Origin of the sequence: Oribacterium sp. P6A1, from assembly GCF_000702885.1 — a bacterium.
GTDB lineage: Bacteria > Bacillota > Clostridia > Lachnospirales > Lachnospiraceae > Oribacterium.
The window spans coordinates 115,343-173,013 of sequence record NZ_JNKO01000005.1; the positions used below are offsets into that span (position 1 = coordinate 115,343).

Annotated in this window: 52 protein-coding genes (2 of these 52 running past the window's edge); 4 read left to right on the plus strand and 48 right to left on the minus strand. The window is 41.7% G+C overall.

The annotated features are described in order from the left end of the window. On the plus strand, positions 1-245 hold the 3' portion of the coding sequence (locus T515_RS05125) for a winged helix-turn-helix transcriptional regulator (protein WP_036608402.1). Its footprint begins 100 nt before the window's first position; only the last 245 of its 345 coding nucleotides appear in the window; its start codon lies beyond the left edge, outside the window; it ends in the stop codon at positions 243-245. A 368-nt stretch (positions 246-613) separates the two neighbouring features. Here the strand turns inward: T515_RS05125 and T515_RS05130 are convergent, their stop codons facing one another. The 4 genes from T515_RS05130 to T515_RS18275 all read right to left on the minus strand — a co-directional run bounded on the left by T515_RS05130 (position 614) and on the right by T515_RS18275 (position 3,930). Further along, a complete protein-coding gene (locus T515_RS05130) occupies positions 614-1,201 on the minus strand; it encodes a uracil-DNA glycosylase family protein (RefSeq protein ID WP_036608403.1) in 588 nt (195 codons plus the stop codon). A gap of 143 nt (positions 1,202-1,344) precedes the next feature. Beyond that, complete coding sequence (locus T515_RS05135) at positions 1,345-2,058, minus strand: alpha/beta fold hydrolase (RefSeq protein ID WP_051671450.1); 714 nt, start codon at positions 2,056-2,058, stop codon at positions 1,345-1,347. A 43-nt stretch (positions 2,059-2,101) separates the two neighbouring features. Next, complete coding sequence (locus tag T515_RS05140; RefSeq protein ID WP_036608406.1) at positions 2,102-3,037, minus strand: alpha/beta fold hydrolase; 936 nt, start codon at positions 3,035-3,037, stop codon at positions 2,102-2,104. 116 nt (positions 3,038-3,153) lie between these two features. Then, positions 3,154-3,930, minus strand: coding sequence for a rhodanese-like domain-containing protein (locus T515_RS18275; protein WP_081832676.1), 777 nt, complete (start codon positions 3,928-3,930; stop codon positions 3,154-3,156). Positions 3,931-4,535: 605 nt separating this feature from the next. Between T515_RS18275 and T515_RS05150 the strand changes: the two genes are divergently transcribed. Beyond that, positions 4,536-6,023, plus strand: coding sequence for an aspartate ammonia-lyase (locus tag T515_RS05150; RefSeq protein WP_081832685.1), 1,488 nt, complete (start codon positions 4,536-4,538; stop codon positions 6,021-6,023). A 71-nt stretch (positions 6,024-6,094) separates the two neighbouring features. Here the strand turns inward: T515_RS05150 and T515_RS05155 are convergent, their stop codons facing one another. The 12 genes from T515_RS05155 to T515_RS05210 form a co-directional block, all read right to left on the minus strand. After that, positions 6,095-7,024 carry a LysR family transcriptional regulator gene (locus T515_RS05155; RefSeq protein ID WP_036608408.1) on the minus strand — a complete coding sequence of 310 codons (930 nt, stop codon included), beginning with the start codon at positions 7,022-7,024 and terminating at the stop codon, positions 6,095-6,097. Positions 7,025-7,201: 177 nt separating this feature from the next. Next, complete coding sequence (locus T515_RS05160; protein WP_031550437.1) at positions 7,202-7,957, minus strand: SDR family NAD(P)-dependent oxidoreductase; 756 nt, start codon at positions 7,955-7,957, stop codon at positions 7,202-7,204. A 105-nt stretch (positions 7,958-8,062) separates the two neighbouring features. Next, on the minus strand, positions 8,063-9,955 hold the full coding sequence (locus T515_RS05165; protein WP_197026392.1) for an ABC transporter ATP-binding protein: 1,893 nt from the start codon (positions 9,953-9,955) through the stop codon (positions 8,063-8,065). Continuing rightward, on the minus strand, positions 9,927-11,669 hold the full coding sequence (locus T515_RS05170) for an ABC transporter ATP-binding protein (RefSeq protein ID WP_051671451.1): 1,743 nt from the start codon (positions 11,667-11,669) through the stop codon (positions 9,927-9,929). The genes T515_RS05165 and T515_RS05170 overlap by 29 nt, the downstream gene beginning before the upstream one ends. A gap of 493 nt (positions 11,670-12,162) precedes the next feature. Next, positions 12,163-13,179 (minus strand): Gfo/Idh/MocA family protein, encoded by a 1,017-nt coding sequence (locus T515_RS05175; RefSeq protein ID WP_036608410.1) that lies wholly within the window; start codon positions 13,177-13,179, stop codon positions 12,163-12,165. Between the two features lie 29 nt (positions 13,180-13,208). Next, entirely contained in the window at positions 13,209-14,633 is a 1,425-nt protein-coding gene (locus T515_RS16430) for a sensor histidine kinase (protein ID WP_051671452.1), read from the minus strand. Further along, complete coding sequence (locus T515_RS05185) at positions 14,633-15,067, minus strand: response regulator transcription factor (protein ID WP_051671453.1); 435 nt, start codon at positions 15,065-15,067, stop codon at positions 14,633-14,635. Before T515_RS05185 ends, T515_RS16430 begins: the two co-directional genes overlap by 1 nt. A 208-nt stretch (positions 15,068-15,275) precedes the next feature. Further along, positions 15,276-17,183, minus strand: a complete 1,908-nt coding sequence (locus T515_RS05190; protein ID WP_036608413.1) for a subtype A tannase — start codon at positions 17,181-17,183, stop codon at positions 15,276-15,278. 216 nt (positions 17,184-17,399) lie between these two features. Beyond that, positions 17,400-18,815 carry a glycoside hydrolase family 32 protein gene (locus T515_RS05195; protein WP_036608415.1) on the minus strand — a complete coding sequence of 472 codons (1,416 nt, stop codon included), beginning with the start codon at positions 18,813-18,815 and terminating at the stop codon, positions 17,400-17,402. Between the two features lie 69 nt (positions 18,816-18,884). Further along, entirely contained in the window at positions 18,885-20,225 is a 1,341-nt protein-coding gene (locus T515_RS05200) for an MATE family efflux transporter (protein WP_036608419.1), read from the minus strand. A gap of 195 nt (positions 20,226-20,420) precedes the next feature. Then, positions 20,421-23,483, minus strand: a complete 3,063-nt coding sequence (locus T515_RS05205; RefSeq protein WP_036608423.1) for an efflux RND transporter permease subunit — start codon at positions 23,481-23,483, stop codon at positions 20,421-20,423. Further along, positions 23,470-24,564, minus strand: a complete 1,095-nt coding sequence (locus tag T515_RS05210) for an efflux RND transporter periplasmic adaptor subunit (RefSeq protein ID WP_036608426.1) — start codon at positions 24,562-24,564, stop codon at positions 23,470-23,472. Before T515_RS05210 ends, T515_RS05205 begins: the two co-directional genes overlap by 14 nt. A gap of 282 nt (positions 24,565-24,846) precedes the next feature. Here T515_RS05210 and T515_RS05215 point away from each other — a divergent pair, with 282 nt between their 5' ends. Beyond that, a complete protein-coding gene (locus T515_RS05215) occupies positions 24,847-25,530 on the plus strand; it encodes a response regulator transcription factor (RefSeq protein ID WP_036608428.1) in 684 nt (227 codons plus the stop codon). A 106-nt stretch (positions 25,531-25,636) separates the two neighbouring features. Then, on the plus strand, positions 25,637-26,593 hold the full coding sequence (locus tag T515_RS05220) for a sensor histidine kinase (RefSeq protein WP_197026393.1): 957 nt from the start codon (positions 25,637-25,639) through the stop codon (positions 26,591-26,593). Between the two features lie 173 nt (positions 26,594-26,766). Here the strand turns inward: T515_RS05220 and T515_RS05225 are convergent, their stop codons facing one another. From T515_RS05225 to T515_RS05380, 32 genes are all read right to left on the minus strand, one after another. Beyond that, a complete protein-coding gene (locus T515_RS05225; RefSeq protein ID WP_036608434.1) occupies positions 26,767-28,413 on the minus strand; it encodes an ABC transporter ATP-binding protein in 1,647 nt (548 codons plus the stop codon). A gap of 2 nt (positions 28,414-28,415) precedes the next feature. Further along, on the minus strand, positions 28,416-30,242 hold the full coding sequence (locus T515_RS05230) for an ABC transporter permease (protein ID WP_036608437.1): 1,827 nt from the start codon (positions 30,240-30,242) through the stop codon (positions 28,416-28,418). Positions 30,243-30,521: 279 nt separating this feature from the next. Next, positions 30,522-31,928 (minus strand): hypothetical protein, encoded by a 1,407-nt coding sequence (locus T515_RS05235; RefSeq protein ID WP_036608440.1) that lies wholly within the window; start codon positions 31,926-31,928, stop codon positions 30,522-30,524. 301 nt (positions 31,929-32,229) lie between these two features. Continuing rightward, positions 32,230-33,003, minus strand: a complete 774-nt coding sequence (locus T515_RS05240; RefSeq protein ID WP_036608443.1) for a response regulator transcription factor — start codon at positions 33,001-33,003, stop codon at positions 32,230-32,232. A 66-nt stretch (positions 33,004-33,069) separates the two neighbouring features. After that, on the minus strand, positions 33,070-34,767 hold the full coding sequence (locus tag T515_RS05245) for a sensor histidine kinase (protein WP_036608446.1): 1,698 nt from the start codon (positions 34,765-34,767) through the stop codon (positions 33,070-33,072). Positions 34,768-34,782: 15 nt separating this feature from the next. Then, positions 34,783-35,814 carry an extracellular solute-binding protein gene (locus T515_RS05250; RefSeq protein WP_197026394.1) on the minus strand — a complete coding sequence of 344 codons (1,032 nt, stop codon included), beginning with the start codon at positions 35,812-35,814 and terminating at the stop codon, positions 34,783-34,785. Positions 35,815-35,858: 44 nt separating this feature from the next. Then, positions 35,859-36,416, minus strand: coding sequence for an ECF transporter S component (locus T515_RS05255; protein ID WP_036608449.1), 558 nt, complete (start codon positions 36,414-36,416; stop codon positions 35,859-35,861). 168 nt (positions 36,417-36,584) lie between these two features. Then, positions 36,585-37,388 (minus strand): alpha/beta fold hydrolase, encoded by an 804-nt coding sequence (locus T515_RS05260; RefSeq protein ID WP_051671455.1) that lies wholly within the window; start codon positions 37,386-37,388, stop codon positions 36,585-36,587. A gap of 16 nt (positions 37,389-37,404) precedes the next feature. Then, on the minus strand, positions 37,405-38,505 hold the full coding sequence (locus T515_RS05265; RefSeq protein ID WP_036608453.1) for a hypothetical protein: 1,101 nt from the start codon (positions 38,503-38,505) through the stop codon (positions 37,405-37,407). A 6-nt stretch (positions 38,506-38,511) separates the two neighbouring features. Then, on the minus strand, positions 38,512-40,971 hold the full coding sequence (locus T515_RS05270) for a PEP/pyruvate-binding domain-containing protein (protein WP_036608456.1): 2,460 nt from the start codon (positions 40,969-40,971) through the stop codon (positions 38,512-38,514). 97 nt (positions 40,972-41,068) lie between these two features. Next, on the minus strand, positions 41,069-41,980 hold the full coding sequence (locus tag T515_RS05275) for a prenyltransferase (RefSeq protein WP_036608622.1): 912 nt from the start codon (positions 41,978-41,980) through the stop codon (positions 41,069-41,071). A 98-nt stretch (positions 41,981-42,078) separates the two neighbouring features. Further along, positions 42,079-42,651, minus strand: a complete 573-nt coding sequence (locus T515_RS05280) for a CDP-archaeol synthase (RefSeq protein WP_036608459.1) — start codon at positions 42,649-42,651, stop codon at positions 42,079-42,081. 47 nt (positions 42,652-42,698) lie between these two features. Continuing rightward, positions 42,699-43,106, minus strand: a complete 408-nt coding sequence (locus T515_RS05285; RefSeq protein WP_051671456.1) for a diacylglycerol kinase — start codon at positions 43,104-43,106, stop codon at positions 42,699-42,701. A gap of 128 nt (positions 43,107-43,234) precedes the next feature. Then, positions 43,235-43,540, minus strand: coding sequence for a type II toxin-antitoxin system PemK/MazF family toxin (locus T515_RS05290; RefSeq protein WP_036608462.1), 306 nt, complete (start codon positions 43,538-43,540; stop codon positions 43,235-43,237). Then, positions 43,540-43,782, minus strand: a complete 243-nt coding sequence (locus T515_RS05295; protein ID WP_036608465.1) for an AbrB/MazE/SpoVT family DNA-binding domain-containing protein — start codon at positions 43,780-43,782, stop codon at positions 43,540-43,542. The genes T515_RS05290 and T515_RS05295 overlap by 1 nt, the downstream gene beginning before the upstream one ends. Positions 43,783-43,895: 113 nt before the next feature. Next, a complete protein-coding gene (locus T515_RS05300; protein WP_036608468.1) occupies positions 43,896-44,312 on the minus strand; it encodes a YjdF family protein in 417 nt (138 codons plus the stop codon). Between the two features lie 145 nt (positions 44,313-44,457). Further along, positions 44,458-44,664, minus strand: a complete 207-nt coding sequence (locus T515_RS05305; RefSeq protein ID WP_036608471.1) for a hypothetical protein — start codon at positions 44,662-44,664, stop codon at positions 44,458-44,460. Further along, positions 44,657-45,016 carry a DUF3795 domain-containing protein gene (locus tag T515_RS05310; protein ID WP_036608475.1) on the minus strand — a complete coding sequence of 120 codons (360 nt, stop codon included), beginning with the start codon at positions 45,014-45,016 and terminating at the stop codon, positions 44,657-44,659. Before T515_RS05310 ends, T515_RS05305 begins: the two co-directional genes overlap by 8 nt. A 106-nt stretch (positions 45,017-45,122) precedes the next feature. Further along, on the minus strand, positions 45,123-45,893 hold the full coding sequence (locus tag T515_RS05315; protein ID WP_036608477.1) for an alpha/beta hydrolase: 771 nt from the start codon (positions 45,891-45,893) through the stop codon (positions 45,123-45,125). Positions 45,894-46,014: 121 nt separating this feature from the next. Continuing rightward, positions 46,015-46,662 carry an NAD(P)H-dependent oxidoreductase gene (locus T515_RS05320; protein ID WP_036608479.1) on the minus strand — a complete coding sequence of 216 codons (648 nt, stop codon included), beginning with the start codon at positions 46,660-46,662 and terminating at the stop codon, positions 46,015-46,017. Further along, positions 46,650-47,156, minus strand: a complete 507-nt coding sequence (locus T515_RS05325; RefSeq protein WP_036608481.1) for a flavodoxin family protein — start codon at positions 47,154-47,156, stop codon at positions 46,650-46,652. Before T515_RS05325 ends, T515_RS05320 begins: the two co-directional genes overlap by 13 nt. Before the next feature lie 209 nt (positions 47,157-47,365). Continuing rightward, positions 47,366-47,821 (minus strand): flavodoxin domain-containing protein, encoded by a 456-nt coding sequence (locus T515_RS05330; RefSeq protein WP_036608484.1) that lies wholly within the window; start codon positions 47,819-47,821, stop codon positions 47,366-47,368. Positions 47,822-47,876: 55 nt separating this feature from the next. Then, on the minus strand, positions 47,877-48,242 hold the full coding sequence (locus T515_RS17930; protein WP_242839329.1) for a hypothetical protein: 366 nt from the start codon (positions 48,240-48,242) through the stop codon (positions 47,877-47,879). Between the two features lie 290 nt (positions 48,243-48,532). Further along, on the minus strand, positions 48,533-50,152 hold the full coding sequence (locus T515_RS16435; RefSeq protein WP_051671457.1) for an ATP-binding protein: 1,620 nt from the start codon (positions 50,150-50,152) through the stop codon (positions 48,533-48,535). Positions 50,153-50,314: 162 nt separating this feature from the next. Further along, positions 50,315-51,631 carry an ABC transporter substrate-binding protein gene (locus T515_RS05345; RefSeq protein ID WP_036608488.1) on the minus strand — a complete coding sequence of 439 codons (1,317 nt, stop codon included), beginning with the start codon at positions 51,629-51,631 and terminating at the stop codon, positions 50,315-50,317. A gap of 10 nt (positions 51,632-51,641) precedes the next feature. Then, entirely contained in the window at positions 51,642-52,382 is a 741-nt protein-coding gene (locus T515_RS05350) for a LytR/AlgR family response regulator transcription factor (RefSeq protein WP_036608490.1), read from the minus strand. Positions 52,383-52,439: 57 nt separating this feature from the next. Then, positions 52,440-53,207, minus strand: coding sequence for a L,D-transpeptidase family protein (locus T515_RS05355; protein WP_051671458.1), 768 nt, complete (start codon positions 53,205-53,207; stop codon positions 52,440-52,442). Positions 53,208-53,512: 305 nt separating this feature from the next. Next, positions 53,513-54,142, minus strand: a complete 630-nt coding sequence (locus T515_RS05360; protein WP_036608492.1) for a flavodoxin family protein — start codon at positions 54,140-54,142, stop codon at positions 53,513-53,515. A gap of 49 nt (positions 54,143-54,191) precedes the next feature. Next, positions 54,192-54,968, minus strand: a complete 777-nt coding sequence (locus T515_RS05365) for a hypothetical protein (protein ID WP_036608494.1) — start codon at positions 54,966-54,968, stop codon at positions 54,192-54,194. 106 nt (positions 54,969-55,074) lie between these two features. After that, on the minus strand, positions 55,075-56,319 hold the full coding sequence (locus tag T515_RS05370) for an adenylosuccinate synthetase (protein WP_051671459.1): 1,245 nt from the start codon (positions 56,317-56,319) through the stop codon (positions 55,075-55,077). Beyond that, the gene (locus tag T515_RS05375; protein WP_036608496.1) at positions 56,316-57,194 is read right to left on the minus strand and encodes a hypothetical protein; all 879 of its coding nucleotides are present in this window, start codon (positions 57,192-57,194) and stop codon (positions 56,316-56,318) included. Before T515_RS05375 ends, T515_RS05370 begins: the two co-directional genes overlap by 4 nt. A gap of 6 nt (positions 57,195-57,200) precedes the next feature. Continuing rightward, positions 57,201-57,671 carry the 3' portion of a hypothetical protein gene (locus T515_RS05380; RefSeq protein WP_036608500.1) on the minus strand. Its footprint extends 414 nt past the window's final position, so 471 of the gene's 885 nt are visible here — the last part of the coding sequence; the start codon falls outside the window, past its right edge — the gene reads right to left on this strand; the stop codon is at positions 57,201-57,203.

Sequence of the window (57,671 nt, forward strand, 5' to 3'; positions counted from 1 at the left end):
TCATGATACTTTGCGTCATAGATAAAAATGATATCGTGAGATACGGAGAATTGCGACGCTCCATTCACGGAATTACCAATACTATGCTTGCCAATTCTCTTAAAGAGTTGGAAACAGACGGACTTGTTGAAAGAAAACAGTACGATGAAATGCCTGTCAGAGTCGAATACAATCTCACTGAAAAAACAAAAAGCCTCATCCCCATACTTCTTGATCTCAAGAAATGGGGTGAGGACAATCTGTGAGTTTTTTACTTAAGCTTACATCAACAGGCGTTGATGAAATAACCGGTTTTGAGTTCTCTATTCCATATATGTATGTGAAAATAATCATTATGTATGACCTCGTGAATTCTATCAGTTTCTTATAATCAAAGTGGTCAGCTATGCACTGCCGGATTTGCATACTCGCAGCCGTCTCTATCGCATATCTCACAGGCAGTCAACGGATATCTGTCAGAAGAACGGTGTCTCTCTATACATTCATCACATTTCCTGTAAAGGTCGCAATCAATATTTAAACAGGGACAATTCTCTGAATCATATAACATATTGTTTATATCCTTTCCTTTTTTTCGGTCCGATATCAACTTTTGACGCTCATATCAGCTTCCTTAGTTACCGTTTTTATAAATTGCCGCTGCCACAGAGTTTCTGAGTGCAGGAACGACTTCATCCTGAAACCATGGATTATTTTTTTGCCATCGAAAATTCAGCGGGCTTGGATGCACGATAGGAAAATATTTCGGAAGATAGTCCCTATATGCTTTTACTGTTTCCGTAAGATTTTGTTTCATGGAATCCTTGAGATAATATTTCATGGCGTACTGCCCGATGAGTATCGTCATATTTATTTCCGGCATCATTTCCAGAATCTTTTGATGATATTCCTCTGCAATAAATCTCCTTGGAGGCAGATCTCCGGTTTTTCCCTTTCCCGGATAGTAAAAATCCATGGGCACTATGGCTATCTCATCCGAGTAAAATATTTCCCGGCTGACACCCATCCATTCCATGAGTTTTTCTCCGGATTTGTCATTAAAGGGAATCAAAGTTTCCTCAACCTTTTTCCCCGGAGCCTGACCGATAATCAATATTTTAGCCCTTTTATTGATCTGATAGACCGGTGGTATATTTCGTTCCGTATATCCTGCATTTCGTGGATCTTTCTCAAGTTCTTTTGTTAATTCTTCTACCGTCATAGCTGTCACTTTATCCTAAACATATTTTCAACAAAAAAAATGGGGATACAAGGATTTCTACTCATGATACCCTGTCTCCCCGTCTTCTTAAATCATACATCAACGATTCCGGAAAACTGTCGCCTGCGCAACAAATCAATATTTTAACTAACGTCACTACATTCCTTGTTAAGAAAGTCAATCAGCATTTCTCCCATTATCTCACTGCCTGCTATATAACTTCCATGATCCTGTCCCTCGAGAATAACCATGGTGGAATTTGGCAGGTTTTTTGCTATGAGTTCAGTTTCCGACCGTAGAATAAGATCGTTTTCACCGGCTGTTACCAAAACCGGAATCGTTATATTTTTCAGGCTGTCAGGATTAATGTGAGGTTCTGTCAGCATAAGTGTCACCAGTGGATCCGGCTCTTCCTGATTCTTTGCAGTGAACTCTTCTATGAATGATGGTTCCAGTCCTTCGGGGGACAGATTTGTCCCGCTTATCGCCAATGCTCCAAGGGTTCCCGGATGACTGATTTCCAGCATAAGTCCAATGATTCCACCATCACTGTGTCCGTAAAGCACAGGCTTGTCTAAACCAAGTGTTTCTATGAAGCTGAACATATCCTCTGCCATATCACTATAGTGATACTCCGAAAGAGGTTCATTTGCTCCATGTCCTCTGGAATCCGGAGCATAAACCTTATATCCGGCATCCACCAGTTGCCGGATCTCAGTATCAAACAAATGGTGATCCTCGCCATTTCCGTGAACCATTACTATAGGCTTGCCTTCTCCTGCAACAGCATAATAAAGAGTAATGTTGTTGACAGTCACTTTCTTAAGTTCTCCATCATAGTCTTTATCCGGCTGCATATCGCACCTCAACATTTTTCCTTAATCAGGCATTTATATTTACTTACTCCGGAAGGTTTGCATCCATAAAGTCGATGATACCCTCTTCCACATCATATTTTATATCACTGTAATTGTGGATCTCATGGCGATATCCCGGATATAACTCTGTAAATACATCAGTTACACCGGCATCTATAAGCCAGTTGGAAACCTGAAGAACACCTGTACCATACTGACCTACCGGGTCCTGATCACCGGCTATATTATAAACAGGCAGCTCTTTGGGAACCTTTTCCGCCCATTCCGGTCCTGTGATGTAATCCATCATTTGCGTAAAATACAGATAAGCCTGATTAGTACAGGGTTTTGTAAATGCATCAAACGGGTCCTCGGCATGATCACGCTGTACTTCCGGATCTTCACATATCCACTCGTTGCCACGGGTTACACCTTCAGAACAGCGGCCGAACATCCATCCCAAAAGTTTCTGCGGAATTTCAGGATCTGCATCTTTAGCTTTACCACTGTTGACAATTGTTTCGACATAATCATGAGCAGATTTCAGATCCGGCCATATTCCCATGGTTCCGCATAATGTTACACCATCCAGTTCCTCACCATACTTGGACATATAGTCTCTTGCAATAAATGATCCCATGCTGTGACCATAAATAAAATATGGAAGATCAGGATATTTCTCAACTGTAATATCATGGAGCTTATGCTCATCCTCCATCATGGTATGGAATCCCTTATCACCCCAGTCTCCCCAGCTGTTATTCTCAATCGCTGTTTTTCCATGTCCGACATGGTCATCTGCACTCACTATATAACCGGCTTCTACAAATGCTGCGATCATATGGAGATACCTGCGGGAGTGTTCACCAAAACCATGGATCAACTGTACGATTCCCTTAGGCTTTGCAGCGGGAACATAAATCCATCCATATACGGTATCACGCTCATTAAAGGATAGAAAAGTAACTTCATGTAACATAAATTCGCCTCCTACTATTCATTTTTATGATTTACAAAATCATTTTTCCACGTACAAATCTGATAAAAACATTATAAGTCATTTTGTAAAAAATATCATTATAGTAGGATATTTAATTAACCGTTCACATCAGTAAATGAAATCTCTTCTGTTTTCACCCTCAGATCTTCACTGACGACTACCCTGTATTTTATATCAAAATTTTCCGCTATCGGTGAGCGTGCCTCTATAAGCATATATGTTTCACCCGGTTTTTTACCTGTAAATGTGAACACCTCATCATATCCGGCACCTGTCATCATGTCATGATCTTCTTTGGCATATTTTCTTACAACAGAATAAGATACAATGCTTTCATCTTCTATGATCACATTAAATTCCGGTCCGCCTCCGTCAAATGATTCAAAGCTCAGAGTTGCATCATTACCGGTCACTTCAGTACTTTCTGCGGATGTTTCCTCTTTTACTTCACTTTTCTCAATATCACCGGTCCAGTCTATAATGCCTCCGAATTCGTAGACATTACTATATCCCATGTCAGCAAGTTTCTGTGAAGCTTCCTTGCTTCTCCGTCCACTACGGCAGTAAACAAGAATAATCTGATTACTATCAGGCAACTCTTCCGGCGGATCGTTTTCTATAGTTTCATTTGGGATAAGTATAGCTCCCGGGATATGTCCTTCGTCATACTCGTCCTGTCTTCTGACATCAACGATCACATGGCCGTCATCCTGTTCCATCATGCGTTTTGCTTCATCCTGGGTTATATTTGTATACGAAAATGTCTGAAACATACCATCACCATCCATTATCTGATCCCTTGTTTCACATCCTGAAAGAAGCATTAAAACAATAGCGGCAACTGTCATCAAATATTGTCTGTACTTTCTCATACCAACCTCTCCAACAAATCATAGACATATATGTTAATACTAACATAATTACCATGAGCACGCATCTTATGCTTTAATTCTTAAATCCTGCATGGCATCATCTCATCATTAAGTTCCATATTCTTGTAAGCGCTAATTACATTACGGAAGAAACTTCTGACAAATGAATCTGCCTATCCTAAACCTTATATCTTTTTTCATATGCTCCTATGATTTTATTAAGCCTATCGTGCAGTTCATCTCTGTCTGCACCGCCATCATAAAGCTGTATCATCAGAAACAAAGGCGCATATATTTCCATGGCTAGATTTCTTGCACCAAGTGCCTTTGCTTCATCTATATAGCGCTGACATAGCTTCCTTATAATGATATAGCTTGCAGAATTGAGACCAAAGAGGAATTTTATATAGCTTGGAAACTATATCAAAGATAGATTATTATGTAATAGACTATGCTCACACTCCGCAATATACTTCAATCAGAAGCACAGAAAACGAGTTGAAGAAAGCCTGTATCGATAAAACGCAAGCCTCAAAAACCGTTTTGTGCCTTAACTACACAAAAGTATTTAATCCCAGAGGAGAAAGAATATGGCTGCAGAAATCATGGGAAGCACAGTGGGAAAACGTGCCGGAAAGAATGTTTTAAAAACAGTAACAAGCAAGGATCACCAGTATAGAATCGAGCATGATTCAATAGGAGACAAAGAGGTTCCTATCGATGCTTACTATGGAGTCCAGACACTAAGAGCAGCGGAGAACTTCAGGATCACAGGACTCACCATGCATCCCGAGATCGTAAACAGTCTTGCGTATATAAAAAAGGCTGCAGCTATCACAAACTGTGAAGTTGGTCTTTTAGACCGTAAGATCACCGGAGCTATAGTCAATGCCTGTGACGAGATTCTTGAGGGAAAATTCAGAAAGGATTTTATCGTTGATCCCATCCAGGGTGGCGCAGGTACTTCTCTTAACATGAATGCCAATGAAGTCATCGCAAACCGTGCCATCGAACTTATGGGAGGGCAGAAAGGTGACTACAGCATGGTTCATCCGAATGACCACGTGAACCTGGGTCAATCTACTAACGATGTCATCCCCACTGCCGGAAAGATGACCACCATACGCCTGCTAAAAAATCTGAGGAAACAGCTTTTGAGACTGCATGAAGCTCTTTCACTTAAAGCCAAAGACTTTAATCATGTCATCAAAATGGGTCGCACCCAGATGCAGGACGCTGTCCCCATACGTCTCGGTCAGGAATTTAAGGCCTACGCAGATGCTGTAATGAGAGACATTAACCGTATGGATAAGGCTCTTGACGAGATGCGTGCTTTAAATATGGGTGGTACCGCTGTAGGTACCGGAATCAATGCTGATGAATCATATCTTAGAAGAATCATTCCTGTACTTAATGAAGTATCTGACCTTGATTTTATACAAGCCTTTGACCTTATAGATGCCACGCAGAACCTTGACCCTTTTGTTGCTGTTTCGGGATCCGTAAAAGCATGTGCTGTTACACTTTCCAAAATTGCAAATGATTTCCGCCTTATGTCTTCAGGTCCTCGGGCAGGCTTTGGCGAGATTAATCTGCCGGCAAAGCAAAACGGCTCTTCTATCATGCCGGGAAAGGTGAATCCTGTTATTCCTGAAGTTGTAAATCAGGTAGCCTTCAACGTCATCGGAAACGACATGACCATCACCATGGCAGCCGAAGCAGGTCAGCTGGAGCTTAATGCATTTGAACCTATCATCTTCTATAACCTTTTTCAATCTATAGATACTCTCGGTTTTGCTGTAGAAACCTTCGTCGACAACTGTGTTTCAGGCATAACAGCCAATGAGGAACGTTGCAGATTTTTGGTTGAAAACAGTGTTGGTATCATCACAGCTTTGAGCCCTCATCTTGGTTATCAGAAGTCAGCTGATATAGCAAAAAAGGCCCTCAAGCTTAACAAATCTGTACGAGAGATTATCCTTGAGGAAAAGATCCTTACAGAAAATGATATAGCAGAAATACTTGATCCTGTTCATATGACAGAACCGGGAATCTCAGGAAAGAAACTCATGGAAAAGCTGCATGAGAAGTAATAAGCTTTATGTTAAAACGGATCAGGGGCGTTATCTCTGATCCGTTTTGTATAAATCTCATATCAAAATATTCACAACCCTTTTAGGAACTCTTCCATTGCCCGGCTTTTGTAGCGTCCTGATTTCCAATAGAACGAAAGATTTCTTCGGACGTTTTTCCCGGAAAGCTTATAATAGACAACCTTTTCATGAAATGGCACTCTCCTTATCAACGTATCACTGATGAATGATATAGCCATACCTGAAATAGTGATATTGTAGGAGGTCATCTGTTGGTCAAGTTCAAAAATAACTTCAGGAGTAAAACGATTCTCCCGGCAGATAGCTCTGGCTCTTTCTCCAGTATCATTCCCCTGCTTAAGCAGAACAAAGGGTACATTTGCAAATTCTTTTAAAGATACCGAGGGAATATCAGCGGAAAGAAATTTCCCTTCTTCAATCATATCATGTGAAAGCTGGAAACCTTTCAGGCGTTCATTCACATCAAATCCCGCCGGTACAGCAAGAAGCAGAAATTCCTCCATGTAAACCTGATGTTCATAAATAGCTGAATCAAGTTTTGAGTTATCGAGCAGCAGATCGATCCGCCCACTCTGAAGCATATGTTCAAGTTCATGTGAAGTTTCTTCCACAAGTTCTATTTCAACATTCGGATATTTTAAAGAAAAATCAGATAACAGTTCCGGAAGAATCCATGAAGCAAATAGATTTGTTCCACCTATAGAAAGAGAACCGGCCCTGAGACCTTCCATATCAGACAAATAAACTTCAAAATGCTGGTTTACAGACATAATCTGCTCTGCCGCTCGAATATACTCCTTCCCACATTCTGTAAGACTTAAAGGTTTTGTACTACGGTCAAAGATAGGATAACCAATATTATCCTCCTCCCGTTTTATATTAGCAGAAAGAGATGGCTGCGAAATAAAAAGTGACTCAGCAGCCTTTGAAAAACTACCTTCCTTGTAAACTGCATATACATACTTCATACCGTTAAACATATGTACCATTCTCCTCGCCTCTTGAAGCCGCCGCTATAACTCTAAAGCTATTGAATCCTAAACAAGTATGTATTTGACCCTTGCATCATAAAATATCGGAAGCTTTATCAAAAATCAGGGAGATTTCTTCCAAGAAACCTCCCTGTTATATTTCCGTGAATCCGGAACATCTGAAATTTACTGAAGAACAAATCCACCGTTAGGCGAGATAACCTGTCCTGTGAGGTAAGGAGCCTTAAGGATATACTCAAGGGCACCTGCGATATCTGATACATCACCGATATATCCCTCAGGAATTGTTCCGGCAAGAGCATTGAGCTCGTCCTGGTTGACGCCGCGAAGCATATCTGTCATGATCATGCCCGGAGCGATGGCATTGGCACGAACGCCTCTTCCGGCAAACTCAAGTGCAAGGGCTCTGGTGAGACCGATAACACCGGACTTGGCTGCGCAATAATCTGCCTGGTTGATGACACCGGTAAGTCCACCTACAGATGAGATGTTTACGATCATTGCCTGATGCTCCTTGTCGGAGTGGTTGATCATGTGTGGAAGAACCAGATGAGTCATATGTAAAAGACTCATGAGATTTGTTGCGATAACCTTCTCATACTGCTCGTGGGTAATGTCTATCCAGTTGCAGTTGTTGGTGATACCTGCGTTATTTACAAGAACATCAATGTTCTCACCAAACTTATCAACCGCTGCCTTAACGAGAGCTTCGCAGTCCTCATACTTGCTGACATCTGCTCTTACAACCAGAGAGTCAACACCGTAATCCTTCTTTAACTGCTCTGCGATCTCTTCTGATTTTGCCTTTGAAGATTCACTTACGTAGTTAATGACTACATCATAGCCAAGCTCTCCAAGCTTAAGAGCCATTGCCTTTCCAATACCACGTGAACCGCCGGTAATAATTGCTGTTTTTGCCATTTAGAACCTCCTTACGATCTTTACGATTTTTTATTCAATTACGATATATTATACACCGTTTTATTCATATAAATAATAGTATTTATCATAATGGCTCACGCCTATTTATGTTTCCTGTCCTGCAAACTGAGTCATATACAGGTCATGATACCTGCCCTTCTTAGCCAGCAGTTCCTCATGATTTCCACTTTCAACGATCTCACCATGGTCCATAACAATGATCTCGTCCGCATCCTGTATGGTAGAGAGACGGTGGGCGATAATAAGGCTGGTACGCTGTTTCATAAGTTCCGTCATGGCATCCTGAATGCACATTTCAGTTCTTGTATCCACAGATGAGGTAGCCTCGTCCAGAATCAGGATACTGGGTTTTGATAGAAAGGCACGACATATAGTAAGGAGCTGCCTTTGTCCCTGACTAAGATTACTACCGGAGGATTCCAGTACCGTGTCATAACCATTTGTGAGGTTTGCAATCAAATCGTCGCAGTGGCTGGAAACTGCTGCTTCATCCAGTTCTTCCTGAGTGATATCTCGTGATGCGTAACAAAGGTTATTACGGATCGTGTCGGTAAAAAGCACCGTATCCTGCAAAACTATGCCTACAGCATCTCTGAGTTCGTCGGTGGAGATATCGTAAATGCTCTTTCCGTCCAAAAGTATCTCGCCGGAATCAACGTGGTAAAAACGCATCAGCAGGTTTATGATGGTTGTCTTGCCACTTCCGGTGGAGCCTACCAGAGCAATCTTCTTACCGGAGGATACCTTGAGAGAGAAATTCCTGATGACAGGTTTTCCCAATACATAGGAGAAATTTACATTTCTAAACTCGATGACGCCCTTTACAGGCTGTACGATCGATCCTCCGCTCTTATCCTCTTCTTTTTCATCCAGTATCTCGAAAATGCGCTCTCCACCGGCAAGAGCCGTTTGAATCTGACCGTAAAGCTGGGCGAGTTCGTTAATAGGCCTGGAGAACTGCTTTGCATAGATGATAAATGCGGAAATAACACCGATGGAAATGTCTCCCCTCAGGGCAAATCGTGCACCGAATACCGCTACCACCACGAAGGAGACATTGCTGAGCATATTCATGACAGGGCCCATGGAACCGCCGATGATCTCTGCTATGATACCGGTTTTCGTCAATTCGTCTGCTGTTTCGGAAAAGCCCCGGACTTCCGCCTCCTGACGGTTATAGGCTGTGACAGTACGGGTATTTGTGACCATCTCCTCCACGGTGCCGTTGAGCTTACCAAGGAGCTTTTGCCGCCTGACGAAATATTTCCGCATGTACCCGGTGATATTCGTAGTAAACAGCACCGTCAGCATAACCGTAGAGCAGCTGAGCATCGTTAAAATAGGACTGTAGGATAGCATCATTGCGATAGTGCCGACAAGCATAAGCATTCCCGAAAGCAGGCTGCTTAAAGATGAAGAAACGATGGATGCTATGTTTTCTGCGTCATTGGTCATACGGCTCATGATGTCTCCATGGGAGTGGTTATCAATATAGGAGATAGGCAGATTTGTGATCTTGCAAAACAAATCGCCCCGGAGCCTGAATATGACCCGCTGACTTAGTTTCGCACTTATAAAGCCCTGCAAAAGTGTGCTCAATCCATAAATCACATATGCAGTAAGCATTAAGATCAGTACCCTCTTGAGAGATCCGGGTTCTGAATTTTTTATGCGGTCAATAGCCTCTGCCTGAAAGCGGGGAGCCATCACACCCATGGTTACTCCAAGGATGATGGTAACACAAAGCAGCGATACGTATCTCCACTCATTCCTGAAATATTTCCATAAGCGCTTAAGGGTACCTTTTCTATCCTTAGCTTTCTCGATAGGAGCTCCCATGTTGCCTCTCATGCCCCGACGCCCAAGGGAAGGCTGGGGTGCGGATGACAAAGATTTCCAGTTTTGGGAGCCGCTCTGATTTGAACTCATGGAAAGAATCCCTACGGATTCAGCTCTTATATTCAGTTGTTGACTCATACTTTCGACCTCCCTTCCTGAGCTGTGAATCATAGATTTCACGATAAACATCGCAGCTGTTCATCAGCTCTTTATGGGTGCCCATGCCAACGATTCTACCCTTATCCATGACTGCGATACGGTCTGCCCTCATGACGGTGGCAATCCGCTGGGCGATTATGATTTTGGTCATCTTCTCATAATCCCCTCTTAAGGCTTTGAACAGTCTCGATTCAGTACCAAGATCCAAAGCACTGGTGGAATCATCCAATATAAGAATTTCGGCAGGTCTAAGAAGTGCACGGGAAATTGCGATACGCTGCTTCTGTCCCCCGGAAAGGCTCATGCCGGCCTCTGCCACCGGGGTATCATAGCTATCAGGCTGACGTAAAATGAATTCATGGGTCTGGGCCACCCTGGCAGCTGAAATCATTTCATCTTCTGTTGCCTCAGGGTTACCTATCATTATGTTATGCGCTATAGAGCCGGAAAACATTTCACTTTTTTGCAAGACCAAAGAAATGCGATCTCTTAATTCATGAAGCGTAAAGTTCTTAACATCTTCTCCGTCCACCAGCACCCTTCCTTCAGTGACATCGTAAAACCTCGGTATGAGTGAAACAAGTGTGCTCTTTCCACTGCCGGTGGCTCCGATTATAGCCAGAGTCTGACCCGGTGCCACAGTGAAACTTATATCCTTCAGTACCTCATGATGGTGACCGGGGTAAGTGAAAGAAACATTTTTAAATTCAATGCTTCCTCCGCGTTTTTCGATGTTTCCATCTTTGCCGTCCTGAATAACCGGTACGGAAGTGAGCACTTCCTTAATACGTTTTGAGGATGCAACACCAAGAGTGATGGTCTGAAAGATCATAGCCATCATCATCATTCCGCTCAGAATCTGACTCAAATAGGTGATGGCTGCCATGAGGCTTCCGATCTCCATCCGGCGTGCCGCAACCTCCATCCCTCCGATATAAATGATGGTCACCGTAGCCGTGTTCAGCACAATATTCATGACGGGACGCATCCAGCTGATCAAAAGCTGCACCTGAAACCTGGAGTCGGCTAAATCCCTGTTGCTTTGCCGGAATTTTTCTATTTCACTCTTTTCCTGAACGAAGGCTTTTACCACACGCTCGCTTGCCACATTCTCACCGATAACAGAGTTCACGCGGTCAAGCCGTTTCTGTAAAAGAGTAAAAAGAGGCCCACTCTTCCAAACCACAAAGGCGATTTCAAGCAAAATGATCGGCAGTGTAAACATTAGCACACGACTGAAAGCCACATTGAGACTCAGAAGAAAGGAACTTCCTGCGATAAAAAACATCATGCACCGTACTGCGCCACGGATGAGCTGGGAAACCATGTTCTGCACCTGGGTTACATCTGAAGTCGTCCGGGTGATGAGGCTTCCCACAGTAAAGTCATCGATCTGTTCAAAGGAAAAATTCATGATGCGGTGGAACAGGGCTTTTCTCAGATCATTTCCGAAGTGCTGTGAGCATATATTAACGAACACACCGGAAAGTATCCCGCAGCAACCGCCTAAAAACACCACAAGAATCATGCGGATGCCTACACTCCACACCAGACTTTCGTTTCCTTTAAGAATGCCTTCATCTACAATCTGTGCCATCATTTTGGGCTGTATCAGATCGATCAACACCTCACCCACCATGAAAAGCGAGCCTATAAGCCCGATCCACCAGTATTTTTTCAGAAATTTGAGCAAAGAATCCGCCACCTTTCGATTTATTTTGAATTGAGAACGATTATGTAAATTATATCATGAGTCCCCCGACAAATTAGTCAAATAGACGAGTTTCGTGCTTCGCACTCGTCCCCCACATTCCGCACTCCCTTGGAGCTTACGCTCCACTTCGTGCTCCATGTTGTGAGGGTTCTAAAGCCTCCAAAAGCGTTTTTCTTTTACAAGATAATGCATATACTCATGAATTTCTGTTAAGTGATTACGATACCATCCTTGGCCGGGAAGCAAGAAAACTGTTTTTAAAAAACGGAATAAATATGAGTTTGTTTAAAAAACCCGCACCGAAAAAATACAGGTGCGGGTTTTTCATATGTGGGATTATATTATTAGGTGAGTGTCAGAAATAAACATCGAATCGTTTCGCGCAGAGCGATGCTTGAAAGGTCAGACCATTTTAATTATCTTCGCGAAGGGCTGACGCTACATGCCAGTTCCTTTGGACCTGCCACAAAACTCACGATTCTTTCAACTGACTGTTCTCGATAATACTCATAACATCCAGGGTTTCCTTTGCATATCTATCTGCTTCACCGTAATTCCTACCATCTATGATTCGGGCAAAATCAATAAATTCGCGGGTCATTCTGTGATGAGTCTCTGCCGGAACAAAAGTTTCTACGATAGTTTTCCGGATCATTGCCCCCGCTGCATCCTTTACCGGATCACCGCTGTCATCCACAGTCACAATGGTAAGGTTTGGTGCGACATTGGGCTTTCCGTCGATTTTCATATACCCCTTTTCACCCTGAATGGTCACAAAACACGGGCTGTCAGAATCTTTTGCACCGGTACATACAGCTGAGAATCCGTCATACTCCATCACCAGTATTCCGGAAGTGTCCACTCCGTTAAAGCCTATATTCGGATGATAGGAAACCTTTTCAGGTCTTCCGAAAAGTTCTGCGGCATAATGGATGTTGTAGACATTGATATCCCTCAGAGCACCGCTCAGACATGCAGGATCAAAGGCGGGATCAACATCCCCTGCAAGATACCTGTCATACCGGCTTGAATACTGAGAGTAATTGGCCGTCATCATGCGGATCCTGCCGAGTTTAGGCAGTGCCTCCTTCATCTTTCCTATCACATCATTGTGAAGAACCGTGATGGCTTCAAATATAAAACATCCCTTTTGCTTTGCCAGTTCCATGAGTCCTTCGGCCTCGGAATATGTTCCGACAAAAGGCTTTTCAAGTATGACATTTTTCCCATGCTCAAGTGCTTTCCTGGCATATTCATAATGAACCATATTTACAAGTCCGATATATACCGTATCCACGTCACTCTCATCAAGCATCTCATCATAATCCGTGAACACTTTTGGAATACCATACTTCTTTGCAAGCTCTTCTCCCTTTTCACGGCTGTGAGGTCTTGCAAATACAGCTCTTATCTTTATCTCTTCAACCGGCTGCATGGCAAACAATGCATCAGCTACAATCTTACCTGTTCCGACTATACCTAAATTCATAATGATTCCTCCCAGATACTCAATAGGTATCATACTGTGATTGCAATCACCACAGAGAATGTATTATATCCTGCTTCTGAATCTACACTTATCTTCCCATGGTGACGTTCAGTTACAGCCTTTGCGATGGCAAGTCCTAAGCCGTAATGTCCGTTTAACTGCCTTGATTGATCCGAGCGGTAGAACCTTTCAAATATTTTTTCCCTATCTTCCACAGGAATCGGATCACCGGGATTAGTCACTTCCAGTACAGCATGTCCACGCTCACTATAAAGCCGCACCCGGATGCATGGCTGTTCTGTCAAAAGACTGTACTTTGTATGGGATATGGCATTGTCAACAAGAGTGGATACCAACTGCTCAAGCTGGACAGGATTTCCTTTAATATATATATCCTCCTGAATATCACTTTCCAATACCATACCATGATCAAATATAACCGTATCAAATGGAAGCAGACTTCCCGTTACAAGGTGACTGAAATCCAGATCCTCCATTGGCACATCAGTATTTTCTGTTCTGGCAAGATCCAAAAGTTGTGTAACCAGATCTTTCATGCGACGATTTTCAAAAATGATATTATCAAGCCATGAATTCTCTCCCAGCTCCTTCTTAAGTATGTCAGCGTTGGCACTGATGGTGGAAATGGGAGTTTTCAGTTCATGCCCCGCATCTGCTATGAACTGCCTTTGTTTACAGTAACTGTCCTCAAGTGGTTTCACTATTTTATCCGCCAGAAAAACAGAAATCATGAACAGCACTCCCAATGCCAGGGTTCCGGTAATGATGGTATTGATGAGCAGTGCAGAAATGCTGTCGGAAATCAGTGTATTATCCATCATGGCGACATATATTATCTTATCGGTATCGGATATGTCTTTTGTTTCCACATCGCCGTTCAAAGAAGCATCTGTCGTGGCTGCATTCCAGTTCCCGGGATACTCTGTAATCCGATACACAAAGCTCCGGTTACTCCCTTCTTTGTTACCGCTGTAAAGCAGCACACTTGCCATTTCTGTTAATGCTTCATCAGACAATAGCGGTTTTACATCATTCCAGATTTCAACCACTTCTCCTTTGGCATTAAATGCAACAACATAGCATACCGTAACCTTCGTGTATGATGGAGATTCCTTAAACAGTTGATTTTCACGGGATATATCAAAGGATTCCTTATGGGTACCGTTGTTTATGTCTTCTTTCTCTGCAGCCTTTCCATTCTTTCCATCCTCTGCATCCCAGACATCATGGGAAAGTCCCCCTATACATTGCTCTGTAAAATCAAGCAGTATGTGCTGATTTGATTTATAAACACTTCTTAGTGTCGTCATATAAATGATCATCAATGTCAGAATCAGCACCAGCGTCAGCATCGACATAATTGAAGCAACGATTTTCACTCTTGACTTTTGAAAAATACTATGATGTATTGCCTTTGAAAAAAACTTAACCATTATGTTTCTAACCTGTTTCTTAACTGATATCCTAATCCGCGAACTGCCTTGGTTTCCGCATCAGCCTGCTCCATGATGTTACGACGAAGCATCGCACGTACTCTGGCTAACAGTTCTCTTGTTTCAAAGGGTTTTGTAAGATAATCATCTGCTCCTGCATCCAGTCCCGTAACCTTATCATCCAGTTCTGTCTTTGCAGTAAGCATCAGAATCGGTGCCTTGATACCGGCACTTCTTACATTCCTGGCAATATCAAAACCATTCATTCCCGGCAGCATCACATCGAGAATCATGAGATCGTATATTCCGCTCTTTGCTGCATCGCAGCCATCCAGGCCGTTCGAAAACGAATCAACATCATATTTCTCTGAACGCAGAATCGCCTGAAGTGCTTCTGACATACGTTCCTCATCTTCAACCAAAAGTATTCTCATCCTCATCCCCCTTTCTATATTAATAACGTATCAAAAAGACCAATGACTCTGCAATCTGTTCTGCATACATCATCAATCTTTTTTATGATACTTCCCACAATGCTTATATCAGGATTCTTTTCCGGTCTTGGAACACATAATTCAGAGTATTTAACAGTTAAAAATACCTAAGTATTCCGACACAGACTTATTATACTCTTATGATTGATTATTCCAGGGTGCTGCAGCATTCGTTTACCCATGCAATAAAGTTTGCATCGGAATCACCACTGCGCTCTGCCTTTGTATGTTCCATACCCCAAACAGTTGTAAACTGCACGTCTACATCAGTACCATTTGCGTCATAGTTTTTTAAGGCCAGGGCAAGATTTGCTTCTGTGGTTACCGCAGTATCGCTTTGGAACAATCCGGAATTGATTCTCATAAACTGCGCAACTGTAGAAGTGCCATAACCTTCGGAACTCTTCATCAGATAGTACAGAGGAGAATACATGTTGAGACGTTCTGAAACAGTGTGTCCCAATGCATCTACTGTTGTCATATCCTCTTCATAATCAGCCGCATAATCGGAACCCTCTGATATAAGGATATCTGTAAGCATTTGATCAAAATGCGCACCGCTTCCATCTCCATACCCAAAGAGAGTATTTTCTCCCTGTCCTTCATCCAACTGATCAAATGCAGCAATACCTTTTCCTGACTGCTTTACTGCATTGGAAAAAGCCTCCAGATCTGTGATGGTTGCGGTATTGGTTTCAGCATCATAGGTTACCCATACACCGTTTGAATTCAGCGCATCAATATAGTCCTGTGCTGTTTCATAAGTACCTGAAATAGTTACGCCTTCGACTGCACCTGATGAAGTACGGCTTATATCATCTATCTGCGTATAATCAATATCCGGGTCTGCGTTTGTACCTGCTTCATTTTGAGTATTTGCACCATCCGGCTTCTGACCTCTGTTATCCGGTCCACCGAAGCCCATTCTTCCCTGTCCCGGACCGCCCTGACCGCCGTCCGGTCCCATTCCGGCCTGATGTCCGGCACTTGAAGAGGAATCATATGGGAAGGCAGTATCAGAAAGGAAGTTGTTAAGAGAAGTTTCCACTACTGATTTGATATATTCATAATAGGTTCCAGCCTGATAGCGTCCATCAGAAGACTGCTCCAGAGTGAGCTCGGTACCGTCTGTATCGGTAAGGCCCAGGGAATTGATGTAATCTGCAAATGCAGCAGTAAGATCATCTGAAATCTTCTGTTCTTCCTCTGACAAACCGGTTCTTGTGTTACCCATCTGCCACTCATAAGCTGCGTCAGCAGAATCAAGTGATGTTATGGGACACCATGCCTGTGATCCGGTGACAGCATCGCTGACACCCTGTACGGCACCGATAGCCTCCAGATAGTCATCATAAAGCGCTGAATCACCGGTCACACCGAGTAGTGCAGACTGCGCTCCTCCGCCGGACATACCGAAAGAGAAAATCCTATCCATATTTCCGGCAATGTTTCCTGCATTGTATCGAATGTAACGAATCGCTGCTTTAAGATCCGTAATTCCGGCAGGTGCTCCCGCATCTCTGCCACGGCACCCGGCATGTACATAAACAAAACCCTCATCGGTATACTGAGTAAAACTCTTATACTCCGTAAGCGCAGCCTGTGCAGAATAGCCCGGTGTATCAACAGGAAGTACTATGGGCGCTGTCTCTGCAGTGTACTTTGAATCTCCAACCGTTGCTGTGGTGTTTATAGTACAGGTATAGGTACCATCACCATTGTCCTGTGCTGTCATATATGCGCCCGGTACAAAAACGGATAAAGTTTCATAGGATTCATCCGCAGGAGCTGCACAATAGGAAATCCCAATCTGATAATATACATCATCCTCAGAGTTATACTGCCACTTTGTGTTATCGATCTTTGAAAGTGTTGTAACCGCCTCTGTTGCCGATGTATCCAAAATCCCTGCTGCACCTGTTTCAACAGCGGTTGTCTCAAGAGCTGCCGCCGTTGAAGCAATTGTCGTGGTCGGTGGAACAGATTGTGATGCACTGCATCCTGCTGTAATCATGGCAATGGACATGCCAAGTGCTGTTATTCTATAAAATTTCATAGTATTCTCCTTTTAAGATTATCTTCAAACAAATATCTGTGTTTTGCTGATGAGAACACTATAGCGGAGTTTTCTTGAAGAAAGATTGAAAAAATCGAGCAGGTAAAGCTCCCTGCTCGATTCCTTTTTAGCCGTCAAATATCTATTAAGCATTATACTTTTTTAGACAAAATCCAACTTATGTGTATCACGGTCAATATTCCGATCCGTTGAAATTCAAATCATGGTATTAAGTTTTATATCAACATTTCCATCCGAGCTGAATGTCATTCCTTCCGCATCCATTGGTGTCTCATAAAGAGTACCGCTCAAAACATGCTCTCCATCGTTAATGAAGATTTCAAAAGAAAAGCGATCAAGAAGAAGGCGGAGTTTGAAGTCATCGTAAGCATCAATCTTAACTTTACGGTACTCGCAGATGGAAGCTGAACGTCCGCTGTTACTCCGGTCAAGAATCAGATAACCGGATTTTTTATCATAAGAAAAGCTGACATGAATATCATCCTTTACGGCAAACTTCATCGTAAAGTTCGATGCATCCTTTACCTCTGCCGTCATATCCAGACATCTTCCGGAAATGCCATCGACCACAGCATCATCAGGTGCCGTAACCGTTCTTTCAACAGTACCTTTATATAATGTTTCAATCTCCCTGATGGGCTGCTGACAGATACGGCCATTCTTTACAGTCATTTCTCTCGGGAAACTCATCTGACCGAACCATTTCTGTTCCTCCGGGATACAGTTTCCTGAGGCAGGATCCTGCATCCAGCCGATAACGATTCTTCTACCGTCAGCTGTCTCCATACTCTGGGGTGCATAATAATCAAAACCTGTGTCCAGGGGCTGGGCCTTCTCCGAATCCCCTACAAAAGCCATGACACAGTTTCCGTTTCTGTAACAGTCTTCCGTCTTTTTCATATTCATGACTGAGACAGAGAGCACTTTCTCACCATCAAGTGTGAAGTAATCCGGACACTCCCACATTCTTCCCCATCTTCCGTCATTAGTCTTCAAAGTATCCTTATACTTCCAGTTAATGGCATCATCAGATTCATATCTGAGTACCGCGCCAAGTCCGTTTTTCAGCCTTGCAGCTATCACGCAATAGTACTTTCCGTCTTCAATCCAGATTTTAGGATCCCTGAAATCCCCTTTATCCGCGCCCTCCGGCATGTCCTTAGATGTAAGTACAGGATTTGACTCGTACTTTTCATAGTTCTCACCATCACCGAAAGCGAGACACTGTGTCTCCTCCCTGAAGAGCTCCTCACCCTTACCATGCTGGTTATGTGCTGTGTAGATCAGAAGATGCCTGCCATCCTTATCCGTGATGGCACTTCCCGAAAAGCAGCCTGTCTCGTATTCCTTATCCGGTGCAAGTGCAGCCTTTTCATAGTCCCAATGGATGAGATCCTTAGATGTCCAGTGTCCCCAGTGCATGCTGTCCCAGCTTGTACTGTAGGGGTTGTACTGATAGAAAAGATGATATTTTCCATTATAGAATGAAAACCCGTTGGGGTCATTTAACCATCCGGCCTTGGCTGTCAGGTGGTAAACAGGACGCTCGTCAGTACTTATATTTCGGCTGTATCTTTCTTCATAATCACGTGCTTTATCTAATGTATCCAAAGTATTTAATTCCTTTCATGATGTAGTCATTCCCATGTTCCATTCAGAATTATAGACTACGACAAATATTTAATCATCCCCATAAATCCTGTTAAAATATATCATCTCTGCAATACCGGTGATGGTCCATGAAAAAATATACAGAAGATATAGCGATGTAACTGTTTTAAAATATGCAAAGACCGTAAATATCCACAAAATCCTGAACACACAGGAGCCAAGTATCACGATGATCGTCGGGATGAGACTTTTACCGAGGCCTCGTGATGCTGCTATGGAGCCATCCATAAACGCAGAAAAGCCATAGGACAAAGCCATGATGGAAAGACGATACATACCGGCTTCAACAACTGCCGGATCGGTGGTAAACACTCTGAGAAAGGGTACTCCAAAAATGTACAGACTTACACCTATGGCACTTCCGATTACAAAGCTGTAAAACAGAGTTATATGATATATCTTTTTGACCCTTTCCATCTGTCTTGCACCGTAATTCTGCCCGATGAAGCTTGAACCTGCAGTGTAAAATGCGGCCATAACATCATAATCAAGTCCGTCTGCATTTTGCGCAGCTGCCGCACCTGCCACTGTGATGGCATCAAAGGTATTGACTCCGTACTGGACAAAAAGATTGGCAATCTGGAAAATAGCATTAGCGATACCGGAAGTTATACTGATGGGAAGCATTCTCCTTGCAAACTGTTTGTCAAAATGCATGCCTCTGAATCTTAAACCGATTATAGACTTCTCACGAATGATGGAGAATAAAATGCAAAAGGCCGAAAAATACTGCGAGATAACACTTGCAAGAGCAACTCCCACCACATCCAGATTCATAACTATAACAAAGTAAAGGTTCAGCAGTATATTGATGAAACCTGAAACCGTCAGAAACATAAGAGGTTTACGTGTATTTCCCGAGGCGCTGTAGGCGGCGTTTCCAAAGTTGAATATAGACAGCGCAGGAATTCCGAGAAAATAAATCCTTAGATAGTTCATGGCACCCGGAAGCAGAGACTGTTTTGTGCTGAGCAGTGAAAGAACGCTTAACTTTGTGGCTTCACTGAAAATCATTGTCAGTATGCCGATCAGCATACAGAGCATAAATGCAGTAAATACAGCTCGTTTAACCGCTTCCTCTTTTCCTCTGCCTATGGCATAAGCTACAGTTACATTTACTCCGCTCGAAATACCTATAATGAAAGTTGTATAGAGAGTCACCAGCGTGGTTGTGGATCCGACGGCGCCCAAAGCTATGGGTCCCGCAAATCTGCCGACAACAGCTATATCTGAAATATTGAAAAGAATCTGCAGTAAATTCGAAGCTATCAGCGGCAGACTGAACATCAAAATGCCGCTCCAGAGAGGAACCTGTGTCAGATTTTTAGCTTCATTTGTTTTATTATTCATGTATATATCATCCCTGACCTATCTGTACAAAATCAAAAAGACATTATACTCCGAAAAAACAAAAGAAGCACCACATATGTGGTGCCCTTTTCAAATAAATCACTCCGCACGGAACGATTCGATACTGGACCGCTTCGCGCTATGCGCTCACTGGGAACGTCAGCCCATTTGAATTCGCTTCGCGAAGGGCTGACGCTACATGCCAGGTCCTTCTGACCTGCCACAAAAAGCGTTCCTCTCGCGTTTCGGTGTCATTACAGAATAATAAACCGGCAGCATCAGAAGACAAAGCAGGGTGGATGCTGTAAGTCCGCCAATATTTACTATGGCGAGTCCCTGATTCATGGAGCCTGCATTACCAAACGCCATAGCCATGGGAATCATCGATATAACGGTTGTCAGAGTAGTCATGAGGATAGGTCTTATACGTGTAGCTCCTGCTTCTATAAGAGCTTCATCAAATTCCATAGTGCCTCTATACTGATTTGCCGTATCAACATAGAGAATACCGTTATTTACAGCAGTACCTATGAGCATCAGGAATCCAACCATGGATACCATACTGATAGAGCAGTCTGTAAGCCAAAGCAATGAGAAAGAACCTATCAGAGAAAAAGGTATGGTAGTCATGACCATCAATGAGTATTTTGGAGACTCGAACTGTGATGCCATCACTACAAATACCAGAAATACTGCTTCAAGAAGAGCCATCATCAGATTACCCATTTCTCTGGACCGCGTTTTATCCATGGTACTTTTACCGATGGTCACTGTGCCTGTGAGATTTGGTTTTACCGTTTCTTCAAGTATCTGTTTAGGTGATTCTCCGGTAGCTTTATCCGAGTACTCTGCTGTTATAGTAACATTGTACTGTTTATCTGCCCGGGATATAGATGCCGGTGAATCCACATAATGAACATCAGCCACATCAGTAAGAACAACCTGCCCGCCGTTTCCGGCACTTAAAAGGATATTCTTTATCTCATAAAGAGAATTGTATTTATCAACAGGGTATTCAACTTTTACATCCGTGTCTTCTCCATTTACCGGAATACTTGTCACTGTAGATCCCGTAAGTATCGACCTCAGTGTACTACCTATGGTTCCTGCCGTAAGGCCGTAGGATTTGGCTTTAATGGCATCTACTGTAACCTCTACTACAGGCGAAGAATTATCTATGCTTGAATGAACTCTTGCTATATCGTCACGTGTTCCAATTTCTGAAACTATTTCATTTACGACTTCTTTCACCTCATCATAGTCCGCACCCTGAATCAGTACCTCATACTTATCTCCGGAAGAACTCATCATACTCATGGAAGATTTCATTTCCACGGAAATATCACAATTCGTAACATCCGAAAGCTCCTTCTTCCACTTGTATACGACATCCTTTGTTTCCATGCTTCTGTCATCTTTGAGCGTTGCCGCGATAGTCGCCTCTGAGTTTCCGCTTCCACCGGTAAACTCTGTTCTGTAATGTTCCAAATCCGGATCCTGTTTAATGATTCCTTCTATTTCATCTAATGTAGGTTCTATCTTCTTTATTTCCGTACCGGGTCTTGTATTCACAGTAATGCTTATCTCACCCTGATCATCTGATGGCATGAGTTCAATGGTAAGTGTTGCCGCAAGTAAAAGAGAACCCAGGAGAAGCAGCACAGAGGTAAACATAACTGTTTTTTTCTTCGGAAGGATCTTCTGCATCAAAACTCTATATCCGTCCTGAAGTTCCTTTACAGGGTCGTTAAGCATTGCCTTTGTTTTTTCCTCAGGCTTATACATCATGTAGCAAAGAGGAACTACTGTGATAGCAGAGATAAGTGATGCAGACATACAAAAAACAATGGTGAATCCCAAAGGTCCGAACATCTGACCTGTCATACCGGAAAGCAGTCCCAGGGGAAGAAATACTACACAGGTGGTTATGGTTGAGGCTATAACCGACATAGCCACTATTCCTGTTCCATCCAAAGCATCACGGGCATATTCTAAAAGTCCCTGTTTTTCTTTATTTTGAGCTGTGACTCTGAAACAACTTTCCAGCACTACTATGGAATTGTCCACCATCATACCGACTCCCAGAGTCAGCGCAGAGAGGGTGATCATATTCAGTGAATAGCCCACCAAACTCATAAGTATAAGAGCTGCCAGTATTGATACGGGAATAGAACTTCCTACAATGAGGGATGCCTTTATATCTCCGAAAAACAGATATATGATGATCATGGAAATGACTATGGCAAGAATAAGTGTCTTTACCACATCATTGATTGAGTCAGTTATATTTTCAGAGGTATCGCTGATTACTGTAATTTCAAGAGCATTATCCTTTTTTGAAAGTGTGTCTATAGTTTCCCTTACTTTCTCTGAAAGTTTCATCGAAGACGCACTTTGCTGCTTTGTTAAAGAGATGGTTATGGTATCCTGACCATCATATTTCGCTATACTGTCATTCTTTTCATTAGCGTAATTAACTGTTGCCACATCCTGAAGATACACAACATCATTCTGGTTTTTGGTTGTAAGCGGAATATCCCCGAGAGCTTCAAAGGAATCATATTTCATTCTGGTGGAGACCGAAAGCTCCTGACTTCCATCCAGGGTACTTCCGGCCGGTATGGTGGCATCCGCTGCTGAAATGTCTCCGGCTATGGATGACATAGTAACTCCGTACTGAAGCATTTTTTCTTCATTCAATTCTATGGAGATATACTGTTTGTTTCCTCCATTTATCTTTATATCAGCTACCTCAGGTATCTTTTCAAATTCCGGAGACAGTTTATTTTCCACATAATTATATAGATTTGCTGACTCCTTTTCGTTCTGTATCATGAGAGTCATATCCGAACCCGAGTTCATATTCATCTCAAATATGGATGGTGTCTTGCATCCATCCGGAAGCTCTCTCGCCACCTGATCAACCTTCTTTTTGAGATCATCATAAGCCTTATCCATATCAGTTCCGTAATCATATGAAAGCATGATCATGGAAGATCCTTCACTTGATTTTGATGTTATGCTATCAAGACCGGAAAGAGCGCTGATATTGTCTTCTATAGGCTTTGTTACAAGTTCCGCGACATCCTCCGGGCTGGCTCCGGAATAATTTGTCATTACAACCATCATGGACATATCCATATCAGGCGTGAGTTCAAGGGTAGTATTGAAAACTGATGATATACCGAAAACTATAAGGCATAGGATAGCCAGGATAGCCGAGACAGGTCTCTTTAAAACCACTTTAGTTATTCCCATTGTTTTCCCCCTTGATCCTTACTTCTGTACCGTCACTGAGTTCTGAACTCCATGTGGAAACCACCTGATCTTTGGCATCGACACCACTAAGTATCTGAACATTGTTTTCATCTTCTATTCCGGTAACTACCTTGACCTTTGAGAGTATATGATCCCTGCTTACATATACGAAAGATCCGGCACTTTCACTGTAGATACAGTCTTTCGGAAGAGTCAGAACATTTTCTGCATGACTCGAAACCACGTAGAGTTTCACTTTGGATCCTGTTGGAAGCGCTGAAATATCCGAAGAAATGGTGGCGGCATCACCATCCAGAAGATCCGCCTTAACAGTATAAAGTCCGGTTGAATCCTCAGCCATGGTGCTGATTTCTGTGATGTGGCCGGTGAAAGTCCTGCCCTCCTTTTCAACCCTTATGGCGTCGCCTGTGTTTAATCCGTTACGTATACGTTCAGTTACAGAAAAAGAAACAACCTTATGGCCGTTACCCGTGATGACACACAACTGGTTTCCTGCATTTACTGTGTCATTCGCTTTTATGTTCACTATCTCTATCATTCCATCGATTTTTGCTTTTACATTGGCATACTCCTGCTGGGTATCGTAAGAAGTCTTTGATGACTGATACTGAACTTCTGCAGATCTAAGGGCATTTACGTAGGCTTCATATTCTGCCGCACTTATATCTCCCGTAGCAAAAAGGGGCTGCATTCTTGAAAGATCCTGCTGTGCTTTCTGAAGATTTATCTGCGCTGATTCAACAGATGATTTTGCACCGGCAACCTGTTTTGTATCTATAGTGCAGATGGTATCTCCGGCCTTAACCATATCCCCGGCAGAAACATTAAGTGAAGTTACATCTCCGCCTACTTTGGCGTAAACATAGACCGTATCACTGTTCTCAATAGAACCAATCAGAGAAGTTTCACTGCTTATACCGGAAAGTCCGGGATTAATAACTTCTACAATCGGAGCAGAAACGCCTTGAGCAAACACCTCCTGATTACTCAGCTTTCTGTAAACTGCTGCGCCTAAAACAAGAACTATAAGGCCCGTGACCACCATTGAACGTTTTTTCATACTGATCTCCTTTTTAACATCTGCCGAAATATCATTAAGGCTTATGTTTTATTGTCATCTTAACGCCCATATTCTAGGTGCCTTTTTTTTAACAAGTTTTAAGCCAATGTTAAGTGAATGTTAAATCGCGAAAAAATACTGCAATGAAATCCGTTGAAATTTTTCTAAATACTTCTGAAAGTCAATACTTACTTAACATTTAGGTTGTAAGCTGTACGATATAGATTAAATAACAAACCTGCCTTTAGGTTTATAGCATCAGATTTTTTTACAGGAGTATATATGTTTACAATTTTAATAATTGAAGATAATGATGAACTTAGAAATCTCTATTCTCTTGCTTTAAGAAAACAGGGATATGAGACCTTATCCGCATCAGATGGCGTCACTGCCTCACAGCTTTTGGAACAGAATTTTGTTGACATGGTCATAACAGATATCATGATGCCTAACATGAACGGATATGAGTTTGTTAAATATTTACGGTCTTTCAACAAAGAGATACCTATAATCATTATCACCGCCAGGGATGATTTCTCTTCCAAACAGGAAGGGTATCATCTGGGCACAGATGACTATATGGTGAAACCAATAGATGTAAATGAACTATGTCTTCGTGTCGAAGCCCTTCTCAGACGTTCAAAGATAGTTCATGAACGTAAGCAGACAATAGGTGAAACCGTGCTGGATCTGGATGCTCTGTCAGTCACCCGAAATGATTTAAGCTATGATCTTTCAAAAAAAGAGTTCTATCTTCTATACAAATTGATATCAACTCCAAATAAGATTCATACCAGGCAGCAGCTTATGGACGAGATATGGGGAGTAGAAGCAGAATCCGATGCACGAACCGTAGATGTGCATATCAGTAAACTGAGAAAACTTTTTGAGGCTAATCCGGACTTCAGCATAAAGACCATTCGAGGCCTGGGCTACAAAGTCACTATTCCGGATCACATGAGGTGAATTGATGCAAAAATACTTATCCAGAATTTTCAAAAAGCATAAACTATGGCTTTTAACCTATGCTCTTTCATTTATAGGATTACTCCTGTCTATTATTGCAGGTGCTATGGTTGGGTTCTTACTGTACAAGTATGATCTCTCAGATTCTTTTGGTTTCATAAAAAATCCACTGACACCTTATCTGATAAGCGTGCTTATACTGACTCTCATCTTTATGAGATTTATTTCCTTCATCATAATCAAGCCACTGAATAACCTTGTTGATGCCCTGCAAAAGATATCCCAGGGAGATTTTGAAGTTAAACTTGATGAGAATTCCGGACTTCAGGAATTCCGAAATATGAATAAAAATTTCAATCGAATGGCGAAGGAGCTTTCCAATACTGAAACCCTGAGGAATGATTTCGTATCCAATGTTTCTCACGAGTTTAAAACCCCTCTTTCTTCCATAGAGGGGTATGCTTCCCTTATGCTTGCACCGGATATAACCAAAGATGAACTTCAGGTATATGCAAAAAAGATTATGACCAGCACCAAACAGCTTTCCTCACTGACAGGTAACATACTGGCTCTTTCAAGGCTAAACACCGGAACCATCAATGAGACTCCCGTTTTATATTCTCTGGATGAGCAGATTCGCGAATCCATACTTATGCTGGAGCAGAAATGGACACAAAAAAATATTGACCTTGAAATGGAACTTCCGGAGGTCAATATCATGAATTATCAAAATTTACTTTTTCAGGTATGGACCAATATCTATTCCAATGCCATAAAGTTCTCACCTGACAACTCCACCATCACTACGCTTATCGAAAAGGAAGATAAGGTCGTAAAAGTACGTATCAGGGATCAGGGTATAGGAATAAACGAAGAACAAATCCATCACATATTTGATAAATTCTATCAGGCCGACACTGCCCATAAATCCGAAGGAAACGGTCTGGGTCTAGCAATCTGCGCTTCGATCCTGAAGCTTTCCGGAGGGAGCATACAGGTTCATAGTGCACCCGGGAAAGGATCTGAATTTATAGTTTTTCTACCATACTCAATCACAGCGTAAAATAACCCTCTTTACCGACTGCCCGGTAAAGAGGGTTATATCATTTTAGCACTTATGAGAACTCTGATTAAATCTTTCCCTGGCCGGATTATCGATGCAAAGCATTAACTTCCTTTGAAAATCCGTGCCCCGACGCCGGAGGCTCTACGGGAATCATACAAGTATGCTGATCATCATACCTTCAAAGATCCGCTGCAGATCAGCTTTCCTGACTTTCTGTCAAAGAGAAGGATATCTTTTCCTGTGATATTGATCTTTTCCTCCTGTCCGATCTGATAGATTACGCCTCCGAAGATAACGCTGGTGAGAAGGAAATCTCCCACTCTCAGCTTAAGGGTGGACTCCATACCTGTAGGCATGGCACCGTAAACAGTTGTATCTATACTTCCGTTTTCGTCAATGTCTATAGCCTCAGGTCTTATGCCGAGAACATAGTCCTCATCAGTGATGACAGGCTCATCCAAAAGACTGTCGTCTTCTTCATTGACCTTTTGGATATGGTACTTGAAAACTTCATCCTTATTGGTCTTTTCAACCGCTCCCTTTTGGCTCAATCTCTGACGTTCAAAATCAAGCTTTTTCTGCTCTTCGGCATCACGATTCTTACGCCATTCGACGATATCCATCTTATCGTTAGGAATGAAGCCTGCCTTGATTCCGTCAAGCATGGTGACTGAAAAGCTTCCATCGCTCTCCTGAGTTCCCTTTATATCAATAAAGTTCATTGAAGGATTTCCGACGAAATCAGCTACGAAAAGGTTCGATGGTCTGTTATAAACCTCAAGAGGCGCCGCATACTGCTGAAGCACGCCATTGTTCACAAGACAGATCTTTGTGGCAAGAGTCATGGCCTCCATCTGGTCATGGGTTACGTAAACAAAGGTACTTCCTGTTTCCACATGCAGTCTCTGGAGTTCATATCTCATCTCCAGTCTCAGCTTTGCATCAAGGTTCGACAGAGGCTCATCCATGAAGAGAACCTGCGGCTGAGGTGCCAGGGTTCTTGCGATGGCTACTCTCTGCTGCTGACCTCCGGAAAGTTCTGCAGGGTATCTGTCCATGAACATTCCGATCTTGACTATCCTTGAGCAGGCTCTTACTCTCGAATCTATCTCTTCCTTTGTGAGTTTTCTCTTTTCTTCGAGAACCTTTCCGTTTTTAGTCACCTCACACTTATCATTAAGAGCCTTACCTTCATTTGCATATTTATTCTTTATGGTTTCAAGCTTTTTCTCATATTCAGCCAGCTTACTCTTTGCAGAAACATTGGGGTCAGTCGCCTCGTGTATCTTCATATCGAAGAGCTCTTTCGCAGAGTAAATGGATAATCCAAAATTATCGATGAGTTTGATATAGGCCTTTTTCTCATCCAGCTTACGGTTTTTGTCGAAGCACTCTTCTACAACTTCCTTTATCTTATTGCCGTTCTGAAGTGCTCTTATGAGATCAACTGTCTGTTTTGCTTCTACATCAAGAACCGGCATCTCTTCGTTAATGTTCTTGAGTCCGAAGGAGATATTCTCATAAACAGTCATGTTGGGCCAGAGGGCATAGTTCTGGAACAGGAATCCCACCTTACGCTTGTTTGGCGGCACGTTGATTCCCGCGTTGGAATCAAATACCACTGTATCTCCTATTTTGATTCTTCCCTCTGTAGGTGTTTCAAGACCTGCGATCATTCTGAGGATCGTAGTTTTACCACATCCTGAAGGTCCAAGTAAAGTTATAAAGGAATTGTTCGGGATATTGAGACTTACATTATCTACACCGAAAAACTTTCCCCATCTTTTTGTGACATTTTCCAAAATAATCTCAGGCATGATTATTTACCTCCAATTCCACTGTCCAGGCTTGCTCCTGTCAGCTTATTTACAAGTGTATTAAATACTAAGATAGTGACGATCAAAATCAGGTTGATGGCACTTGAGAATGCATAAAGTCCCATTTCATCGAAGTAATCAAGGGTCGTTGAAAGAATAAAGCCCTGGGTACAAAGAAGAAGGAACAGTGAAAGCTCACGAAGACATGTCATGAACGGAAGCAGATATCCGCTGATGATGGATGACTTCTGTATAGGAATGATGATCCTGAGCATTCGTTTGATCCATGGTGTGTTCTGAATGATCGCTGCTTCTTCCAGCTCATTACTTATCTGAAGCATAGAGTTCAGTGAGCTTCTGGAAGCAAAAGGAATATATTTAACTACACCTGCGATGATCAAAAGTGTGTAAGTGTTGAACAGGTTGATGTGCTCATTTGAGAACAGAATGAAGAATGCGGCGCCAACTGCAATTGACGGCATAAGATAAGGCAGGAATGCAACATTGTTCACATAGTTCGCCCACTTGTTTCTTCTGTTCTTTGCAACCGCATATCCGATAAGTGTTCCTATGGTTCCTGCAATAAGGGCGCAGACAACCGCAAGGAAAAGTGTTCCGAAGAAGGCATGCCAGATGGTGTTATTGTAAAGGATACCTGACTGTCCGTACATACCGTTTTCGGTAATGTTTTCATTGGTCACCCACCATTTAGTTGTGAGATGCGCAAAGTTTCCTGTGTAAAGGAAGCTGTAGTCTCCTGGGTTCGGAAGGAATGTTTCCAGTGCGAACAGCAAAATAGGCCAGATACTTGTAAAGAAAGTAATGATGATAAAAATGATTCCTACTATATACTTTCCGGCATTTCCGATGGAAAGCTTTGTAAGCTGTCCTGACTTACCGGTTACCGTTGTATAGTTCTTTCTGCTCTTAAGGCTCATCTGGTTCATTCCGAGAATCAGTACACCAAATACCATCATGATGATAGCAAGGATACTTGCCTCACCGGTGTAAGTACTGTTCATGGAAATGTACTTCGTTGAAAGAGTTGTAAGATTCAGATAGTGCGGAACCGGATAGCTTCCCATGGCGCTTCCGAATACAAGAAGTATGGTTGAAAGGATCGCCGGCTTTATCATAGGAAGTGTGACCTTAAACATTATCTTCCACTTGGGTGTATCGAGGATAGTTGCCGCCTCCTCCAGGTTGGCATCCATGTTTTTGAAGATGCCGCCGATAAGGATATATGCAAAGGGCGCATAGTGAAGTCCCAGAACCATGGCACTTGGAAATGCTCCCTGACACCACCAGCTCGGAAAATAAATATTAAATATAGCTGCAAGAAGTCCGTCAGCAGTACCCGTAACCTTATTGCTGTAGAACATGTGCTGCCATACAACAGCCAGTGTCCACTGGGGCATGATATACGGGAAAATGAAGATGGAACTCAGATATTTTTTGAATTTCATGTTTGTTCTCGTTACCAGGAACGCGAACAATCCACCAAACAGAATGGAAATCACACAAGTGAGAACCGACAGGATTATGGTATTTAACAAGGGTGTCCACAAATTTGCTTTCGCAAGTCTGCTGGTAAATAAGTCTGTATAATTTACTATTGTGTATCCGTCTACCCTGCCTGTCAGATGCTGGTCGATGGTACCCGGATGTATCTGGAATGTATCTTTTACTATCGCCACAATGGGGGCAACAGTACTGAATGTCAAAACTATGCCAAATAAGAGCAATATTATGTTCTGAGGCTGGGAGAACCAGGTTTTCAGCTTGTTCTTAAATATTGCACCGTTATCCGGTTGAATGCTTCTATCCATTACCTACCTCACTGTATAGCGGCCTGCTTTTCGTATCCTGTATGGGCTAATGTCTCCCGCGAAAATACATGTGCAGACAGCTCTCAAAAATTTGAATCCTATTCATGATATATTTTTCATTAAGAAAGGATGTCGCTTAAAAGGATATATTTTTCTCAATCAAGCGACATCCTTAATTCTTTTATATAAGTACGATGCCGGATTTTGATTTATTCGTCACTATCTTATGCATATAACTTATATTTTTAATTTTGTATAAATTATGATTTTCAGTGCCTATTAAGCGCCCGGTGTATACTTATCAAGTACGTCAATCCAGCTTCCTACTGAGAATGATACCTCTGCGCAGTATGCAGGATCCTCAAGAACCAGCTCGCCCTTGCCTTCTGATGTCCACCAGTCATAACCACGGTCGTTCTTTGCAGGGAACTCATCTCCGCCGCCTGTGCTGTGGCTGTACTTGGCTTCTACATCAGCTGCTACCTTAGGATTTGCAGAATATCCGCCCATATCCTTGCCCCATGCATCGAAGCCTTCTTCTGTACATGTCATATAAGCGATAAATGCACATGCTGTCCATGGAAGCGGGCTGTTCTTTGTAAGGAAGAGATAGTGGCAGTATCCGTATCCGCCGATACCTGTGTAGCCATCCTCATATGCTGCAACCTTGATGTTGTTTACAGATACAGTAGCTGACTCCTCAACTGAACGAAGCTTTGAATACACAAGAAGTCCGGCCTGATCCTTTGCTGATGCATCTACAAGTGTGTTGCAGATAGGACCGTCATCGGTCTGCTCGTTATAGTTGTTTACCCAGAGCTTGATCCATGCAAGTGCATAAGCGCCATTTGATCCGAGTCCCAGATCTGCTGCATCAGACTGCATAGCCTGAATTGTAGGCTCGAAGTATGCCTTCTTGGTATCATCAAGCTTGTCGTAAGCTTCCTTAAGCCATGTAGCATACTTATCTGATGTAAGCATCATAAGGAAGTTCTTTCCTACGATTTCTGAATCAACGCCCATGAAAAGAGGATGTGAGCCGTCATATACGAAATCCCAGCAGTTTGTGTATGTTGCAGTTCCTGTTGAGTTGTACATAAATACTTTGTTAAGTGTCTGAAGCGGAAGGAATCCCTTGTACTCTACAGGTGTAGTTCCGTTTGCTTCTGCCCACTCCTTGGGAACGAATCTCTTAAGGATATTTGTTTCTACCATCTTTGACTGAATCTGGTTTCCATCCTGAATGAGAGTCATGGCAAAGGTTCCCTCACTCTTAAGAGAGTCTGATGTAAGCTGTTCAAAGATCTTGTTGTTCTTTGGCTGCTGCCACTCAAATTCCATATTGTAGGATGGATCGATGGTCTTCAGATACTCGATAAAAACCGGAAGTGCTGATTTTCCACGGCTGGAGTTTCCTACGCCGTAAAATGTCTTGCCGTTGGACTCTTCTATAGCCTTCTTGGCCAGTTCTTCAAGTGACATGGTCTGGGCTTCAGCTATGATAGCATCGATACCTGTAAGCTCCTCAGCCTTAGCCTCCTTGGGACTGTCCTGCAGTGCTGCTGTTTCAGCTGCAGATTTTGTTTCTGCTGCAGCGCTTGTTGTTGCTGTACTTGAACCGCCGCAGCCTGCCAATGAAGCAACCACCATAGAAACCGTTAAAATTGTTGATAAAACTCTTCTCACGTTTACCCTCCTTTGATTTACATCACGTAAACTGATTTAATGATGCGAAGTAATTCAAAAAGCGCTCATAATTTGTGACATTTTTGCGCATTCACATCATTTATTACTTATGCGTCTATTTTAGTTGTGCAGTTTGATGTTTAAAATGGGGTAATTCTGATATTTATTGTAAAAATGCGACATCATTTTCACAAAGAAAATGATGTCGCATACTTGATAATATACATAGTATTAAATCAAGCAGTTTTAAAGGTATCCTGTACCATTTTACAGTGCCGTGTATGGAGCGTAACAGACATACCTATTTCTTCAGACCGTAGGCCTGATAGTCCGATGGTGAGGTGCCCACCAGCTTTTTAAAGGTATTGGAGAAATATGCTATATCCTGATAGCCTACCATTTCCGCCACTTCATAGACTTTTACCTTTACATCCTTAAGCTTCTCCATAGCCTTTTTTATACGGTATTTCACCAGATAGTTATTGATGCTGTTATTTGTCTCTCCTTTAAACAGCCTGCTGATATGACCTTCACTTACTCCTATGGCTTCAGCCAGAGCTGTAAGTGAGAAGTCCATATTCATATAATGCTCCTCTATATACTCTATGGCGCTTTGCACATATCTGTTGGAGACCTCTGATTTCTTTTTTAGTCCCAGAAGCTTTTCCTCTTCCGCCTCTTCTTCCGGCCCCTTTTCCTCAAGAGGGTTCAGATGTATGAGTCTCTGTATGGAAGCCTCCAGTTCACCGTCTTCAAAGGGCTTAAGAAGATAATCAGAAACTCCTATACGAAGAGCCTGTCTCGCATACTCAAAATCACTGTAGGCAGTAAGAAGAATAAGCTTTATATCCGGAAACATCTCCACCAGATGCTGTGAAAGCTCAAGTCCGTCCATTTCGGGCATACGTATATCGGAAACAACCAGATCGGGACGAACTTCCTTTGCCTTTTCCAGAGCTTCAACTCCGTTTGTGGCCTCTGCCACCACTTCACATCCTATAAGTTCCCAGTCCGTTTCCTGTATGATTCCCCTTCTGACAAACCTTTCGTCATCAACTATCATTACCTTTATCATTAAATTATCTCCTATTTTGCAGGTGATTCCGTCTTAATTTCCGACTCAGGAAGGCCGGTCTTTTCATCATACCCCGTATTCGGGTTCCTCAAAAGAAAGGGGCAGTCTGACTGTAATAAGTGTGCCTCTTTCAGTAAGTCTTGCGGCATGGATTCCGTAATTCTTTCCGTAATACATGCGGATGATGGTATTGACATTGTTCATTCCCAGATGTCCTTTCAATGTCTCCACATCATCATTTTCAAGAGCCCGTATGTACTCGTCTGTAATACCCTTTCCGTTATCCTGAATTTCTATAAAGAGATCTTCCTTCTCATATGCCCTTACATCTATATGTCCGTTTGTCTGTCCGTCAAGCCCGTGTATGATGGAGTTTTCTATGAGAGGCTGCAGTATAAGCTTCGGAACTATGGCATCCAGCAGCTTTTCCTCAACCTTTATCTCTATATCAAAACAGTCATCAAACCTTATCCTCTGGATGTCACAGTAGTTTCTGATCATCTGTATCTCCTGGGAAAGCCTGCAGAACTGCTTCTCAGAGATACTGCTTCTCAGTATCCCTGCAAGTGAAGCCGATAATGTCGCTATTTCAGGAACCTGATTGGCTTTGCCTACCCATTTGATGGTATCCAGGGTATTGTAAAGAAAATGAGGATTCAGCTGTGCCTGCATCATGGCGATACGGGTCTCATTGACCTTTCTTTCAGCCTTGACCTGCTCTTCCATGGTCTGTTTGAGCTGGCTGGTCATCTTGTTGAAGCCCACTGCCAGCTGCTCAAACTCATCTTCACGGTTCAGCTCTATCTTTGTATCAAAGTCACCTTTTCTGAATCTCTTCATAGCCTGATAGAGTTCACTTATGGGTTTTGAAAACGCAATACTGAAACGGGATGCCACCAGTAGACACACAAGAACACTGAGTACAGCCAGAAGCATTATCACACGATATCCCGCATTAACGGCACTCTGCTCCAGTACAGGGGGAGTAATGTAAATACTCAGGATATCAGTGCCGGGAAGCTCTGACATATATATGTTGTCTGTAAGATTGAGATTATAGTTCTTACCCGTCAGAAGATTGTCTCTTATGGATGAAAGAACCTTTCCGTCAGCTGCCGTTCCCAGGAGACAGAATGGCCGAAGATATCTGTTTACCAGGATGAAACCGTCTCTTGCATTGATTCCATCCTTTATCTCATTCTCTATTTCGGTCTGCCCTATTCTTATAACTATAAAGCCCGGTTCTGCTCCGGAAACTATTTTCCGAACCATTAAAAGCTCTGAACCCGAATCACTTGCGTGTCCCGGATTCAGAGAATAGACGGTTGTTCCCGCTCTTCTTGACGCTTCTCTAAGAGCCGAATAGTAATCGGGCAAAGGATCGGAACTGTTGCCGCTTTTAGTACTGTATCTGCAGTTGCTGCCTCTGTACAGCTCGATAACCGAAAAGTTTCTTATTTCGTTGGTGATTTCATAAAGATCCGCATAAACATTGAAGGAATTACGTCTTCCTGTAGTCAATGCTTCAATTATGGCTTCACTTTCCTGCATTTTATCAATAGCAGCATCTGCCAGACCGATCATATTCGATATACGGCCGGTCACATATTTCTGCTGTTCCAGATCTCTGTTTTCATAGTCAAGCACCACTCTGGCCTGGAATGTCTGAACTGTCACCATTCCCCCGATTATGACAAGGAAAAGTGACACTGAAAGAAACACCGCAAAGATCTGTCTTTTGAAGGATTGTCTGATAAATCCCATGTCTGCTATCCTTCCTTACTTTTTGGTGACTTCACGCCATATACCCATAGCTTCTTTTTCTTCCGATGCTGATTTTTTGATATCAAAATCCATGAGATCAATTCTTCCGTATTCCTTCATCAGCTCTACATCTGTTCTGACGGGGCGTCTTTGAAATTCTTCCATGGCAAATTTCTGTGTATCCTGACTCACTATAAAGTCTATGAATTTTCCCGCATTGTAACTGTGGGGCGCATTCTTTACTATGGCACAGGCATCGGGAATAGCACAGGTTCCGTCGGAAGGATAGATCATGGCTATGTCATGACCACCTTCTATATATTTTTTTGCAGTTTCCTCAAGGGTTATCCCTATAAGATATCTGCCTGATTCCACAGAAGGAAGGATATCTCCCGATGATTCGAGTATCTTTCCGTTAAGCTGATCATAGAACGCAGGTATAAGACTCTCCGGTTTTTCAGAAAAAAGCTGCTCCATAGTAGATATAATGGTATAGCTGGTTCCCGATACTTCCATATCAGCAAAAGCTATGAGACCTTTCCACTTGTTCAGGAAAAGGTCGTGCCAGCTTTTCGGGGCATCTGTCACAGAAACAAGCTTTGGATTATAAACAAATACTATGGGAAGCTCTGTGAAAGGAGTCCAGAGATTTTCCCGGGAAAGATATGCCTGATTCAGTTTTTCATTTTCAGAGGAACTGTAAGGTATAAAAAGATCCTTTCTTGCCTCATAGCTTTCGGCACCGCCACCGAACATGATGTCACATTCACCGTTTTCGATACCGGCTTCCACCTTATCCATCAATTCAGCAGTTCCGCCTGTCCTGAGTTCAACCCATATACCTGTCCTGACTTCAAACTCTCTTATGATGGGAAGATAAACCTCTTCTTTATGGGAAGTCCATATAATAAGCTGCTTTTCATCCGGTACGCTGTACTTCTTTGAAAGTTCCTTTATTTCAGATTCCCTTGCATCTTTTCCGCAGCCTGAAATCAGGAACATAAAACATAAAATAACGGGCAGAACCGAAGCAATCTTTTGAATCAATTCTTTTCCTTTATTTTTTTCATGGTTCAAGTGTGACATATATTTCAATCGATAACAGCTTCCCTTTTTGCTCCGGTTTGGAATTTAATGAGATGAGCCTTTCCGAGAGCCACCATAATTACAGGAATGAGAACCAGCTGTAAAACAACTCCCGGAATGGTATTTACAAAATATCCTGTGATGAATGCAGCAAGTGAATACTGGCCTCCCAGAAGTGCAGCCTGTACAATACCTCCTACGATACGTCCGATGATCATGGCAGGAATAAGTGCCTTATATACAGCGATGATGCATTTATACTTTGAACGGCTGTATAAATAACCGGTAACAAGTCCGTAAGTAAGAAGCTCAAAAGCCATGGCCACAGCTCCCGGGAAAAGCTTCGGCATTCCGAAAGTAACAGATCTTAAAAGCGGAACTATAAATCCGACTATGGCACCATAACCGGGTCCTAAGATAAGCCCGCAAAGAAGCGCCGGCAGATGCATAGGTGAAAGCAGCTGACCTAAGGACTTAAGCTGCATAGTTGCAAAGGGAAGAACCAGCCCTAAAGCAATAAACATAGCCGACAGAACAATTTTATGAACATCAATCTTTTTCATACCCACCTCCGATAATGATTTACTGAATAAATAAATGAAGTCTATCTCTCACTATTGTTAAAGCACACCTGAGAGAAGACTTATGATACCTGTATCATACCATATCTTATCTTCCCGCCAAAAGCCATGCCATGATATGGTCATCTTTATAAACATGACCTGAGCCCCTTAATTTCCTTCGAAAAAATCAGCCAGTCTCTTTCTGTAGTCAGGAGCCGTGTCAAAAGCAGCATGACCGTATCCCGTATACGTGTAGAATACAAAATCGGGTCTCGATTTAAAATGCTCAGCAATTTTTTCCCCGGCATCTTCTCCGAGTACCATATCATCACCGGCACTGAGCACCATAACCGGACACTTTATATTTTCCAGTTCACCGGTAAAATCGAATCCCCTGATGGCTTTTGCAAGTATCACAAACTTCTCAAGCTCCTCATCTGTAACCGTTCCTGATACATTAGTAAAATAGTCCGAAAGATTTTCATATACGTTTACAGGATATATATTTTTTCCAAACTCATGATAAAGTTTCTGTCTTTCCTTTGCTTCTGCCAGCTCTATCCATTTATCTATCACCATACACTTATCAGGATGAACCTGACAGGAAGTGGAACCCAGCACAAGCTTTTTAACAAGCTCCGGATACCTCGCAGCTATCACCATGGCAATCATTCCACCCTGGGACGCGCCAAAAAGATACACATCCTTTAAACCCAGTTCCTTCATGGCAGCAGCGGTATCCGATGCCATATCAAATATTGAATATGAATCGGGAACCTGCTTTCTTCTGTCAAATAAGTAAACGTCATAATCATCATTCATGGATTCAAATCCGGCTTCCAACGCACTGCTTAATCCCATAACACTCTGGACACTAAGTCCCGGAATCATAACAAAAGTTTTATCTCCTCTTCCGAATCTGCAATATTCCATTTCAAATTCAACGGTTTTTACAATACCTGTATACGCCATAAGTTCACTCCTTCTATCATATATTTATATTATTCTTTCTCAAAAGCACATATTCCATACTCTCATCCAGAAGATCGTTATAATAAGCTCCGGTAACCTTGTTTTCAAGTATCAGTGCCTTTATAGGAACACGACCGTTACTGTACAGCTCTCTTCTGATAAGTTCTGCCATAACACTTCCCAGTCCGAGATGTGACGGATCCACACCCATATAGAGATAGACCATTTCCTTCGGAGATTTTTTTATCCAAAGTATTTTCAATATCTTTAGAAGATTCATCCTTCCGGATAAATTATCATATAAATTCGGAACACTTATGGAAAACGCCACCAGCTTTTCGTCTTTGTAAATAAGTATCACATCTTTTCCTGACAGAATCAGTTTAAGATTGTGGAACAGAGCATAAAATGCTTTGTAACTGATCCTTTTATATCCGGGAAAGGATGAAAACAGCTCAATCAAAAGATCATATATCTCCCGGATGGTTTTATCAAAGTTCCCGATATCAAGATTACGGAACTCATATCCCCTATTCATAAACTGTTCAACTCTTTCCACGTACTTTGGTTTTCCTTCTTTTTCACTTATCTTTTTAAGTCTGAAGGAATAGTATCTTTTCCATACAGAGAATCCGCACTGTTCCCAGAGTCCGGTATAGTAAGGTTTATTCCAGGGTTCCGATGTGTATGGTCTTACTTTTTTTGAATCATATAATTCCGGACTTTTAAATGCTTTAAATCTGTACCCGATCCATATAGATGAATCCACAGGCCCCACCATGGACTTTTTCTGTTTCTCCCACGCTGTTTCCTCAGCCTTTTTAATAAGAGTCCTGCAGGCTTCCATGTCTTCAATACATTCAAAAAACCCGAGATAGGCTGTTTCATCATCATTATAGAATGTAAGCAGCCCTCTTGCCACAGCTTCATCTTTTTCATCCACCACCAACAGCGGGACAACAGAAAAATCACTGCTCAATGGATGTGTTCCATCAAGAATCATTTTCTCTGTTGAAAAATCCTGAGGACATATCTCTCCTTTGTACAATGCAGCAGGCAGTTTAAGAAATTCTTTTTTTATTATTTCACTATTTCCGGATAAGCACTTAAATTCCATAGATTTTTACATTATTAGTGTCACAGTTCCTTCATATGCGTCAAGCTCTACCAGGTCTCCTGTCCTCAGCACTCTTGCAGCGCCCTTTACATTGACAACGGAAGGCTTTCCAAGCTCTCTTGTGATGATGGCCGTATGACTGAGCATAGAGCCCTTTTCCGCAATTATCCCTAAAGCCGGCTTTATAAGAAACACCCAGCCCGGATCAGTCATACGGGTTACGATGATTTTTCCACTTGTATCTATACTCTGATCAGCTTTTTCAATCAAAAGCACCTCACCCTTTACCTTACCGGGAGATGAGGGTATGCCTTTTAAAACCCGGGAGTTCCTGACAATATCAGAACATATATTTGAAACAGGCTTATCTATAACCCTGTCTCCATAGACCAGTCTGCTGTATGCCGGAATTTTCTTAAAGCCATCATATCTTATTTTTCTCTCCTGAACGAGATTCAGGAAGTTATTATTCTGATTTGTCTCTGAGAAATCCCGAAGTACTTCCGATTTATCGCACTGATGTGATTCCTGTATGCTTTTGTCACCGGTAAAACAGTATTTCGAGACACTGCTTTTCTCATGACTTTTTGCAGCCTCTTCTCTCAGCTCCTCAAGAGTCAGATAGAAAACATCCCGGGTCTCTGAAATCTTTCCCTGTTTCTTCAGTATCTCACCTATTTTCAGCATAATGCTTCTCACCATACCAAAGATTCTGGTCCTGTTCATTCTGGATATTTCACGGTTTGCTATTCCAAGCTTTGCTCTTTTTACAAAAAGAGATCTGCTTTCTTCGACTTTATGCGGAGACTTATCAGGTATTTCGTCTGAAAGGTGTGTTCTTACATATTCATCCAAAAGCACAGGATCAGTTCTGTAGGTTTTTGTTTCAAGCTTCAGTTCTTCAAGACAGCGGTCACCATATTTTTGTATATAGTTTTGTCTCTCCTTAATATACTCAGAGGAAAATCCCCTTTCAGCATTTTTCTTTGACTGACCGGATTCAGTTCCACAGTTTACTGAATCCCCTTCGGCAGGAATACCGAAACAGTCCGGATCCTGTTTTACAAGTTTTATCAGCCGGTTCAGGGCCTTTACCGGCCGCATACTCTCAAGTTCTTTAATATGGGATATCTCTTCAGGATGTCTTCTTCCTGCCAGATATGTATAGATAAAGGCATACATATCATTTACAAGGGTGATGTCCCAGAGAGGTATCAGTTCCTCTTCTATATCACTGTATATTTTTAGTAATTCTTTTATTCCTTCGCAGGAATCGCAAACTGGTCTGCTTGTTTTTTCTTCTGACCCGTCATTTATAGTATCAGCGTTTCCGGTACCCTGATCCTTTCCTGAATCCGAATCCAACGGTCTGAAAAAATAATCCGGCTTAATATCACCATATCCTTCTATCCTTTCCATATATCCGGGATAAAGCTCTGAAAATCTGTCATTAAGTTTTTCCATTTCCTCAGGGGTTGTATGGAGGTATTTCAAAAAAGAAAAGAGAACATGTCCCTTTTCAAAAAATCCCGTGTGAAAATCAACATATACATCCTTATTGCCGACCCCCAGCATTTCCTGCCAGACAGAAATGATTTTATCTGAAAAAGGAAGGATGGAGAGGACGTTATACCAGTTTGTGATGTCATAGTACACACGTCCGTTTGCTTCCCTCACCATATCTTGAAATACCGGCTCCATCTTTTTAACAAGCAGCTCATTACCTGTAAGGCGCCTTACCATAGCTCTGAAGATATCTGTGTATATTTCTTTTACAAAGCTCTGTGTCAGCGGCAGAGATATTCCCGGATAACTCTCCACGATATTACTGTTATCAAGGACTATCTTTCTGCTATAAGAAAGAGTTGTGATGGGACGGGCCTGGAGGACGTAGACCTCAGCATCCTTTACTGCAAACTCTATATCCATGTCTTTTTGAAATATCTCTTTTATTCGCTTCCCCGTATCAACAAGAAGCTTTATGACTTCCTTCCCTGCAAGAACAGCATTCTCCTGCTGCTCATAATAAAAAAGATCATCATCAAGATTGTAATAGTATGCAGTGGTGTCACATCTGTCCTCCACCACATTTTCGCCCAGACCTTTTCCTATCACCACCACTGATTCGTTAAGAATCCCCATGGGATTTGCGGTAAACAGCACACCGGAATAATCAGCCTCAACCATTTCCTGAATTATGACCTTCATATGAGATCCGGATTGTTTTCCGCTTTCGATAACTCTTTTTACAGCTGCGGAAATATCCGGTTTATTTACATTAAGTTCAGAAAGAAACTGTCCCGCATAGGACATTTCATCTCCATCCTCAAGGTCTGACGAGGAACGGACAGCATATTTTTTATTGGGAAGTTCCTGTATGATTTTGTCATCCGTACTTTCCACGACGATAAATTCCGGAACCGGAAAACCATATTCTTTTAATATCCTGAGATTTTCTGCTTTCATAACACTTCCTGAAAACTGATGTCTGACTGCTCCCCGCCTTATAAGCTAACCCGGCTTAAACTCATCCCTGGCTGCGGCGATGTTTTTGACATTCACATCAAAGTATTTTTCCAAATATGAGATACAGTACCACTGTAAGTATCATGGTACTTTCCTGAAGATATGTGTATCTCTCTACCTTTGTAACGATCCTGTATTTCAGAGGGTCTTTCTTATACTCCAGGAATTTAAAACTCATCCAGAGCACAAGTATGAAAAGTACCAGAACAGATAACTTATTCAGATTCCATACAAGTATAAAATTTGTGATAATGTCTATCCATGTAACTATAAATACAAAATCCACAGACTGCTTATATCCGAAAAGCTTTGAATATGTCACATACTCTGTCTCCTCCTGAGGCGCCCTGATCTTTCTTGATACCTCCCAGATAAGGGCCGGAAAATACAGGGTAAAGCAGGCAAGAACATTCATGAGATCCACAGGTCTCACATTATACTTGATGACAGTAAATGAAATGATGTAAATGTTCATCAGTATCTGAACCGGATTATGTGTCACCAGTGCAAGAGGCAGTGATTTTGCTATCTTATGCTTCTGAAAAAACCATACCGCCATGAGGGATCCGTAGGTATAAAGAATAAGACAGAATATGAAATTCGGCATATACAGATAGTTTATGACAAGCGTAAATGCTATAAGGAGGCTCACAAAAACCGCCAGATCCTTCTTATGCACTCTTCCGGAAGGCAGGGGTCTCGCAGCGAACAGACGGCAGTCCAGTTCATAGTCCTTGAAATCATCTGCGATCCTAAGCCAGAAAAGGAAGCTGAATACGGTAAAACCTGCGATGATCTCCTGGATACCGAGACTGAATGAAGTTATCCCGTGATTAAGTAAAATGATAAAATAGATTTCCGCCGCAACGATATATCCGAGAGCAAGCCTCGGAAGTATCGGATACATCTCTTTTTGATAAATATTAAGTCTTTTAATTGCATTTAACATTTCCATACTCTCTATCCTTTTATTATTTCAAATTAAAGGAAATTCTCTATTTTTTTAAAATAAAAAAAATTACGCAATGCCGAAAAATGACACTATGCTCAAAGATTCCTTCTGATCTTGAGCTTATATAATGTCAGGTTAACTGCTATATGGGTAAATCCTCCAACAAGGATATAACAGAAATATTTCCATACAGGAATCCCGGCAGTCACAAAAAGAATAAGCATCACACCAAAGAGGCTGTCTATCTGATCTATGACGAAAAACAGCTTATTCTCAGTCTTCCCGGGTTCTATATCTATACGCCTTTTCACAAAACTGTTTGGAAGCTCGAACAGCATATAGCTGAGGCCAAAATATGCGCCGACAGAGGCATTGAACCAAATCTTATTCGGAAAGATGAGATAAAGTTCATTTTGTGATTCAAGCCCCGTTAACCTGCAAAAGGCCCCCCAGCAGATAGTTGTGATAATGCTGATAACTATCATACTGAAGAAGCCTATATAAGTTTTATTATCACCGAATATCCTTCTTCCGTCGCTTAAGCAGCGGCCTCCATCTATAGGATATTTCAATTTTTTATAAAACGGAGTCTTAACAAATACCATGTTGAGAATTCCTGCAAGAATCACAGGCATCATGGTGATGTACATTCCGAGTATCATATTCATCTTTTTTCTACCAACCTCTATTGAAAATCGGTTTTCCTCCTGTTAAATCATCTGAGTGTCTGAACCAGGATCAGGATCTCCACAGTAAAATAACCGAAGCCCCAAAACAGAACATTGGCAGCAGCTATGTCCTTTGCTACACCGATCTCGGGACGATTCTCTTTAGTGATAAAATCACAGAGATGTTCCAGGGCAGTATTGATGAGCTCAGCAGAAATAACTCCTGAAACGGTTATGGCATAAGCTATATAAAACGAGCTTTTAACACCGAGATAAATATTTAAAAAAAGGAAAAATAAAGCAATAAAAAGATAATATGCGAAGTTCTTTTCGGTTTTAAAGGCTTTTATCATACCCCGTGCAGCACAGATGATGCTGTCAGGAAAGGTTTTGTTTTTGAAATCAGCCTTTACCATGTTTTCGGAACCCACCCCAAGGTTCACACTTTTTGACATAATTATACCCCTACGTTTTTTTATTACATAGTAAGTGTCCCCGGCGCCAATGTCTGAAGAAAACCTTTGCACTGACCTGTTACATTTTCTTAACCGTTTAGGAAACACATACTGATGTAGTCATTATCTCATACATAATCAAAGATGCTCTGAATTGCATCGGTGATATCAATAATTTCCGGCATATGAACTCGTCCAAGCTTTGAATACCCTCTGATATTCATATCTAATAATGACATCTTTTCACACTGAACATATCCGGTGATTTCGTCTGTACTTATTCTGATGTGCAAAGCTCCAGGCTCTCCATTCTTATATATAGGACAACCAATAATCTCACCTGTCTGATTAAAAAAATCTTTGCTCACAACAAGCACCGGCATCTTGATTCTTTCAATATTAAGAATATCCCCCTGAGAAATCTCTTTCGTCATTACCAAATCTCTCTTCCTACGGGTTCGCCCCAGTCAAATTCCCCATCAAGGTCTAGTTTTCCTCCATATTCTGCTGCACGTTCCTCTAATGTTTTATGCCTAAAAGGCTTAAGCAACATTATTACACCATTTGAAACTTTTACATCCAACATATCGTCAACCGCTATATCTGCCTCTTGCAGTACTTCTTTAGGAAGTCTTATACCTTGACTATTTCCCCATGTTTTTACCTGAGTCTGCATAATAAGCTCCTCCTTTATGTATAAACATCGTATATCCAAATCAGGACACATGCAACCCTTTTTTGCCAACGGCATAAGTTTACTGTAGGAATTATAATTGCCCCGCTAATACATTAATGCCCTTTACGTTTTTCCTTCTTCTTTTGCTGTTTCAGTTCAAACATCCTCTGTTTTTCGGCTTCGGCTCTTTCTTTTCTAATTTGTTGTTTTAGATTTTTCATTTCATCGTATTGAAGCTTAAGAGCCTGTTGCGATTTTGTTCCGATACCTACAGCAGAAATCTGCTTTCTTGCATTACGCTGCCGCCGTTTGGGATTATCTGCCGAAATCTTTTTCTTTAGCTCTACCCCGCTGCTGAAACGTAATTCATGATAATGATATAGAATAAAGTTCAACACTTCATGATCTTTAGGTTCAGAACCAAAGGTAATCTTGCTTACCGAAAGCTTACCATCGAACTCCTTCTCAAATACTCCAACCCAAAATGGATCTTCAAAATATACCGTTAGTTTTCCGCTATCAGTCACCATATGTTTGCCAATTCCCGTAATATACCCCAAATTAAGATCTTTAATTTAACCCTACGCATTTCAAAATATTATAAGTGACCATACTTTATCACAGCAAAAGAAAACAGACCTCAAATCGCACTGATTAAGGTCTGTTTTTCACTGATTATTTTCCTCTGCATGATTGCATCCAATTATTCAAAAAGCTAATTTGCTCATCCGTATGAAACCAATGCTCTCCGCCCTCCATGACAGTAAGTGTTGTATTAATCCTACTAGCAAATTTTGTTATATTATGAAAGTTTTCAATTTCATTTGCATTTCCACCCTTTCCATGAACGTAAATCATAAGGGATTTCTTATTTTCATTCATCTTCTGTATAATCCTCTCTTATACATGAAATATTGCTGCGTGCTTCCTCATTGTGTCCGATAATCGGTTCAAGCTTCTCACAGGAATTCATCTCACTGCATTCGCCGCAGGAGGCATAGTGTTTTCCCATGGCACATTGTCTTATGGAACACATAAATTTACAATACGGAAATTTCACTCCCTCTATCCTGCATCCCACACAATTGATCATCTCCGGTGTGATCTCGGCATGATTCATTTCTGACCATTCCTTGGCTACCTTTTTTCTTAGTTCATCATCATTATTCACTGTAGCAATATGAGCCTCGCAGGTTTCACAGTTCAATCCGCAGTAAGCGATATAGTCATTCATAGATTGTTCTCCTTTCTTAGACAAGTCAACTTTTCATTAGTGTTCAACTATACTGTAATGCAAAAAAACAGACCCAAAACTAGTATCACTGATTCAAGTCTGTTTTTTAAACACTGCCATAAAACCCTAAATAGTTCTCCATATTTGACAGTAAATATTCACCATTATGATGTCCCTCAAAAACATGGTTTTCCACTTTGACACCTTTGCTCTTCAGAATACAATAAAGCTTCTCACAAGAGATATAGAACTTACCTTCATCATCTTTTCCATCATCAAGATAGACAGAAATATCTGAAAATTCTACCATTTCAGCAATAGAAACAGGATCATTCTCTAACCACATTCCTCTATCTCTGAAATAGCACTCGTCCTCGTCTTCATATGACAAATCTATGGCAGGCATATGACCTCCGATTCTTGAAAACAAATCCTGATGGCGTAAACCAATATTAAGTGCAGCATATCCTCCTGCAGAAACACCTCCTACAAATCTTCCATAAGCGCCATTGACCGTAGAGAATATACTATCTATAAAAGGTATTACTTCATCAATAAAATAGTCCTCATACCTGCCTTTATGAACGATTCCGTATTTTCCGTCAAATTCCTCATAATTATCTGCAGAATTAAGTCCTCTGCTGTTATCCATATTTGGACATACTATTATCAAAGGAGCCATCTTTCCCGTTTTAATTAAACTGTCTGCAGTTCTATCCATCCCTAACTGACAAAGCAACTCTTCATTTCCTGTTCTTCCATGCAAAAAATACAGGACCGGAAGGGTTATGTGAAGATAATCATCCGGAACATATACTGAAATGTTCATTTCCTTATTCAGAATATGACTTTGTAATGTATGTACATATAAACTCATTTCTTTCACCTATAAAAACATCCTGATACACATCATGATGTGAGTGTCAAAAGTATTTGCCACTCACTTATATGCGCTAACGCACACGTTCGTGTGCAATGTACTGCTGAACACTCATAGATCACCAAGGTTTATATTCAATTGGTTTATCACATCCCCAGGATTTTGCCATGTGTGCAAAATTCTTTTTTGCTCCTGTTTTGAAGTAAATCCCTATATACACTCTGAGAAGCCACGGTAAAATCTCCGGACCGGTAAAACTCACGCATTTGGAATTAAAGAAATCCCCTTCTTTTCCAAATATTTTTCCTATTTCTTTGTAAGGCTCGGTTAATTTCTCCACTTCTTCTCCTTCAGCAAAACGTATACCGAAGTTATCACCTTTTACAATAGCACCTCCATACCCACAGTTTAACCGTTCAGTAAGTATTTTCAGATATGTTTCTCCACATCTAAGCTGCAATCCCTCTGCAAATCCACTCTGTAAAATGAATGATAATTTAGTGTCTTTATTCTTTGAGGGTAAAGTTTCCAGAAATTCCATCATCAATCCCGGCACACATTCTACATATAGAGGTAAAGCAAAAATGATATTATCATTCTTTTCATAAGCTTCTCTTGCAAAATCCCAGGTGGTTATATCTGATAATGAATATAATTCAAATGTATTTCCGGCCTCACAAAAACCATCTATAAATTTCCGCAGTATTCTATTGGTATTACTATGATTTTGAACTCTCGGACTCCCATTAATTATCACTGCATGCATTTAGTAGCCTCCAAAATTTCACCGACATCAAAAACACCTAAGGGCTTGCTTTTCATATTATCTGTTATTTTTTTATTCCATCTGATCATATAATCCTTGTCTATACCGCCCTGATATATTATTCCAATGTCTAATCTATTGTCATACCTCATCACATGACGCATCATCTTATCTCTAAATTCCAGATTCATGGTAAGGAAAGGAACGATCCTATCAAATATATTCTTTCCTTTGTGATTCAAAAAACCCAATGCTGTATCAGAAATAACCCAAAGCTGACTGGCTCTTGGCAGCTCCTTTAATATCTTTTCATAGTCATCTTTGATGGCACATACGCCCGGCGTCTTAAGCCAACAGAAATTACAACCCCTGCAATGACTGATATGCATATCACTCGCTTCAAAAATTTCATACTCCAAACTTCTCCCAAATAGATTTTTCTCAAGTATCTTCGTAATATCTTTGTTATCCGTTGTATTAACTATTACTGTCATAGTATTTTATCTCCTGTTTCACGATACATCAGCTCACCTATGCACCTCGATTCATCTCTTCATCGCTGTCCGAACAATTCAATTTTATCAAGTATAAAAAAAGAAGCCCATCGCCACACGGAAATGAACTTCTTTTACACTTATGTTTCTAACCCATATCTATTTTAGCAAATTTCATATTTCATTTTATTGAACACGGTACCAGGTCTTCATATATTAGCTTCCAGCTCCCGATAGAATTTTACTGCCTGCTCCATATTTTCCTCATTCGGATAATTCTTATTGATTCCCCCTATAAGCTTGAAGGGGCCGAAAGTATCGAAGCCCTTGCAATAAAAAATTCCAAGACAGCGGCAATTTTTACTCTCAGCGATTTTCAATCCACTATCTGCATGACTCTTTCTTGGATCTCCCGCTGAATGAATAAAGAATACGCTTTTATTCTCGGGAAGATTATTTTTGAGAAACTCCAGCATCTGCGGATAATACTTTCCGAAGGCTACCCCGGAAGCAATTCCAATACGGTCGTACTCTGACAGATCGTATTTTTCATTCCCGATGACATTTACAAGCTCCACATCCTCATGTGATGCTATGGCATCCAGTAATTTCTTTGTATTACCATGGTGAGTTGAAGTATATACAATAACTGTTTTTTTATTCATGATTCTTCCTCCCTTAGATCATTTCTGAATTAATTTTTATATTTGTTTTCCCGAACTATTCCATGACTTTTTTTGGCCATCTGCAGATTCCCACCTCAAGTGCCGTTTCCTCCTTAAGGTGAAAATCAGCGTATTTGCAGTACCAGCACCCTCTGAGGCTGGGAATGGCATCCTCTCTTTCGGTGTATGCAGGACAGATATCTTCAGGCCACACACTGCCATCACGTTTTGGTACAGCGTAACAAGTGGGAACTTTCCGTAACTCCGGAATATTTATCTGTCGTTTATTATCTTCCATAGGCAAACTGTCTTCGGTAATGTTTTCGGTAATGTCTTCGGCAACATCTTCTGCAGCATGATCTTCATGTACTGCTACACTTATCACATCAGGATTCCTATAGTTTTTCACATTTTCATCCATTTCTTTTCCTCCTGATAACAAGATACAACCAACATAATTTATTATTTCATGGTACACTGAACTGCACTTATTTCACACCGCCATGGCATGACATGATGTGAGTGTCAAAAGTATTTGCCACTCACTTATTAGCGCTAACGCACACATTCGTGTGCAATGTGCTGCTGAACACTCATAACTCACGTCCTTTTGCTGTGCAAAACGACTACGTTATTCGTGTTCGGGCGGGTCATAAAGTCTCAAATCAACGTGCAAGCACGTGATTTGGTACTTTTGACCCTTACATCATATCATGGAATCATCATCCTCACTTTAAATCTGTTATCCTCAGCTGCATATCTTATTTCGCTGCCTGTTTTTTCAGCAAAGGCCACAACACTTTTTGTGCCAATGCCATGGCCATCCACATCTGCAAAGGGATGTCCTTCTTCATCGAGCTCCACTTTTTCGGCACAGGAATTTACTATTTCCAAAAGCAGCTGCTCTTTGAATCTGGCCGTTATACCTATAAACCTTTCTCCCTCCGGCAGTTTCTCACAGGCGTGTATAGCATTTTCAAACAAATTGCTGATGGCTATGGCAAGCTGCATTTCATCCACTCCCGGGTCAATTGGGATATGTGTCTGTACCGTAACTTTAATGCTTTTTCTCTCAGCCATAGTTACATAATGGGTGAGCGCTGCATTAACAGTGGTGTTCTCACAGTATCTCCGCATGGAACGAGGTTCCTGTGATAACCGCTCCTCGAGATATTTCTTCGCCTCATCCGCCTTTCCATCCTGAATAAGCGATAAAATCAGTGCTTCAAAATGTCTCCTGTCATGGCGCATGGTTCTGTCCTGTTTCATGATTTCTTCTGCAGTTAGAAGCCTGTCCCTCATACTGTTCGCTGCCATTTTAAGCATTGCCGCATCTGATTTGAGTTTATACTCATTCTGCTTTAGTACTGTTGAATCTACGAGGGCATAGAGCTTTCCCAGGATTTCCCCGTCTTGCGACAATTCTTTTTCTTCCGGAGTATAGTACCTTTCACCGGAGCTTATTGTTTCCTTCCTGATGATAGTCTTCTTAATCAGATCCACAACAGCTTCAGGATCTTTATTTATCTCAGGATAAAGTTCCTTTATATGTTCATTGTAGTACTGAACTCTCCCGTCTCTGTCCACAGCGATAACACCTTCTGAGAGTCTGTCTACGATATACTCCTTAGCCATATCTATGATTCCCAAAAGATTGAACTTAAATATAGCTATAAACATGGAAATCGTGATTGCAAAGCTTCCTAAAACCGAAAGATCATAAAAGTATGTGAAGAAAAACAAATGCGTTACCTGAAGTATATACAGGACTGCTTCTGTCAAAAAACCTGTAATTATAATCCAGATACGCAGTCTGGCAGTTTTGCCTTTAAGTGAATGAAGATACTTAAAGAGCCAGAACATGATAATTATGATCACCATAGCCTGAAACTGCATGAATATTTTATGAACTATCCCGCTTCTATGCAGTAAAACAGGAAACAGCTTGCTTTTGTCAAACCATATCTTTGAATAAAATAAGGGATTATCCGGTACTGTAAAAATAACCGCATAAACAGCTGCATCGATAAAAATAAAAAGCCTGACCGCGAGTTCAGGAAGCTTTACATGGCAGAGCTCCACAGTAAACATAAAGAGGGAAAATATGATCCAAATCCGCCCTGCATAAGAAAATTTGAGGGCCGTTATATACGCCTCCTCAGTATTAGATAACAGCTGCATCAGATATCCGGTGTCGTTGACTATCATGGTTATACAGTTAAGAAACAAATATGCGTGAAGCTTGTTTTTGAGATTTTTAAAAACCACAATACTCTCAAAAAGCATCGCCAAAATACTTATAATCAATACAGCTAAAAGGATTTCCCGCATGAAATCATCTCCAATTCCCGGTGTTTCTTCTTAAACGTGCACAGCACGAAGTGGTTAGATACGCTTTATTGGTACACACAAGATTTGCACCGATACAGAATATCCGATATCAGATCACTAATTTTTTTGTGTTCAGATATCTATGTCTTACAGAACCACAGTTTATCGTATGGTATTACGTGATACCTCCTGAATCTCTTTCGCGGCTTCTTCGGGAGTCACTTCACCCAGTGCCAGATCCTTCAAAGCTCTGCATACAGCAAGATTCAAATCCGGATATTTTATCCCTCTTGTTCCTGCAACATTGTTTTTCCCATTTTCAATGATATATCGAAGATTCTTTTCTCCGTCAGCACTCAGCCCTTTCACATCAATCTCCAAATCTTTAAGTGTGGGCATATACTCCAGATATTCATTCACAAGTATCTTTTGACCTTCATTTACCAGATAATCCATCCAGCGAAATGCTGCATCCTTAACCTTTGATTCCGGATTCATGCACAGGATTACATCTGCTGACGCGGTCACAGGTGATACGATGCCATCATTATCCCAGTCGATCAGAAACACCTCATGCTCTGAATCATCGCTGTTAAAATTTTCGTATGTCTTTGTATCTCTCAAGGTATACATGTTCATAGCCCAGGAGCCGTTAACAAACATAGGGATGCTTCCTTCACGCTGGAACATGTCATTGACCTTATCATAGAGCGGCATTCGGATGGCCTTGTCCTGAAAAACTCCGTTTGTGAAACTGCTCTGCCAGATTTCAAAGGACTCTATGATAGAGTCAGTCTCGAATGATACCTTTCCTTCTATAGCATCGTACAGCGCATCTCTGTCCACATCTGCGGCTATGGTCATCCACATATCGAGATTCACCCATGAATCCCCGGCACCGATAGCAAGGGGATAAAGGCCGTTTTCACGAAGTATCCCGCAGGTTTCCTGCATTTCTTTATAGTTAGACGGCACATCACAACCGTACTTTTTCATCATATTGACATCAGCCCAAAGAAATCCTGCAAAGGTCTGACCCAATGGAAGTCCCAGAGTATCCCCCTTTTCATCCTTTATAATCCCGAGACATGGATCAAGGAATTTCTTTTCCCATTCCGGTCCCCAGGTATCCTCACAGTAGGGTGTCAGATTCTCTTCAAAGTCCCTGAATTCGTCAAAAGAAGCTCCGGCACTAAGTCCGAAGACATCAGGCCCATCTCCCTCCATCAGATTTATTCTGAGACGATCTGCGTGTAAGTCTGAACCTACATAAACGTAATTTATATCAATATCAGGATTTTCTTTTTCAAATGAATTTATGATCTTGTAGATAGGACTCTCAGGCCCGGTATCAGCGGGATTCCAGGTCTGAAAGGTCACAACGGTTTTTTCTTTCTGTGCACCGCATCCGGAAACCGCGAACAAAAAAAGGGACATAATAAAAAGAAGTTCTATTCCCTTTTTTATATGGTTTTTCATATGGTTCTCCCTACAATCTGAAATCCATATAGCTGTCCATAACCTCAGTATATCTGCTCTTGGAAACAGGAATCATTTCCTTGTTTCTGAGTGTGATGTCAGTTTTTGTGAGCTTGTTAATGGCAGAAACATTAACAGCTATGGATTCATGGCATCTGACAAAATCTTTATCCTTGTAATTATCTTCAAGATATTCCGCAAATCCTATCCTGAGTGTGGGAGTTGATATGATGCTTCCATCGTACAAATGATATGAAACCACATGATTTCTGTATTCCATATAAAGGATTTCATCAAGTCTCAGGGTCTGGAAACCGCCCTTGACTTTGACTATCACACTTTTTTCAGAAGAAATATCCACACGTGACACAGCCTTATCAAGTGTAGGAAACAGCTTATCCTTCTGTATGGGTTTTAAAATATAATTTATGGGATTTACATCAAAAGATTCCAATGCATAAGAGCTCTCGGATGTGGCGAAAATGATCTCAGCATCAGGCTGATTCCACCTGAGTTCCCTGGCCGCCTGTATGCCTGTTACCATAGGCATAACTATATCAAGAATGTAAATATGCGGTCTGTAATTCTCGCACTCTTCGACAAGAGCATCGGGATGATCGAAAACTTTTACTTCAGCCTGAATGTTCTTTTCATCAAGATATATCTGAACGAGAGACAAAACCCGTTCCAAATCATTTCTGTCATCATCGCATATAGCTATCCGAAGCGATGATTCACCTTTGCGCTCCAAAGTAATCCCCCCTGTCATCAGCGACTCACGTAAAAACATTTTTCTTAAGAAAAATAATCAGAACTCTCCGCCAAGATTCTCCAGTGAATCTATAACCACAACGCACTCAGGCTTTGCATGCTGAATGATATATCGCATCTGATCCATAGGAACAGCTACACAGCCTCCTGTATACGGCTTTCTGTCGCCAAGGCAGTGAAGGAAGATAGCGGAGCCTCTTCCGGGAGTACCATCCTCATTGAAGCTGATGTTCAGACAGTACTGATACTGGTATGTATAATCCATGATATGCTCACTGTTTTTCATATCAAGGTCCGGAAAATCCTTTATATCCACCATTTCATTATAGTGCATACCTTCCCTGTCATCCCCTGACCAGTAGGTATCGTCATCAACCTTGGTGTACGGCATGATGGATCCAGGATCGTCAGCTATTCCGAAAGCCTTTGTAAAGTGATATACCCCTGCAGGCGTCTGACCACAGCCCTCAACATGCTCTTCATCCGGACATATACCGTTCTTCCCCACATATCCCGGAGTTGAACATATCATCTTCCACTTTCCTTCACTGTCCTTCTCATGCATCGAAACCCACGCAGTAGTCTTCTCATGCTGCGCCACCACGAACAGCTGCTCAGCTGATCCGGCCTGTGAAAGTTTCGTTACCCATTCAGGAGAATCCGGAGCTTCAAGCTGAAGAACCTCCCTGGCAGAATTCCCCTCCTGTGACTTAGGTGCCAATGCCTCAGGCACAGAACTCTCACCGCAGCCTGTCAGCATCATCACGCAAACCATAACCATCCCGATCACACTTCTTTTTTTCATTCTACACCCCCAAAAACTATAACAGTAACCCTAGAGCCGCCTGCATTTTTTCCATGCAGCACAGCCCAGTTAATGATTTTTGTAACCACTTTATTATATCGACACTTATTCCTATTATCTTTAACTATATGATACATTTTTTTTAATATCATGATTCAAGGGTCAAAAGTACCAAATCACGTGCTTGCACGATGATTTGAGACTTTATGCCCCGCCCGAATAGAAAAAAGCACCTGACACCTAATGATGCCAAGTGCTCCCATTTTCACTTATTAAGTTTATTTATTTCCGCCATTCTTATTAACTCATTTTCCATCAGGGAAACTGGTGAAAAACTCACGCTCCATCTCCGGTAATCCCATGGTGCTTTTTGCCATATCAAAGGCCTTGATCATGAAAGCCATATTTCTGGCCAGATTCCTCATGGTCTGAAGCCCCTCCAGATCCTTCTTCACATCTTCTGCCGAGAAACCGTGAACCTGATTCCAGTATGTACTTGAGGCAACGGGCATACCGCTTATAGTGAAGTACTTGTTCAGGACGTCGAAGCTTGCAGTATTGCCTCCACGTCTGCAGCTTACAACCGCAGCGCCAACCTTCATCTGTTTTGAGTAACTTGTGCTGTAGAAAAGCCTGTCCATAAATGAAATTACGGTTCCGTTAGGTGATGCGTAGTAAACCGGACTTCCGACTACGAGACCATCGGCATGCTCCAGTTTCTCCGCAACTTCATTAACGAGGTCACCATTAAACACGCATCTTCCATTCTTTTTGCAAAATCCGCAGCCTATGCAGCCTCTGATTTGCTTATTCCCTATCTGAATCAGTTCTGTTTCTACATTTTCCTTTTCAAACACACTGATCATTTCCTGAAGAGCGGTAGCTGTGCAGCCGTTCTGATGAGCGCTGCCGTTTAAAAGTAGTATTTTAGCCATATTTTTCTCCTGATACTTTAGTGTTTATGAACTTAAATAAATATACTATTCATCTGTAAATCTCTTCGTATACAAAGCTGCAGAACTCATTCAGGGTCCTGTGATCAGGATTAATATAATAATTCTGAAGGAGCTCCCTATACCTTTCATCTTTTCCCCTTAAATAAACATCAGATATACTCTGCTGCTTCTTCCTGATCTTAAAACGGGCTTTATAATCCCTGAAGAAAAGTCCGCTCCCATTCCTGTAGAGCTCAAAATATTTATATGCCGCAGCACTTCTCAGAAGAACAGCATCCGAGACATTTTTAAAATTGCCCGGCTTTTCCTTTCTGTAATCAAGAAATCTGAACTGGTAATCGGTCACACTTGTATTCACCTCTTTTATGAGCCTGTCATCCGACCAGTCAAGACTGGTAAGCACAGAATCACAGACGTCGATCACCAGCTCGTTCCTTATGGCTTTTTTATCTATAAGATACTCAAACTGATATGGATGATACTTTTCTATGTAGTTAGCTAAGTTCATGTTGTACTCGGCAGCGACTTCTCTGTAACACTCAGCGGAGGCAACACCTATATTTATCGCCTCTGCTGACATGGTGGATTTCTCCTGTTCTGCCTTATCGATCAGATAAAACTCCTCCGCCTCAAAATACATGGCTGTTTCAGGAATAGTCGGTGTCACAAGACATGTATTGATAAATGCAGTGTCCATATGATCCGCATTTATACAGTACACCGCATCAAATCCAAGGTAATCAAAAATAGCCCGCTTTTGTGTAGACACTCTCCAGTCATAGGGTTGAAAAGTCAGAAATCTCATACCGCCAATGTTTCCTCATGATGTCATCACTAACTGTTTACCCTATTTATATCGTTTAAAATAATATCAAATATAAACTTTAGACACTCACGTCATGATTTTCTTATCAATAAACCTTTATTATGTCTTCTGCGTAACGGGTTGATGACAGGTATATATGAGAAAACAGGCTTCGTATCTCCGGAAGGGCGACGAAGTCACTTATATCAATGCTTCTGTCATTTATAATGATACTGTTTCCGGTCTCATTCAGATGTGTAACAAGCAGAGAGACTTTCAGATTTTCATGACCGTAATCCGATATATCTCTTTTTATCGATGATATAAAACTTTCCAGACTTTCATGGGGCGCATAACGTATATGTCCCTGCCATTCATTAGGTTCGTTTGTAAGGTCTTTCTCTATATTGCCAAGTTCTTTTTTATCGCACTCACATGAAAGCTTACCTGCTCCATGTCTCGTTACATAGGATCTGGTCACATATATGACTTCATCAAGCTTTAGCCCCATCCGTCTCAAAAATGCACAGGGGTTATGTATTCCGGTTTTGGAGGCGGTCACATGCGGCGCATATTCTTCATTATCGCAGTCAAGCAGCAGTCCCTGACCGGTCTCAAAAACCAGAGTATCAGTATCCTTAAAAAATCCCTTCAGAGATTCTTCCGTAAAAAGCTTTAAATATCTAAAGTTTTCGATCATTACATCAGCTGCGTTCAAAAGTACATTTTCATTTCGTAAAAGCTCAATATACTCTGAAGACTTGTCTCTCAGGCAGTTACTGATCTCATTTAATCTTCTTTTGGTATAGTCTTTTCTTATGGATGAAAGCTTTTTATACAGACTCTCGGAATTAAGGGACGATATCTCTTTAAGTGTCAGTCCGAATCCGGATCCGGTACGTACATCACATTCGTTTATACCCATACCGCAGCTTCCGTGCCTTTCCGGCCCACGGGATATTTCCAATGCCATATTTATAAGTATGTCATCCGGAACAGTGATGCAGGTATTCTCCATGGCATATAATGGAGGCACAAAACCGAAGTGATCTTTAAAAGTGGAAAACTCTTCTGAAAGCTTATATAGATCAGGATAGAAGCTTTCTATCCATAAAGTTCCTGCATGACGCAAAGAACCGGAGGACAGCTCATGAAATACAAAACGCCCCCCTCCGGTACATGCATAATCCTCTGAATCAACTCTTTTTTTCAGTTCCACTGTATGCCCTGACTGAGCACCGCCGTTATGCCGGACAACAAGAGCTCCGGAACTCTTAAGGGAAAGGTAGTCAACTGCCATTCCCTTTCCCTCATCTCCGAAATTCTTTCCGACTACTGCAATTGTCTTCATAGTGTAATGGAATGTCCCACATCCGAAAGGCTGATCTGCTTTAAGGCATTGTGAATGAGCAGCCTGTTGGCATTATCATATGACGCAAGAATATCCTCCTGTCTTTCTCCCTTCTGCATGCGTATAACTCCGAAAATGATGTCAGGAATAACATTGACAGCGTCTTTTCCGATTACAATTTTGCGTCCTGCAAGAATTCCCCTGTTTCCTTCCTCACCGATCATGATATGGAATACATGGAATTTTTGCTGAACCTCAGCCAAAAGACTTTCTACCGTAGCACAAGGCACATAGTCCCCTGTAACTCTTTTAATAGTCTCAGAAACACTATCTGTCCTTATCTCGGCTCCGTCTCCGATGGTAAACAGAAATCCCTTCTCACCTCTTTTATTGATGGCATCGATGTTGGTATGTCTTGAAAGGAACTCCCAGAGACAGGTCGGAACCACTTCGCCGTTGCCATGATTTTCAAAATACAGATTGAGAAGCTGTTCCGCAATTCGGATATCAGACTCAAACTGTGTCACCTGGAGAGGTGACTCATCACGGAAATCACCGTAAGCCGCGCACATAAGTGCCGGATCCTCAATGGTGTTTGTTGAATAAAGCTTGGTGATGAGATCATTAAGTGCCTCTGTGGCAACCTTCACTGCAAGGTAACCCATGGATGCCGTAACATCCAGTCCCACAACTATAGGTGTTGAGTGTGGATGATCCTGCGAATCAAAGCACTCTCTGGTTCCGATAAATCTTGGATCGAATTTCGGATCACAGCTTCTTCTTTTGAAGACTTCTTCTACATTCTGATCATTTGATAACTTTCTGCTTGCTTTAAGCTTTGACCAGTCACTTGCTGAATAACTACCATATCCCATAATCTATCATCTCCTGTTCTCAGGGAACATCGTCCTGAAATTGTGTCCCCCAAATCCTTTTTCTATTACTGTGTCCCATTTTTCAAAATCGGAATAGGCATCAGAGGCCGGTTCCGAATTCAGAAAGCGGTACATCTCTTCAGGTTCTCTGGTATTCTCTGCCAGAATTACAGCGGTTTTTCTCAATGCTTTCAGATCGGCATTTCCTTTTAAAGCTTTAACTTTTCTCCAGTCCCCAAACAGCATGCCTTCATGAGTGAACGGATTGATAAAGACAGAATCCGGTGCCACGTCTCCGTACTCAAGCTCCGAGTATCTTAGTGCGCAGCAGATGTTCTCCATTCTTGAGATAACCCATGCAAGATGTACTGATTCCCACGGAGCAAACATCTCTGCGGGATAGCAGTTGGGTCTTCTTATGAATACAAGGGCGGACTTGTCATCGGACAGAACAATTTCCATCTTCAGTTCAGGAAA

Excerpts from the sequence above, each read along its gene's own strand:
- T515_RS05230 (WP_036608437.1), bottom strand. The coding sequence starts at position 30,242 with ATGGATAGAAGCATTCAACCGGATAACGGTGCAATATTTAAGAACAAG.
- T515_RS05330 (WP_036608484.1), bottom strand. The coding sequence starts at position 47,821 with ATGAATAAAAAAACAGTTATTGTATATACTTCAACTCACCATGGTAAT.
- T515_RS05305 (WP_036608471.1), bottom strand. The coding sequence starts at position 44,664 with ATGAATGAAAATAAGAAATCCCTTATGATTTACGTTCATGGAAAGGGT.
- T515_RS05205 (WP_036608423.1), bottom strand. The coding sequence starts at position 23,483 with ATGGGAATAACTAAAGTGGTTTTAAAGAGACCTGTCTCGGCTATCCTG.
- T515_RS05130 (WP_036608403.1), bottom strand. The coding sequence starts at position 1,201 with ATGACGGTAGAAGAATTAACAAAAGAACTTGAGAAAGATCCACGAAAT.
- T515_RS05245 (WP_036608446.1), bottom strand. The coding sequence starts at position 34,767 with ATGGGATTTATCAGACAATCCTTCAAAAGACAGATCTTTGCGGTGTTT.
- T515_RS05345 (WP_036608488.1), bottom strand. The coding sequence starts at position 51,631 with ATGAAAAACCATATAAAAAAGGGAATAGAACTTCTTTTTATTATGTCC.
- T515_RS05135 (WP_051671450.1), bottom strand. The coding sequence starts at position 2,058 with ATGCAGCCGGATAAAGACTATGATGGAGAACTTAAGAAAGTGACTGTC.
- T515_RS05160 (WP_031550437.1), bottom strand. The coding sequence starts at position 7,957 with ATGGCAAAAACAGCAATTATTACCGGCGGTTCACGTGGTATTGGAAAG.
- T515_RS05220 (WP_197026393.1), top strand. The coding sequence starts at position 25,637 with ATGGTTGGGTTCTTACTGTACAAGTATGATCTCTCAGATTCTTTTGGT.
- T515_RS05140 (WP_036608406.1), bottom strand. The coding sequence starts at position 3,037 with ATGTTACATGAAGTTACTTTTCTATCCTTTAATGAGCGTGATACCGTA.
- T515_RS05295 (WP_036608465.1), bottom strand. The coding sequence starts at position 43,782 with ATGCAGACTCAGGTAAAAACATGGGGAAATAGTCAAGGTATAAGACTT.
- T515_RS05150 (WP_081832685.1), top strand. The coding sequence starts at position 4,536 with ATGGGAAGCACAGTGGGAAAACGTGCCGGAAAGAATGTTTTAAAAACA.
- T515_RS18275 (WP_081832676.1), bottom strand. The coding sequence starts at position 3,930 with ATGAGAAAGTACAGACAATATTTGATGACAGTTGCCGCTATTGTTTTA.
- T515_RS05185 (WP_051671453.1), bottom strand. The coding sequence starts at position 15,067 with ATGAGAATACTTTTGGTTGAAGATGAGGAACGTATGTCAGAAGCACTT.
- T515_RS05265 (WP_036608453.1), bottom strand. The coding sequence starts at position 38,505 with ATGGAATTTAAGTGCTTATCCGGAAATAGTGAAATAATAAAAAAAGAA.
- T515_RS05365 (WP_036608494.1), bottom strand. The coding sequence starts at position 54,968 with ATGAGATTTCTGACTTTTCAACCCTATGACTGGAGAGTGTCTACACAA.
- T515_RS05215 (WP_036608428.1), top strand. The coding sequence starts at position 24,847 with ATGTTTACAATTTTAATAATTGAAGATAATGATGAACTTAGAAATCTC.
- T515_RS05155 (WP_036608408.1), bottom strand. The coding sequence starts at position 7,024 with ATGTTTAACGGTATGAAGTATGTATATGCAGTTTACAAGGAAGGTAGT.
- T515_RS05370 (WP_051671459.1), bottom strand. The coding sequence starts at position 56,319 with ATGAAGACAATTGCAGTAGTCGGAAAGAATTTCGGAGATGAGGGAAAG.
- T515_RS16430 (WP_051671452.1), bottom strand. The coding sequence starts at position 14,633 with ATGGTTAAGTTTTTTTCAAAGGCAATACATCATAGTATTTTTCAAAAG.
- T515_RS05285 (WP_051671456.1), bottom strand. The coding sequence starts at position 43,106 with ATGTCAAAAAGTGTGAACCTTGGGGTGGGTTCCGAAAACATGGTAAAG.
- T515_RS05255 (WP_036608449.1), bottom strand. The coding sequence starts at position 36,416 with ATGAAAAAGATTGATGTTCATAAAATTGTTCTGTCGGCTATGTTTATT.
- T515_RS05360 (WP_036608492.1), bottom strand. The coding sequence starts at position 54,142 with ATGGCTAAAATACTACTTTTAAACGGCAGCGCTCATCAGAACGGCTGC.
- T515_RS05325 (WP_036608481.1), bottom strand. The coding sequence starts at position 47,156 with ATGACAGTAATAGTTAATACAACGGATAACAAAGATATTACGAAGATA.
- T515_RS05315 (WP_036608477.1), bottom strand. The coding sequence starts at position 45,893 with ATGAGTTTATATGTACATACATTACAAAGTCATATTCTGAATAAGGAA.
- T515_RS05300 (WP_036608468.1), bottom strand. The coding sequence starts at position 44,312 with ATGGTGACTGATAGCGGAAAACTAACGGTATATTTTGAAGATCCATTT.
- T515_RS05210 (WP_036608426.1), bottom strand. The coding sequence starts at position 24,564 with ATGAAAAAACGTTCAATGGTGGTCACGGGCCTTATAGTTCTTGTTTTA.
- T515_RS05260 (WP_051671455.1), bottom strand. The coding sequence starts at position 37,388 with ATGGCGTATACAGGTATTGTAAAAACCGTTGAATTTGAAATGGAATAT.
- T515_RS05310 (WP_036608475.1), bottom strand. The coding sequence starts at position 45,016 with ATGAATGACTATATCGCTTACTGCGGATTGAACTGTGAAACCTGCGAG.
- T515_RS17930 (WP_242839329.1), bottom strand. The coding sequence starts at position 48,242 with ATGGATGAAAATGTGAAAAACTATAGGAATCCTGATGTGATAAGTGTA.
- T515_RS05290 (WP_036608462.1), bottom strand. The coding sequence starts at position 43,540 with ATGACGAAAGAGATTTCTCAGGGGGATATTCTTAATATTGAAAGAATC.
- T515_RS05200 (WP_036608419.1), bottom strand. The coding sequence starts at position 20,225 with ATGAATAATAAAACAAATGAAGCTAAAAATCTGACACAGGTTCCTCTC.
- T515_RS05175 (WP_036608410.1), bottom strand. The coding sequence starts at position 13,179 with ATGAATTTAGGTATAGTCGGAACAGGTAAGATTGTAGCTGATGCATTG.
- T515_RS16435 (WP_051671457.1), bottom strand. The coding sequence starts at position 50,152 with ATGCGGGAAATCCTTTTAGCTGTATTGATTATAAGTATTTTGGCGATG.
- T515_RS05165 (WP_197026392.1), bottom strand. The coding sequence starts at position 9,955 with ATGAGTCAACAACTGAATATAAGAGCTGAATCCGTAGGGATTCTTTCC.
- T515_RS05280 (WP_036608459.1), bottom strand. The coding sequence starts at position 42,651 with ATGAATATGATACTCGGAATGTACATCACCATGATGCCTGTGATTCTT.
- T515_RS05355 (WP_051671458.1), bottom strand. The coding sequence starts at position 53,207 with ATGAAAAAAAGAAGTGTGATCGGGATGGTTATGGTTTGCGTGATGATG.
- T515_RS05190 (WP_036608413.1), bottom strand. The coding sequence starts at position 17,183 with ATGAAATTTTATAGAATAACAGCACTTGGCATGTCCATTGCCATGATT.
- T515_RS05275 (WP_036608622.1), bottom strand. The coding sequence starts at position 41,980 with ATGTTAAATGCAATTAAAAGACTTAATATTTATCAAAAAGAGATGTAT.
- T515_RS05240 (WP_036608443.1), bottom strand. The coding sequence starts at position 33,003 with ATGATAAAGGTAATGATAGTTGATGACGAAAGGTTTGTCAGAAGGGGA.
- T515_RS05270 (WP_036608456.1), bottom strand. The coding sequence starts at position 40,971 with ATGAAAGCAGAAAATCTCAGGATATTAAAAGAATATGGTTTTCCGGTT.
- T515_RS05225 (WP_036608434.1), bottom strand. The coding sequence starts at position 28,413 with ATGCCTGAGATTATTTTGGAAAATGTCACAAAAAGATGGGGAAAGTTT.
- T515_RS05320 (WP_036608479.1), bottom strand. The coding sequence starts at position 46,662 with ATGCATGCAGTGATAATTAATGGGAGTCCGAGAGTTCAAAATCATAGT.
- T515_RS05375 (WP_036608496.1), bottom strand. The coding sequence starts at position 57,194 with ATGGGATATGGTAGTTATTCAGCAAGTGACTGGTCAAAGCTTAAAGCA.